This is a genomic window from Iodidimonas sp. MBR-22 (assembly GCF_029946565.1).
GTDB lineage: Bacteria > Pseudomonadota > Alphaproteobacteria > Sphingomonadales > Rhodothalassiaceae > Iodidimonas > Iodidimonas nitroreducens.
On record NZ_JARKVQ010000020.1, the window covers coordinates 1 to 40,504 of the forward strand.

33 protein-coding genes are annotated in these 40,504 nt (G+C 57.1%); 21 read left to right on the plus strand and 12 right to left on the minus strand.

The features are described from left to right. Positions 1–97 precede the first annotated feature (97 nt). Positions 98–970 carry a CoA ester lyase gene (locus QK300_RS12355; protein WP_281302046.1) on the minus strand — a complete coding sequence of 291 codons (873 nt, stop codon included), beginning with the start codon at positions 968–970 and terminating at the stop codon, positions 98–100. A gap of 53 nt (positions 971–1,023) precedes the next feature. Further along, complete coding sequence (locus tag QK300_RS12360) at positions 1,024–2,349, minus strand: amidohydrolase family protein (RefSeq protein ID WP_281302047.1); 1,326 nt, start codon at positions 2,347–2,349, stop codon at positions 1,024–1,026. Between the two features lie 173 nt (positions 2,350–2,522). Here QK300_RS12360 and QK300_RS12365 point away from each other — a divergent pair, with 173 nt between their 5' ends. The 3 genes from QK300_RS12365 (at position 2,523) to QK300_RS12375 (ending at position 5,588) form a co-directional block, all read left to right on the plus strand. Continuing rightward, a complete protein-coding gene (locus QK300_RS12365; RefSeq protein ID WP_281302048.1) occupies positions 2,523–3,326 on the plus strand; it encodes a 16S rRNA (uracil(1498)-N(3))-methyltransferase in 804 nt (267 codons plus the stop codon). A gap of 54 nt (positions 3,327–3,380) precedes the next feature. After that, complete coding sequence (locus QK300_RS12370) at positions 3,381–4,736, plus strand: glutamate--cysteine ligase (RefSeq protein WP_281302049.1); 1,356 nt, start codon at positions 3,381–3,383, stop codon at positions 4,734–4,736. 102 nt (positions 4,737–4,838) lie between these two features. After that, positions 4,839–5,588, plus strand: coding sequence for a hypothetical protein (locus QK300_RS12375; protein WP_281302050.1), 750 nt, complete (start codon positions 4,839–4,841; stop codon positions 5,586–5,588). On the opposite strand, the gene hpnH is transcribed toward QK300_RS12375, so the two are convergent. The 3 genes from hpnH to QK300_RS12390 form a co-directional block, all read right to left on the minus strand. Beyond that, positions 5,538–6,731 (minus strand): adenosyl-hopene transferase HpnH, encoded by a 1,194-nt coding sequence (gene hpnH, locus QK300_RS12380; RefSeq protein ID WP_281302051.1) that lies wholly within the window; start codon positions 6,729–6,731, stop codon positions 5,538–5,540. The two genes, QK300_RS12375 and hpnH, sit on opposite strands and share 51 nt — an antisense overlap. Positions 6,732–6,761: 30 nt before the next feature. Further along, on the minus strand, positions 6,762–7,691 hold the full coding sequence (ispH, locus tag QK300_RS12385; protein ID WP_281302052.1) for a 4-hydroxy-3-methylbut-2-enyl diphosphate reductase: 930 nt from the start codon (positions 7,689–7,691) through the stop codon (positions 6,762–6,764). A gap of 181 nt (positions 7,692–7,872) precedes the next feature. Next, a complete protein-coding gene (locus QK300_RS12390; protein WP_281302053.1) occupies positions 7,873–9,225 on the minus strand; it encodes an MFS transporter in 1,353 nt (450 codons plus the stop codon). Between the two features lie 165 nt (positions 9,226–9,390). On the opposite strand from QK300_RS12390, the gene QK300_RS12395 reads away from it, so the two are divergent. From QK300_RS12395 to QK300_RS12405, 3 genes are all read left to right on the plus strand, one after another. Next, on the plus strand, positions 9,391–10,404 hold the full coding sequence (locus tag QK300_RS12395) for a LacI family DNA-binding transcriptional regulator (RefSeq protein ID WP_281302054.1): 1,014 nt from the start codon (positions 9,391–9,393) through the stop codon (positions 10,402–10,404). Between the two features lie 372 nt (positions 10,405–10,776). After that, complete coding sequence (locus tag QK300_RS12400; RefSeq protein ID WP_281302055.1) at positions 10,777–13,422, plus strand: TonB-dependent receptor; 2,646 nt, start codon at positions 10,777–10,779, stop codon at positions 13,420–13,422. A 237-nt stretch (positions 13,423–13,659) separates the two neighbouring features. Next, on the plus strand, positions 13,660–15,510 hold the full coding sequence (locus QK300_RS12405; protein ID WP_281302319.1) for a glycoside hydrolase family 3 protein: 1,851 nt from the start codon (positions 13,660–13,662) through the stop codon (positions 15,508–15,510). Between the two features lie 86 nt (positions 15,511–15,596). Here the strand turns inward: QK300_RS12405 and QK300_RS12410 are convergent, their stop codons facing one another. From QK300_RS12410 to QK300_RS12420, 3 genes are read right to left on the minus strand one after another with little or no spacing between them, the layout of a single operon-like run. Beyond that, entirely contained in the window at positions 15,597–16,721 is a 1,125-nt protein-coding gene (locus QK300_RS12410; protein WP_281302057.1) for a hypothetical protein, read from the minus strand. Then, positions 16,675–17,694 carry a type II secretion system protein GspK gene (locus QK300_RS12415; RefSeq protein ID WP_281302058.1) on the minus strand — a complete coding sequence of 340 codons (1,020 nt, stop codon included), beginning with the start codon at positions 17,692–17,694 and terminating at the stop codon, positions 16,675–16,677. The genes QK300_RS12410 and QK300_RS12415 overlap by 47 nt, the downstream gene beginning before the upstream one ends. Beyond that, a complete protein-coding gene (locus QK300_RS12420; RefSeq protein ID WP_281302059.1) occupies positions 17,691–18,353 on the minus strand; it encodes a prepilin-type N-terminal cleavage/methylation domain-containing protein in 663 nt (220 codons plus the stop codon). Before QK300_RS12420 ends, QK300_RS12415 begins: the two co-directional genes overlap by 4 nt. Before the next feature lie 261 nt (positions 18,354–18,614). Between QK300_RS12420 and QK300_RS12425 the strand changes: the two genes are divergently transcribed. From QK300_RS12425 to QK300_RS12485, 13 genes are all read left to right on the plus strand, one after another. Then, positions 18,615–19,247 (plus strand): hypothetical protein, encoded by a 633-nt coding sequence (locus QK300_RS12425; RefSeq protein WP_281302060.1) that lies wholly within the window; start codon positions 18,615–18,617, stop codon positions 19,245–19,247. Then, positions 19,237–19,791 (plus strand): hypothetical protein, encoded by a 555-nt coding sequence (locus QK300_RS12430; RefSeq protein ID WP_281302061.1) that lies wholly within the window; start codon positions 19,237–19,239, stop codon positions 19,789–19,791. The genes QK300_RS12425 and QK300_RS12430 overlap by 11 nt, the downstream gene beginning before the upstream one ends. A 141-nt stretch (positions 19,792–19,932) precedes the next feature. After that, entirely contained in the window at positions 19,933–22,086 is a 2,154-nt protein-coding gene (locus tag QK300_RS12435; RefSeq protein WP_281302062.1) for a secretin N-terminal domain-containing protein, read from the plus strand. 29 nt (positions 22,087–22,115) lie between these two features. After that, positions 22,116–22,526 (plus strand): type II secretion system protein, encoded by a 411-nt coding sequence (locus QK300_RS12440; protein ID WP_281302063.1) that lies wholly within the window; start codon positions 22,116–22,118, stop codon positions 22,524–22,526. A 154-nt stretch (positions 22,527–22,680) separates the two neighbouring features. Further along, the gene (gene rfbB, locus QK300_RS12445) at positions 22,681–23,796 is read left to right on the plus strand and encodes a dTDP-glucose 4,6-dehydratase (RefSeq protein ID WP_281302064.1); all 1,116 of its coding nucleotides are present in this window, start codon (positions 22,681–22,683) and stop codon (positions 23,794–23,796) included. 40 nt (positions 23,797–23,836) lie between these two features. Further along, positions 23,837–24,871, plus strand: coding sequence for a Wzz/FepE/Etk N-terminal domain-containing protein (locus tag QK300_RS12450; RefSeq protein ID WP_281302065.1), 1,035 nt, complete (start codon positions 23,837–23,839; stop codon positions 24,869–24,871). Further along, positions 24,858–26,249, plus strand: coding sequence for an oligosaccharide flippase family protein (locus QK300_RS12455; RefSeq protein ID WP_281302066.1), 1,392 nt, complete (start codon positions 24,858–24,860; stop codon positions 26,247–26,249). The genes QK300_RS12450 and QK300_RS12455 overlap by 14 nt, the downstream gene beginning before the upstream one ends. 13 nt (positions 26,250–26,262) lie before the next feature. Further along, positions 26,263–27,120 (plus strand): sulfotransferase, encoded by an 858-nt coding sequence (locus QK300_RS12460; protein ID WP_281302067.1) that lies wholly within the window; start codon positions 26,263–26,265, stop codon positions 27,118–27,120. Between the two features lie 63 nt (positions 27,121–27,183). Continuing rightward, positions 27,184–28,518 (plus strand): O-antigen polymerase, encoded by a 1,335-nt coding sequence (locus QK300_RS12465; RefSeq protein WP_281302068.1) that lies wholly within the window; start codon positions 27,184–27,186, stop codon positions 28,516–28,518. A 9-nt stretch (positions 28,519–28,527) separates the two neighbouring features. Then, positions 28,528–29,556: a glycosyltransferase family 4 protein gene (locus QK300_RS12470; RefSeq protein WP_281302069.1), complete on the plus strand. Its 1,029-nt coding sequence runs from the start codon at positions 28,528–28,530 to the stop codon at positions 29,554–29,556. 135 nt (positions 29,557–29,691) lie between these two features. Further along, entirely contained in the window at positions 29,692–30,813 is a 1,122-nt protein-coding gene (locus QK300_RS12475) for a glycosyltransferase (RefSeq protein WP_281302070.1), read from the plus strand. 34 nt (positions 30,814–30,847) lie between these two features. Then, a complete protein-coding gene (gene asnB / locus QK300_RS12480; protein WP_281302071.1) occupies positions 30,848–32,806 on the plus strand; it encodes an asparagine synthase (glutamine-hydrolyzing) in 1,959 nt (652 codons plus the stop codon). Between the two features lie 11 nt (positions 32,807–32,817). After that, on the plus strand, positions 32,818–34,017 hold the full coding sequence (locus QK300_RS12485; RefSeq protein ID WP_281302072.1) for a glycosyltransferase family 4 protein: 1,200 nt from the start codon (positions 32,818–32,820) through the stop codon (positions 34,015–34,017). A 6-nt stretch (positions 34,018–34,023) separates the two neighbouring features. Here QK300_RS12485 and QK300_RS12490 read toward each other — a convergent pair whose 3' ends face one another. From QK300_RS12490 to QK300_RS12505, 4 genes are read right to left on the minus strand one after another with little or no spacing between them, the layout of a single operon-like run. After that, positions 34,024–34,473 (minus strand): type II secretion system protein, encoded by a 450-nt coding sequence (locus QK300_RS12490; protein WP_281302073.1) that lies wholly within the window; start codon positions 34,471–34,473, stop codon positions 34,024–34,026. After that, positions 34,448–34,912 (minus strand): type II secretion system major pseudopilin GspG, encoded by a 465-nt coding sequence (gene gspG, locus QK300_RS12495; protein ID WP_281302074.1) that lies wholly within the window; start codon positions 34,910–34,912, stop codon positions 34,448–34,450. The genes QK300_RS12490 and gspG overlap by 26 nt, the downstream gene beginning before the upstream one ends. 17 nt (positions 34,913–34,929) lie before the next feature. Next, positions 34,930–36,135 carry a type II secretion system F family protein gene (locus QK300_RS12500; RefSeq protein WP_281302075.1) on the minus strand — a complete coding sequence of 402 codons (1,206 nt, stop codon included), beginning with the start codon at positions 36,133–36,135 and terminating at the stop codon, positions 34,930–34,932. Between the two features lies 1 nt (position 36,136). Further along, positions 36,137–37,903: a GspE/PulE family protein gene (locus QK300_RS12505; protein ID WP_281302076.1), complete on the minus strand. Its 1,767-nt coding sequence runs from the start codon at positions 37,901–37,903 to the stop codon at positions 36,137–36,139. A gap of 460 nt (positions 37,904–38,363) precedes the next feature. Here QK300_RS12505 and QK300_RS12510 point away from each other — a divergent pair, with 460 nt between their 5' ends. Next, a complete protein-coding gene (locus QK300_RS12510; RefSeq protein ID WP_281302077.1) occupies positions 38,364–39,650 on the plus strand; it encodes a site-specific integrase in 1,287 nt (428 codons plus the stop codon). A 487-nt stretch (positions 39,651–40,137) separates the two neighbouring features. Continuing rightward, positions 40,138–40,344: a hypothetical protein gene (locus tag QK300_RS12515; protein ID WP_281302078.1), complete on the plus strand. Its 207-nt coding sequence runs from the start codon at positions 40,138–40,140 to the stop codon at positions 40,342–40,344. Positions 40,345–40,504 lie beyond the last annotated feature (160 nt).

Consider the following 40,504-nt stretch of genomic DNA (forward strand, 5'->3'; position numbering starts at 1 on the left):
CCTCATGCGAAAAATCATCGTCATCGCTAACGCAAAAATCAGAGATATGAAACTCCAACAACAGAGTTGATGACGCGGGCCTTTGGCGAAAAATCCCCTAGCCCCGTGCGTTGATGGCATCAGCGAGGGCGAGGAGGCGTTTGGCGGCTTGTACATGCAAAAGCTCGATCATCTTGCCATCCAGCACGGCGACGCCCTTGTTCGCGGCTTCGGCCTCTGCCCAGGCCGTTACCATCGCCCGCGCTTTTTCGATGGCGTCGGCTGAGGGCCGGAAAATCTCATTGGCGGGATCGATCTGGCGTGGATGCACCAAAGTTTTGCCGTCAAAGCCCAAGGCCGCCGCCTTGGCACAGGCCCGGCGGAAGCCATCCCCATCATCAAGCGCCCCATAAACCCCATCGATAATCGCCAGATCATAAGCCCGCGCCGCCAGCAGAGACAGGCCAAAGCTGGTGGCAAAAGCCGCATCATCGGCATCGGGGGGCAGCCGAAGATCCTTGGCCAGATCATTGGTGCCCATCACGAAACAGGCCAATCTGGGCGTGCTGGCGGCAAGGCTTTGGGCATTTAAAATTCCCAAAGGCGTTTCCATCATCGCCCAGATGGCGCAATCGGGGGCATAGCCCAGTGCATTCATCCGCTGTTCCAGATCGTGGATCTGATCCGGCGTGCTCACTTTTGGCAGCAAAATGGCATCAAGCGCGCTTTGGGTCAGGGCTTCGAGGTCTTCGCGCCCCCAATCGCTGTCAAGGGCATTGATCCGCACCACCAGTTCGCGTTCGCCATAGCCCCCGGCATTGAGGGCGGCGCGCACCTGCTGGCGGGCCTCATCCTTGGCGGTGGGAGAGACGGCATCCTCGAGATCGAGAATGAGGCCATCGCAGGCGAGAGACCGCGCCTTTTGCAGGGCACGGCTGTTTGATCCCGGCATATAAAGAACGGACCGACGGGGGCGGGTGGCGGCAGGCATAAGCATCAATCCTTTATGGGGTGGGGGCCTTGTGCTTGGGTGGGGTGGGCCGATCAGAAATCGTTTTTGGCCACATGGCCCGCCCGCATCACAAAGCCCACATCAAGAAGGGCTTCGATATTATCAAGAGGATCGCCCGAAACGGCAATGATATCGGCATATTTGCCCGCTTCGATGGTGCCCAGCTTATCGCTCATCCCCAGCAATTGGGCGGCATTCACCGTGGCGGTGGCGATCATTTCATCGTTTTTCATCCCCAATTCGCGCAGCAACAGAAATTCCTGAGCATTATCGCCATGGGCCGAAACACCGCTATCGGTGCCAAAGGCGATTTTCACCCCGGCCTTATAAGCCTTGCCCACATTGGCCATCACCAGGGCGGGCAGGCCCAGCGCTTTTTCCCGGATCGAGGGGGGCAGGAAATCCTGCTCGCGGATTTTATCGACCACGGTTTTCCCGGCAATCAGCGTAGGCACCAGCCAGGCATCACTTTTCTTGAGCAGCTTGATCGAGCTTTCATCGAGCAGCGAGCCATGTTCGATGGAATCGATCCCGGCTTCCAAAGCGGCATTGATGCCATCGGCGCCATGGGCATGGGCGGCCACTTTGCGGTCCATGCTGTGGGCGGTGGAGATGATCTCGGCGATTTCATCGTCTTTCATCTGCTGCATCAGGCCGGTGGCGGAATCCGACAGCACGCCGCCGGTGGCCGTGATCTTGATCACATCCGCGCCATATTTGACAGCGGTGCGCACCGCCCGGCGGCAATCATAAGGGCCATCGCAGATGGTATCGGGGGTCATCATATGGAGGATTTCGGCATTATAGCCATCCACATCGGCATGGCCGCCGGTACCCGAGATGCTATTGCCCGCCGCAATGATGCGGGGGCCGCTGATCCAGCCTTTTTCAATCGCATCGCGCAGGCCATAAATGGCTTCCGGGTCGCCCCCCAGATCGCGCACCGTGGTAAAGCCGGCATCAAGGGTGCGTTTGGCATAAAGCGCGCCCTGCATGGCCATATCGGTGGTGCTCATCTTCACCCGATCAAGGGCGGCCTGTGGCCCCAGTTCAAACAGCAGATGGGTATGCATATCGATCAGCCCGGGCATCACCGTGGCGTTTTTCAGATCGATCACGTCATGCTTTTGGGGATCGGCATCATTGTAGCCCGCTTCGATTCTCTCGATCCGGCCATCGGCAATGATGATCGATTGTTCACGCAAGGGCGGTTTTTGCGGATCGATGATCAGCCGTCCGGCATGGATCACCGTATGGGCCATGGCCGTGGCGTGAAAGCCAAGGCTTGCGGCAAAGCCGGTGACAGCCCCGCCCACAAGCATGGCAGCAAGGCTTAAGGCTGAAATCGATCTGTGCATGAACATTTCCCCTGATCGTTGATGATGGCCTGCAATATTGGTTCGTTTTTAGGTTTTGATGGATCGGGATGCTACTCTGCCTATGTGCCGTTGTATAGTCGGCCCCTTTGCGGATTTCTGGGGCCCAGGATTTGGGCCTTGACCTTCCCGGCGCAAAGCGGCACCCCAAAGCGATGAGCAAATCGCATCCGATGATCCGCCTTTTTATCTCCGACCGGCTGATGGCCGGGCAGGCGATCCGCTTATCGGATATGGCCGCCCATTATATCGGATCGGTGATGCGGCAAAAGCCGGGCGATCTGATCAGCCTGTTTAATGGCATGGATGGTGAATGGCACGCTGAGATCACCGATATCAGCCGGAAAGCCGCGCTTTTAACCGTGGAAAGCCAGACCCGCGCCCAAAAGGATGATCCCGCATGGCCCGGATTGACCCTGTGCTTTGCCCCGGTTAAGCGCGCGGGCACCGATCTGATCATCGAAAAAGCCACCGAATTGGGGGTGGCCCGCATCATCCCGGTGATCACCGACTATACCCAGATTGCGCGGCTAAGGGATGATCGCCTGCAGCTCATCGCCCGGGAAGCCGCCGAGCAATGCGGACGTTTGAGCCTGCCCCGGATCGATCCCCCCATGCCCCTGTCACAGCTTTTGGCGGCTAGGCCCGCCCCCGAGCCTTTGTTTTTTTGCGATGAAGCCGGGGATGCCCAGCCTTTGTTGCTAGCGGCAAAACGGATTTTGGGAACACAATTGCGTGATAGTGAGCCGCAGGGCCCGAAGCCCTGCGCGGTTTTATGTGGGCCCGAAGGGGGCTTTTCGCCGAGCGAGCGCGAAGCCCTGCGGGCGCATCAGGCGGTTCAGCCCGTTGGGTTGGGGCGGCTTGTTTTGCGGGCTGAAACCGCGGTCATCGCGGCCTTGTCGGTGGTGGGGGCGGTCCTTGGGGCGGCTGACCTTGATGATCCATCAGGCTTGCAATAGCGGGGCGTCTCGCCTAACTCCGTTTCACGAACAACAGTCTGGAGCGCGGGCTATATGGCCGATCAGGGAAGCAGCCTTTTAAGCAAGGCCGATCTTGTTGCTGCATTGGAGCGGGGATCAAAGCCGAAAGATCACTGGCGGATCGGTTCGGAACATGAAAAATTCGTGTTTGATCGCCATGATCATGCCCCCATCCCCTATGAAGGCCCGCGTGGGATCGGAGCCGTTCTGGAAGGCCTGCGCCATTTTGGCTGGAGCCCGAAATATGAGCGCGGCCATCTCATCGCCCTGTATCAGGATGGGGCATCGATCACTTTGGAACCGGGCGGGCAGTTCGAGCTTTCCGGCGCCCCCCTTGATAATCTGCATCAAACCTGCCGCGAGGTGAATGGCCATCTGGCACAGGTGAAATCGGTGGGCGATACCCTTGATGTGGGCTTTTTGGGGATGGGCTTTCACCCCACTGCCCGGCGTGATCAGATCCCCATCATGCCCAAGGCACGCTATGATATCATGCGCGCCTATATGCCGAAAAAAGGCAATTTGGGCCTTGATATGATGCTGCGCACCTGCACCGTGCAGGTGAATCTGGATTTTGGCTCGGAAGCCGATATGGTCCAGAAATTCCGCATCGCATTGGCCTTGCAGCCTTTGGCCACCGCGCTCTTTGCCAGTTCACCCTTTCTGGAAGGCAAGCCCAGCGGCTTTTTATCCTGGCGCAGCCAGATCTGGACCGATACCGATCCCGATCGCACCGGTATGCTGCCCTTTGTCTTTGAAGATGGCTTCGGGTTTGAGCGCTATGTGGATTATGCCCTTGATGTGCCGATGTATTTCATCGAACGCGATGGGGTGATGCTCGATGTATCGGGCTTATCGTTCCGCGATTTCATGAAAGGGGCCCTGCCCGGCCATCCCGGTCTTTTCCCAAGCCTCAAGGATTGGGAGGATCATCTCACCACCATTTTCCCCGAAGTGCGGCTGAAAACCTTTCTGGAAATGCGCGGTGCCGATGGCGGCCCATGGGCCCGGCTGTGTGCTTTGCCCGCTTTGTGGGTGGGTTTGCTTTATGATGGGGCGGCGCAGGCGGCGGCTTGGGATCTGGTCAAGGATTGGCGCTTTGATGAGATGCGGGCCCTGCGCGATGCCGCGCCGAAATGGGGCTTGTCGGCGCCGGTGCCGGGCAATCGCACCTTGCGCGAGCTGGGGCGGGATGTTTTGATGATTGCCCGACAAGGTTTGGCGGCGCGCAATATTTTAAATGATGCCGATGAAAGCGAAGCGGTGTTCCTCAATATCCTGCAACAGATGGTCGAAGATAACCGCACCCTTGCCGATCAGATGCTGGCCGATTATCACGGGCACTGGCATGGGGATGCCAATCGCGCTTTTGACGAATATCTTTACTAGCCCTAACAGGCGCGCCGTCAAAAAGCTTCAGGCCGGGTTGATGATCGGCTTCGGGCTGCGTTATGGCGATTTTCAGGCATTCGATCGGAAAGAACAGGTACAATGAAAAAACTGGGCGTCGTAACGGGCCTTGTGTTTGAAGCGCAGGTGGTGTTGGCGGCTGCACGCGCCGCAGGCTGTGCTGATGAGGTGATGGTGCTGTGCCTTGGCCCGGGGCGGGCGCGGGCGGCCATGGCGGCGCAAAAGCTGGTGGATGAAGGCGCGCAGATTTTGTTGTCGATGGGGCTGGCCGGGGGGATTGATCCTGCCTTGTGCAGCGGCGATGTGATTTTGGCTCGCTCTGTGCGCAGCGCCGATCATAAAAAACTGCTGGCGGCCGATAGCTTGTTTTGTGCCCTCAGCCGGGCCTTGGAAGCTGCCCCCGGTGGGACGGAACAGACGCCCGATCTGGATCAGGCTGGCGGTTTACCGGGATTTTATACCGGCTCGATCATCGAAGCGGTGGTGCCCGCCGCCAGCCATGGGGCAAAGCGGGCGCTGTTTCGTGAAAGCGGGGCGATGGCTGTGGATATGGAAAGCTATGGGGTGGCCAAAATAGCCGCCCGCGCGGGCCTGCCATTTCTGGCATTGCGGGTGATTGCCGATCCGGCGGATCAGGAAATTCCCCAATCGGCGCTTTTGGGGATGCGCCCCGATGGCACCTTGGCCCTATGGCCGGTGATCAGGGCTGTGCTGGCGAATCCGGGGATGCTGCCAGAATTGCTGCGTTTGGGCCGCCAAAGCAAGACGGCCCAAGCAGTTTTAGGCCGTTTTGGCGAGCGTGTCTTTGGCTTCGCCCGCAGCGGCTTTTGATTTGCTTTGATCTGCTGCACCGGCTTTTGCGGCTTTGTCTTCATGCACATCGGTCATGAAGGTTTGCACCTGCTTTTCAAAGATATATTTGGCGGGCCGCTGATTATCCAATGAAATTTCCCGGGCCATGGCACCCGTGGTGCGGGGGCCGCGCAAACCGGAGATCAGGGCCTTCAGCGGATTGGCCAAAGCATCGGCAGCAGCCGTGGGCTCATAGCCGCAATGGGCCATGCAATCGGCGCATTTTTCATAATTGCCGGTGCCATATTGATCCCATTCGGTGGTTTCCATCAATTCCTTGAAGCTGGAAACAAAGCCTTCGCCCAAAAGATAGCAGGGCTTTTGCCAGCCAAAGATATTGCGGGTGGGCATCCCCCATGGCGTGCAATGATAGGATTCATTGCCTGCCAGAAAATCGAGATAAAGGCTGGAATGGTTCAGGGTCCATTTCTTGCCTTTGCCCCGGGCCAGAATATCACGGAACAATTCCTTGGTCTTTTTGCGATTGAGGAAATGCTCCTGATCAGGGGCGCGTTCATAGGCATAGCCGGGGGAAATGGTGACCCCCACCCCTATATCGCGGGCATAATCAAGGAAAGCCGCCACCCGTTCGGGCTGCGCCCCTTCAAAAATGGTGGCATTGACATTGACCTGAAAGCCTTTGTCCTGCGTTGCCTTGATGGCTTTGACGGCTTTATCGAACACGCCATCCTGACAGACCGATTTATCATGCTCTTCCTTCAGGCCATCAAGATGGACCGAGAAAAAGAGATAGGGAGACGGCTTGAACAGATGCAGCTTTTTTTCCAGCAAAAGAGCATTGGTGCATAGCGAGACGAATTTCTTGCGCTTCACGAGCCCTGCGACGATTTCGCCGATTTCCTTGTGGATCAAAGGCTCGCCGCCGGGAATGGCGACGATGGGCGCCCCACATTCATCGGCGGCATCAAGGCATTCTTTCACCGAAAGCCGCTTGTTCAGGATCGGTTCGGGATAATCGATCTTGCCACAGCCCGAACAGGCGAGATTGCAGCGAAACAGGGGTTCCAGCATCAAAACCAGCGGATAGCGCTTATTCCCCTTGAGCTTTTGCTTGAGGATATAACTTCCGACGCGGATTTGTTGCAAAATAGGGACAGCCACGGTGATTCCTTTCGTGTCTTCGATCTGGCGTCAGGCGCTGCCGCTCAATCCGGCGGGCAGTTTGAAACGCTGGGTTTCCAGAACGCCCTCATGAGGGATCAGATCAATCTGATCAAGGGTCTGAAGGCGTTCGATGAGTTCGTCAACCAAAAATGCAGGGGCGGATGCCCCGGCGGTGATGCCGATATGGCTCACACCCTCCAGCCAATCGGGATCAAGGGCGCAGGCATTCTCGATCAGATAGGCGGGAATGTCATAGGATGCGGCTATTTCACGCAGCCTGTTGGAATTTGAGCTGTTGGCCGATCCCAGCACCAGCATCAGATCCACCTGCGGCGCAATTTCGCGCACCGCCTGCTGACGATTTTGGGTGGCATAGCAGATATCATTCACATCCGGGCCTTTGATCTTTGGAAAGCGTTTTTCCAGGGCGGCGATGATATGGCGGGTATCATCCACCGAAAGCGTTGTCTGGGTTACATAAGCAATGCGCTCGGCGGTGCCAAGGTCCAGCGCTTCAACATCTTTTGTACTTTCCACCAGATGCACCTGGCCATCGATGCGGCCCAGCGTGCCTTCAACCTCGATATGCCCGGCATGACCGATCAGGATCACCGCATAGCCGGCACGGGCATAGCGCTGGGCTTCCTGATGCACCCGGCTGACCAGCGGGCAGGTGGCATCGATGACCTTCAGGCCCCGCGCATGGGCGGCCGCTTCCACGTCGGACGAAACACCATGGGCCGAAAAAATGGTGCGGGCGCCTTTCGGGATTTCGGTCACCTGATCGACAAAAATGGCCCCTTTGGCGCGCAGATCCTCGATCACATGGCGATTATGAACGATTTCATGGCGCACATAAACCGGCGCGCCAAACAGCGCCAAAGCCCGTTCAACGCTTTCGATGGCGCGCTCCACGCCCGCACAGAAACTTCGCGGTTGCGCAAGGATAATCTTCATGCCGAACCCTTTTATCTGGCAATCTGAAATGAACCCGGCAACCATGGATAAAGCCAGTGAAACACAATGCCACCTTGAAATGCGCGCATTACACAAATGTCGAGGTTTCAAATTCAGACTATAATGGGGCGAATTTATGAAACCTGTCTTGTTAATTCAACAGGATAGCGCATTTGTGAAGTCAATCGGCAGGGCTTTCGGCTTTTTGGTCGCGGGTGGCCAGATCCCGCAGCGTGCGTTGATGCGAAGCGGTGCTGATCGGATAAAAGGCTATGGCCAAAGCGGATAAAACCATGGCCATGGCAGGGATCAGCCCGGCAATCATGCGCAAGCCATCCAGCGTTTGGGGTGATTGCATGGCTTCAGCCTGATAACCGATGAGATCGAGCAAAATCCCCAAAAGCAGGGCTGAACCGGCCATGGACGCTTTTTGCATTGAAGAGATCAGCCCCACCAGCGCCGATTCATGGCGCACGCCAGAGCGCAGATCGCCAAATTCGATGGTATCGGGCAACATGCTCCAGAATAAAACCGCAAAGGAAGACAGCCCGGCCGAGATCACCCCATAGCCAAGCATGGCCATCAGCACCGAGCCAGAGCGATCAGCATAAAGGAAGATCATCCCGATAAAGGCCGTGGCACTGCCTGCAAGCCAGCCGATTTTCTTGCCAGACCGCAGAGCAAGCAATGACCATAAAGGGATCGTTAGGATCGGGATGATGGTCATGATCAAAATTGTGAGATTGCCTGCCGCCCGATCCCCCAGATCATAAACAAAAATATAAAGGACGGTTTTGCCGATCAGGGCACCGCCCAAAGTCACCAGAATGATGCCACCACACAGCAGAAGAAACGCCGAATTGTGCCGCATCGCCTTGATCAATTGCCCCAAATTATAAGCCGCCGGGGCTAATGGGGTGCTGGCGGCGGTTTCATGGCAGTTGCGAAAGCAGAAAAGCAGGATCGGCACCGACAGACAGGCGCACAGGGTGGCAAAGATCGGAAAGGCCAGCCGGTCGCTCAACTGATCTTGCAGGCCGCCCGCCAGAATGATCGCGGTGATCCCGCCCAAAAAACCAAAAACGATGCGCACGGTGGCGAGCCGTGTTCGCTCATCGCTGTCCTGGCTCAAGCGCACGCTGAGCGCCGCATAGGGGATGGAGACAAGCGTATAGGCACTGCGAAAGACAAGGAGGGCAAGCGTGAGCACGATAATCAAGAGCAATTCATTTTCAATGGGATAAGGATAGAAAACAGCAATGAACGAGAGTGCGAGGGGCAGGCAGCCATAGAGCAGATAAGGCCGATAGGTGCCATAGCGGCTTTTGGTGCGTTCGGCCCAATAGCCCATCAGGCTATCGCTGATCGCATCCCACAGGCCGCCGATGGCAAAGATCACCCCGGCAGTGGCCACGGGCAGGCCGATCACATCCGTATAAAAGAAGAAAAGATAGTAACCCGTGCCTTGCCAGAATAAATTGAGGGCATAATCCCCCGATCCATAACCGATGCGGGTGCGCCAACCCAGCCTCATGCGCCGGTTCTCATAAGCCGAGCCATCCTTGAAAGGGTTTCATTTCCGGGGTCATGCTTTTAAAATCACATCTGAGAAGCGATGAAACTATGGACATCTGGAAGCGCTATCATTATCCCGGTTGAGGGTGCAAGACAATGGCTGGAGACGACCCTGGAAAAGATCATGAAAGCCACGATTGATGATGTGGCGCGGCTTGCCGGTGTTTCGGTATCGACGGTATCGCGGGTGCTGAATGATGAGCGCTATGTGCGCGAAGCCATGCGCGAGCGCGTTCATGCCGCCGTGAAGGAACTGCATTATCGCCCCAATCTTTATGCCCGCAATCTGGCCGGGGATCGATCCCATATCATGGCGATGATCTTTGATCATGCGGGGGGGGATTATGTGGCGGGGCTTTTGGGGGGGGCGGTGACCGCCTGCAGCCGGGAAGGCCTGCATCTGGTCATTGAAATTCTCGATCATCCCTCGATGACCGATAAACTCGCCAGCTTCATCGGCCAGATCAATCCTGATGGGATCATCCTCACATCGCCCGTGTGCAATGATGAAGCGGTGATCGCGTTGTTGCAAAAACGGCGGATTCCGATGATCCGGGTGGCGCCGATCCGGCGCATGGACCAGATTTTGTCGGTCGGGATCGATGATCGCACCGCCGGACGCGAGGTTGCCGATTATCTGATCGGGCTTGGCCATCGCCGGATCGGGCATATCATCGGCCATCCCGAACATGGGGGCTCGCATGATCGTTTATTGGGCTTTCAGGAAAGCCTGAAGGCCCACGGCGTCGCATTGCCCGCCGATGCTTTGGCCCAGGGCTATTTCGATTTTGCCAGCGGGGCGCGCGGGGCCCGTGCCTTGCTTGATCGGGGCGATCCCCCCACGGCCATTTTTGCCAGCAATGATGAAATGGCTGCAGGCGTCCTGTCTGTGGCAGCCGAGCGGGGGTTGAAGGTGCCCGATGATCTATCGGTGATGGGCTTTGATGATGGCACCATCGCATCCTGGGTTACCCCCAGCCTTTCAACCATCCGGCAATCCACACGGGATATGGCGGCTTTGTCCATCGCCAATCTGATGGCGGTGCGGGAAGGCCGGCTGAAAGCCGACGCGATGCATATCACCGTTCCGCATGAAATGATCATTCGCCAATCCACGGCCCCACCACGCCACCCTTGAAAACCAAGCCTTAGGGACCCGCACGGAAGCCTTGGCGGCTTTTCCCCCTGCACGCTTATTCCTTATAAAATTTACAATCTGCGCAATTTCCTGAAAGCGCTACCATAAAACGCTGGATTTCTGTTGCCTCTTCCTGTAACGCTCGATTCTGAAAGCGCTATCATAAAGCCATAAGGGCCGTGGGCGTGGTTGGAAGATCGGATCAACCGATCAGGCCGCGACTTTGTCAATCAAGGCGACCGGGCAAAGCCTGTTCGTCATCAGGATGGATCTGGAAGGTGAGGCCTTCCACATGGGGAGAGAAAAATGAACCGATCATTTAACAGATCCGCGCGGCGGACAGTTCTGACATCAGCGTTACTTGGCACGGCCATGTCGGGTGTTACTTTCGCTCAGGTCACGGATCGTGATCAGATCGAGATCGAGGAAATCACCGTGACGGTGGAGCGCCGCACCCAAAGCCTGCAAAATCTTGCGGGCACGGCCGCCCTCTTTCGGGGGGACGATCTCAAGCAGCTTGGGGTGCAGAATCTCACCGATCTCAATGGCCGCTTCCCCGGATTGCAGATTGCCAATAATCAGGGCAATGTCGAGGTGTGGATTCGCGGGATCGGCAGCAGCAACAATACCGAATTGGGCGATCCGGCCGCTGCCACCCATCTTGATGGCGTTTATGTGCCGCGTCCCCGGGGGATTGGCTCGGTCTTTTTCGATATCGAGCGGGTGGAAGTGAATATCGGCCCCCAAGGCACCCTGCGCGGGCGCAATGCCACGGCGGGCAGTGTGAATATCATCTCGATCAAGCCCGGTCTTGGGGTTTGGGATGCCATGGCCGAAGTGGAATTTGGCAATTTCGATCAAACCTCGATCCATGCCATGGTCAATGTGCCGATTGGCGATAAAATGGCCCTCCGGGTGTCGGGCTTTAGCCTTGATCATGATTCCTATCTTAATAATGTGGGTCCGGTGGATGATATTGATGTTGCCGAGGCCGAGGACAATCTGGGCTTTCGGGCGCATTTTCTATATGAACCCAATGATAAACTCCGCATCCTTCTGACCGGCGATTATGTGCAGGAGCAAGGCACGGGCTTTACCGGGGTCAATTTTGCCAATCCATTGGGCAATGGGGTTGCGCCCTCTGAAATCAAAAAGCCGCGTAATGTGATCGCGCGCGGGATCACCCCTATTTTGGATACTGAACATTGGGGGGCAAAGATCGAAATCAATTATGATGTCGGTCCCTTTAATATCGAATATCTGGGGAGCTATCGCGATCTGGTCTATGATTTCGAGGCAACGACGCCTTTGGGTCCCGATTTCCCCGGTGTACTTGAAACATTGGTTCCGTTTGAAGAAAATTTCGATAATTTCTCCCGCTTTCAATCGATTACCGATTCCGAATCGATCATTCATGAATTGCGGCTGGTCTCGAAAGATGATCAGCGCCTGATCTGGTCTGCCGGGGTGTTCTATTTCGAAGAAGAGCAGTTCACTTTCCTGGGTTCCACCGGGGATCGCGGCCTGTTCTTCTCTGGGCTTGAATTCAATCAGCCCGATACGGATGGCGAATCTCTGTCTTTCTTTGGGGATGCCACTTTTTCCATCACCCCCAAGCTGCGGCTGACCGGTGGGGTGCGCTATACCGATGACAAGAAAACCCGTTTCGGCGTCAATGCCCGCTATGGCTTTGCCATCGGTGGAGAGAATTTCTCCTGCTGCGGCGGGGTGCGTATCGGTACGCCGGGCTTTGATTTCGCAGGTAAGGACAGAAGCATTTTCAATCCCGATATCAATGGCGATGGCTTTGTCAATGATCAGGAAGTTCTGGATTTCTTCTTTGATGGGGTCAAGGAATTCGGGGTGCGCGATAATGTTGATGATATTTTCGCCAATGGTCCGGTTTTTGGTGACACACCTTTTGATCAGCGCCCGGATTGTCTCGATACCATTGCAGGCGATTTCTTCAATTGTCCGGCGGATGGCAAGGTCAGTTTCGCTCTGCCTTTTCCCGGTCAGATCGCCATTCAAAATGGCCGCATCGATAATAGCTTCGTAGATTGGCGGTCACGGCTGGAATATGACATCACCGATGATCATCTGATTTATTTCAGTGTTTCTACCGGTCATAAATCGGGCGGCTTCAATGATAATGTGCCGGGTACCGATGGGCTTGGGCCACTCAATCCGGGTGGTGCCAATAATAATCAATTCGATGCCAATACTCTTGCCCCTGAATTTGGCGAGGAAAAAGTCACCCTCTTTGAATTTGGCAGCAAGAATGAATTTGATGTGGGGGCCACCAATGTCCGGCTCAATGCATCATTCTTTTATAATGATTATTCTGATCTGGTGCTCAATTCCCTGCTTTCAGTAGCGCAAATCCTTGAATTTGAAGGCGTTGATCCCAATGCCGTGGATACCGAAACCGGCGGTTTGGTGGTGTCGTTCAATTTCAATGCTTCGGATGCCGAAATCTATGGCGCGCAATTTGATGGCGGCTTCCGCTTTCCCTATAATATCAATTTTGATTGGTCGTTCCTGTGGCTGGAAGCCAATGTGCAGAATTCTCAGCCCATTCAGGATTTCCGCTTCCAGGCGGATGTGGCCCCTGATGAAGCGGTTAATCAATCCATTGATGGCCGGCGCTTGCCGCGCACCCCGCGCTATCAGTTGAATGGGTCTTTGTCCCATATGTTTGAAATGGGTCCGGGCACCTTTGATTGGATTGTCTCGGCGGGCTGGCGCACCAAACAGTTCCTGACCATTTTCAACAGCATCGATTTCCAAAATCCCTCAGATCCGCGTTTGCGTCTCGATGATACGGTGGGCAGCTTCCTCACCCTTGATTTTGGTTCCGGCTACAGCCTTTCCGAAGGCCGGGTGCGGGTCGAAGCCTTTGTCAACAACATCACCAATCAGGAACGGGAACAGGCGCTGTTGATCACCCAATTCGACAATACGCGCTTTTTCACCCGCCCGCGCACCTATGGCGTTCGGCTGCGGCTGAAAAGCTGAGATCAGCCCTCCGTGATGGGAGCAGGACAGGGCATTGCCACCGATCCTGCTCCCATTTCCGCCCTCTTGTTCTTTCTGTCAGGGACTTTTCTCATGGTTGATGAAATGATTTTGCCGTCGCATTCCCCATCCCAAACACGGTTTAGCAGCATGGCCTTTGCGTTTAAGGCATTGGGTTTTGCCGCACTGATCTTTTCGGCATCCGCCCCGGCTTTTGCTCAGGATTCCGCCCCTCAGATGACAGTCGAAAGAGACCCGACGATCTGGCCGGTGGTAAAAAGCGCAGTGCCCGAAGATCCCGAAATCGAGAAGAAGATCGATGCCATGCTTGCCCGCATGACCTTGGAAGAAAAGGTAGGGCAAACCATTCAGGCGGAAATTCATTCCATTTCTTTGGAAGAAATTACCAAATATCACATCGGTTCGGTTCTGAACGGCGGCGGTTCTTATCCCACCAAAGATGCGAAGGGTGCCTTTTTATCCTGGGTGGCGGCAGCCAATGCCTTTTATGATGCTTCGGTCGATCCGAAAAATGGCCGCACGGCGATCCCCATCCTGTGGGGTACCGATGCCGTGCATGGCCATAATAATATCGTGGGGGCAACCCTTTATCCCCATAATATCGGCTTGGGGGCCACGAATGATCCCGATCTGATCCGCGAAATCGGCGCGGCCACAGCGCGGGCGGTGCGGGCTACGGGCATCCCCTGGGCCTTTGCCCCCACTGTTGCGGTGGCGCGGGATGAACGCTGGGGCCGCACCTATGAAAGCTATTCCGAAGATCCCGCCCTTGTTGCCAGATTGGGCCGGGCGATGGTCGAAGGGCTGCAGGGAACGCCCGCCGATGGCACTTTTCTGGTGGCGGATCGGGTGATTGCCACGGCCAAGCATTTCATCGGCGATGGCGGCACTTTGGGCGGCGATGATCAGGGCGATACGGTGATGAGCGAGGCTGATTTATTCAGGCTGCATGGCTTGGGCTATGTCTCGACCCTTGAGGCCGGGGTGCAAACGGTGATGGCCTCGTTCAATAGCTGGAATGGCGATAAATTGCATGGGCATCGCTATCTTCTTACCGATGTTTTGAAAAATCGGATGGGATTTGATGGCTTTGTGGTGGGGGATTGGAATGGTCATGAACAGATCCCCGGCTGCACCGTTGGCTCTTGCGCGCAAGTGATCAATGCCGGTGTCGATATGGTGATGGCCCCGGTCAACTGGAAAGATTTTTACCGCAGCACGCTTGCCCATGTGAAAAAGGGCACGATCACTGAAGCGCGTCTCGATGATGCGGTTCGGCGTATTTTGCGGGTCAAATTCCGTGCCGGTCTGTTTGATGGCAAACGCCCCAGCGAACAACCTCTGGCCGGCGTGGAAGCGGTGCTGGGCCATGCGGTGCATCGCGATCTGGCGCGCCGGGCGGTGCGGCAATCTCTTGTCTTGCTTAAAAACGAACCGGCGGTTCTGCCGATTGCCGCCCATGATCGACGTGTTCTGGTGGTGGGATCGGCGGCAGATAGCCTTCCCATGCAGGCCGGGGGCTGGAGCGTGACATGGCAGGGTCGCGATCTTGATAATTCTTATTTCCCCGGGGCGACAACCCTGTGGTCGGGCATCGAAGCGGCGGTGAAAGCCGCCGGTGGCAAGGCGGAATACAGCCCCAAAGGCAGCTATAAAAAGCGCCCGGATGTGGCCATCGTGGTGTTCGGGGAAACCCCTTATGCCGAATTTGAAGGGGATCGTACCGATAGTATCGCCTTCAAGGATGGCGGCACCAGCCTTGGCTTATTGAAAAAATTGCAGGCCGATGGCATCCCCACGGTGGCGGTGATGATGTCGGGGCGGCCCATGTGGGCAGGCGATCATCTGCAGGCGGCGGATGCCTTTGTGGCGGCATGGCTGCCGGGCACCGAAGGCGGCGGCGTGGCCGATGTGCTGATCGCCGATGAAAATGGGGCGCCGCGTTTTGATTTTACCGGCCGCTTGAGCTTTTCATGGCCCGCCCGCCCGGATCAGATGCCGGTGAATGTGGGGGATGCGGATGAAAAGCCCGTCTATTCCTTTGGCTATGGTCTCAGCTATCCCTGAATCGCAGATCCGCACTATAAATGCGAGAGCTTTGAAGGCCCGGTGCTGGTTTCGGCGCCGGGCTTTTTTTTGGGTTTTTTGTTCGTTCAGGGCGTATCCTCAACCACAGGTTTTTCAAGGGGAAAGGGGTCGAGGAAGGGGCTGAGTTCGCCGCGCACGATCAGGATCGATCCCACCGAGGGCTGCAAGGTCACCCCGCTCCAGATCGGGCTTTCTTCCAGGGCGGCGATGATCGCAGGCGCATCTACGGGCTGTTTGGCATCGGCATAGACGGCGATGGATCGATCGCTGAACTGAACCCGGGTGATCGTCATCGGATAGGCATCCAAAATCCGCGTCCATTCCAAAAGCGCGCTGACGGCGATGCTTTCATCGCCCAAAGCCTGCTGCTGATCGATTGTTTGCAGGGCGCTGAGGGCCGCGCGCCGATCCGCCAGCAAAGATTGGGCGGATAAACGGATTTCCTTGGCTTTGTTCTGATAATGGCTGGTCATCCATGTGGCACTGGCCCAGGCGCTGAGCTGATAGCTGAAGGGGCCGAGAAACAGGATGATCGCCAAAGGCACCAGATGTCTCGACCCTGTTTCCACCGCCCAAATGCGAAAAGGCCGGTCGATCAGCTTTGGCGTTGTGAGGGGAAGGCTGAGGGGCTGGCCCGGCGCTCTATTTTCGTCCCACTCGCTGCCCGTGTCGCCTGCGCCTTCCCAGCGTCCGGCTTTCAAAAAAGCCTGCCATGCCAATGATCCCGGTGCTTGCGGCCACCAGCGGGCGGTTTTGAGATCACGCCCATCCCAGATCTGCCCTTCCACGCCATCGATACAGCGAAGGAGCCGCAGGGCGGGCTGATTTCCGGCGGGTGCGGGATAAAGGGCGCTTTCGGGGATCAGCCTCAGGCCCGCACGGGGCGGGGCCTCAAGGGGCAGGGCGTCTTGATCCCATGTCCAGATATGCGCCCCATGGGGGCTGCGCAGAACATAATGCCCGGGATTGGCAAAAGGTGTTTCAAACTGGATTTTCAGCTCTAAAGCCTGCAAAGCCCTGGCATCGCCAAAATCACCGGCCCGATATTGATAGCGGCACAGCGCCCTTGGTAAAACGAGCACTTTTCCGCCGAAAAATCCACCCTTGCTCAGGATCTGGCGTTCCCCGGATGGCGACAGCCGTTCAAGAGCCGGCTGGAAGAAGTGCTTTAATGTCGTCGTACTGGTCATAAACATCCTGCGACTGTCGGCGCGTGCCAATGCTATAGCGATAAAAGGGTCGGTCGGCGGCCACCGGGCGACGCTCATATTCAATGATCCTGATCAGCTTATAGCGCGATGAGGGGCCATCGATAAACTGTTCATAACGCATCCGTGCGCGTGGCGATGGAATGGCTTGTCTTTGGCTGAACACATCGCCCGAACCGGCCAGTTGTTGCAAGCGATCATCCCCCAAAAGCGCGCGCAAAGCCGGGGCTGCCAGAGCGGGATTAAGGCCGAAGGAGCGTTGCTCGGCGGTGGCGACCATCAAAAGCTGATCATTGTCCCACAAAGCGCTTTCTTCGGCCCAATCCAGCACCGCACGGGCTTCTAAGGCATGTCGCAAAGGGGCATTGGCCGGGGGCGGCTTTTTCAATAGCCGATAAGCCGGAGCCTCGGCCCCCTGAAAACGCCGGATGCTGTTGCTATCGGTATAATCAAGCAGGCGGGCGATCAGCCGATTGCTTTTGAGCTGATCAAAGCCCATCGCCTCCATCAGCAAAATCAGTTCATCTTCATTGGTTCCATTGAGGGAGATCAGCCCGGCGCTGTCTTGATAATGGATCAGGATGCCATTGTCATCGCGGCGGATGCCACTTTGGGCTGACCAGAAATCCAGGGCATTTTCGGAAGCGGGCAAGCCATCCTGAAAGCTTAAGGGGTTGTATTTCGCCTCTGCTGATAAATCCATGCCGCCAATCACCGGTTGGGCGGTAAGCCAGCGAAAAAGCGTGCGGCTTTCGGTGCTGATGAAGCTTTTTTCCGCTTCCAGTTGATCGATCATGGCCCGCGTCAAATCCTGGCCGGTGCGGGCGGCCCGGATGCCGATCATCGAAAGGGAAGCAAACACAAGGATGAACACCAGAACAAGGGGGAGCACGATTCCATTCTGCCCAATGCGGGGCTTATGTGCATGCGCGGGGGCTGCCGGTTTGCTGATCATAAGGCGTTATCCCCGGCATTGGGATCTTCAAGGCGAAAGGGCAGGCTATTGCGATTATGCGGGGTGACATACCAGATATGGCGGGTATTCGAGCGGCTAAAGCGCAAACGGATGACTTCGGGCAATTGGGGCGTTTCAAAATAGACCTGATCCGTGAAAAAGCCGTTTCCCGGCTTGGTTTCGGGCGGCCAGCGATCATGCCATGATCCATCCATGGCTTTATAATCAAAGCGCGCATTGCTGATCTCGCTGGCCAGAATGTCATTGGCATCCTCGCCACCCATGATCAGGCTTTGGCCAGCCCCCTGATTGCTGATGCGCACATCAAGGGGGGCAAGCTGATGATCAAGGGCCGAGAAGGGCCGCAAGGTGATGCCGCTAAAACCCTCTGGCCCCCCTCTGAAGATGCCGATCTGCTGTTCGGGCCAGCCGGGCAGAAGCTGGCCGGCTACATCACGAAAAATTTCTTCCCGCAAGGGCAGGTTCTGGGCGCGCTCGAAAGCCAAAGAAATGCGCTGCATATTCGACCATTGGGTGATGGCAGATTGAAATAAAATCAGGGAGATAAGCGATAAGAGCGCCAGCGTTACGATCATTTCGATCAGGCTGAAACCAGCAGAGTGCTGCAATTTCCTGACGCTTTCGGACTTGCGTTTCAAATTAATATCTCGTAGCCTGTTGATGGTCCTCGTGTGTGCGACCCATTAAGATTGGTCTCCATTATATCGGAGTAATCAAGTTAGTTGGGCAGAAAACGATCCGCAAAATCTTTTGCGGGTCGTTTTTTTTGGAGCGCGCGCTCCGATCCCTTATCGTGCCAGATGGTGATCTCAGATGGTGATCTCAGATGGTCATCTCAGCGGGGCTTGCGAGCCGCCGCCCGAAGCTGCCATAAGAAGAGCCTATGAAACGGATAGATCATGACTGAATTGATTTCATGGCTCAAGCAGCAAACGAATGATCGGGTCATTCTGGGCCTGAAACTGCTGTTTGTTCTTTTGCTGCTCTGGATTTTTCTGGACATGCGCGCCTCGGCTTTGCAAGCCGGGCAGCGGGCGCAGGCGGCGCGCACTCAGGCGATGATCATGGATGATCTCGATGATCCCGCTTTATGGGCGGTTCGGGCGAAAGCCGCGCAGATGGATATGGATCATTGGCAGGCCGGGGCGTGGCAGGCCCCCACCGCCGGTATTGCGGCGGCGATGGTCCATGGGGCTTTGGAAACGCTGGCCAAAGAGCAGGATGTGGCGGCCAGCAATGTGCGGGTGAATCCTGAAATCCTGAAGGTTGATGGGGTGGATGCCCTGCGTTTCGATCTCAATGTGCGGGGGGATCAGGGGGCAGTGGTGCGGATGATGCTGGCCTTGTCCTTGGCCATGCCGCGCTTGATTACCACCGATTTCAATGCCAATTTTGCGGCTCGTGGCGCCAATATCCGGTTTTCGGGCATTGCCCCTTTCCAGCCGACCCCCGCCCCTTCCCTTCAAACCAATGCCCCTCAAACCAATACCGTGCCACAGGCGAACAGGGGGGGGGCATCCAATGGATCATGATCGCTTGCGGCTGTTTTTATTGCCCGCCCTGCTGATCACGGCTTTCGGGATTTTATCGGGCATTGCGGCCTATTTCATGGCTGATGTGGCCATGCGCAAAGAGATTGAAAACAGCATCGAATGGCGTCCCACGGTGCCGCCGCCCGCTGCCATGGCGAGGCAGGGGGGCATCGGCCTTTATGATCTGGCAAGGCTTTTGCTGGCGGGTGGGGCTTTTGGCGCGGTTGAGGCCAAAGCCTATCAGGCCCCCGGGGCTGCGGCGGGGGCAACAGGGGCAGCGGGTGCCGATAGTCTGGCGGCGCTCCGCGCGTCTTTTCCGCAAATCATTGCCGCCGCCTTCCTCGATGCCTCGCCCATGGTGTATCTGCGGCAAAAGGATGGGACGATTACGGGTTGGCCCGAAGGCAGCGCGCCGGCACCGGGCTGGCAGATTCTGTCTATCAGCCTTGATGCCCTGAAGGTGCAGTATGAAGATGAGCAGATGCTAACCCTTCCTTTATTCGCTTTTGAGACAATCACCCCTATAAATCGATCCAATGAATGATAAAGTGAAATATGCGGAAAAATTTTCGGCATTTTGCTGCATGATCAAAGGATCGAGAAAGATTGACCGCCCCCGGCTGCGGTTCTATCGTGCCGCAACCAATCACTGGTTTTGAATAATATTGAGAATGATCCCACACCTATGAGCCGAAGCCCTTTGAGATTTTTGCGCGTGCGCGGTCCGCTGTGGGGGCTCATGGGGTTCATGGCTTTGGCGGGCTGTGCCAATTGGAACATGCAGCCCGAAATCGCTGTGCGCAATAATTCTTTGGGGGATCGCGTTGATCGGGCGGATCGTCCGGCCGGGCAGGGCGATAGCATCGGCGATGCCCCGGCCAATGATAATCAGCTTCTAAAGCAGCCGTTTAACGAGCGCCTGCGCGCCACGGCCGTGCCCTCGATCAAATCTGATGCGCCGCAAACATCCGATGAGGTAAAGGCCCCGGCCTTGCCCGAAACGGCGGTGGATGCCTCGGTGCCGCCGCTGATCCTGCCGGCCTTCATTGATGTGGTTTTTGGCGAGATTTTGAAGGTTCCCTATTCCACCGGGCCGGAAGTGGCGGCGCGCAAGGATGTTATTCAATTGCGCTCATCAGGGGCGCTTTCGGCACCCGATTTTCTGCATCTGGTCTCTGTTGCCCTGAAGGATTATGGCATTCGTGTCAGCCCGCAAGATGGCCTTTATGTGGTGATCGCCGATGCCAATGCCCGTGGACGGCGGCCGCAATTCCTGCGTTCCCGATCCCGGCAATCCACCCCGGCCGCTTTGCGCCCGGTGGTGCAGTTTGTGCAGATGCAGGCCATCGATTCCAACAATATGCGCAATCTTTTGTTGCAGGCTTTTCCGCGCGGCGGGGCCCTGGAAGTGACCAATGATACCACCACCGGATCGGTGATCCTGACCGGCCTGCCCGAAGATGTGGATGCCGCCCTTGAAATCATCGAGACGATGGATGATCTGGCTTTTGCCAATTCCGAAGTGATGCAGTTCAAGCCGATTTTCTGGCAGGTCGAGGAATTGGCCGAACAACTGGCGAAAATCCTGCGGGCCGAAGGCTGGCAGGCGTCCGTTGGCGAGCGCCAGTTTTTACCGATCCACATGGTACCGGTTCCTTTTTCCAATAGCCTGCTGGTTTTCGTGCGCGAAGAAGAAGCCCGGCAAAGGGTGCTCTATTGGCTCAATAGTTTGGATCAGCCCTCGCAAAAGGGGGATATCGATCAGATTTTCGTTTATGATGTGCAAAATACCGATGCCGCCTCGATTGCCGAAACCGCCAATGCCGTTTTAAGCAACAGGGGCGGGCGATTGCCGGGTGCCGAAACTACAACGGCCCCCACTGCCGCCAATGCCTCAAACGGGGGGTCGCAATCCCGTTCGCAGGGCGAGATTGTCGTCGATCCCTTGGGCAATCGGCTGATATTTTCGGGCAGTGCCAGCGATTACCAACGGCTTTTGCAATTATTGCGCAGGCTCGATCAGCCCACCCCCGAAGTTTTGATCGAAGTCACGGTGGCCGAAGTGACCCTGACCGACGAAACCCAATATGGCGTTGAGTTTTTTGTCAATAGTGTGGGGGGCAGTGGGGCGGATGTCAGCTTTGGCACCGATGGCGGGCTTGGGCTATCGGCTTCGGGCTTTAATCTCGGCTTTTTAAGCGGCGATGTGTCGGGCGCGCTCAATGCCTTTGCCCAAAATCAGCAGGTGAATGTGCTCTCCACCCCGCGTCTTGTGGCGCGGTCGGGGGGGGCGGCCAATATTCAGGTGGGCACCGATGTGCCGGTGATCACCTCGCAATCGGCGGCGGATCAGCAAAGCGGTGGCGGCTCGCGCGATGTTTTGCAATCCGTGCAGTTCAGGTCCACCGGTGTTTTGCTGAATATCGAACCGATTGTTTACAGCACCGGGCGGGTGGATCTCACCATCACACAGGAAGTTTCCAGCGCTTTGCCCAATCCCAATGCGGCGATTGCCAGCCCGATCATCTCGAATCGCAATCTCAGCACCCAGCTCACCTTGGATGATGGGGGCACGGCGGTGCTTGGCGGCCTGATTCAGGATAGCATCACCCGGGGCGATACGGGGATTCCCCTGCTAAAGGATATTCCGTGGCTCGGCAGCCTGTTCAGCGTCGATTCACTGAGTGTGGAGCGCACGGAGCTATTGGTGATTATCACCGCCTATATCATTCGCAGTTCCGAAGATCGGGCACGTTTTGTTGATTATCTCACCGATGATATCAATAGGTCATTGGCCGATCCGTTAAAACTGCGGACACGCCTGCCCAAGCAGCCATGAAGATCGGGGGCACCTCAAAGCGTGCCCTGATGCAGGGTTTCACCGTGCTTGAAGTTCTGGTGGCCATCGCCATTCTTGGCACGGCTTTGGCGGCTTTGCTGGGTTTGCAGCAAAGCTCGATCCGCGCGGCTTTGGGGGTGGAACGGGCGCAGCAGCGGATTACACTGGATCGCGGGGCGCTGGCTTTGCTGCGCTCGATCAATCCGGTTCTGGAGCCGGAGGGCCGTGCTGAATTAAGTTTGGGGGCGGAGATGCAATGGCGATCCGAACCCCTGGGCGCGGCGCGGCGGATCACCTCGGCGATTGGGGCCGAAGGGCGCTTTTCCCTGCAGCGCTTTCGGGTTCTGGTCACGATCACCGCCCCCGATCTGCCTGCCCGATCCTGGTCGGTCGAGCTTTTGGGCTGGCAACCGGTGCAGCCCTTCCTGCCCGCGGGCTAGGCACCCATCGCGCCCCCCCCGGGGGCTTGTGGCGGGCTTATGGCGGGCCTGATGAAATGACCCGAAGGCCTGTCTTTCATTGCGTTGCGCGGCAAGGGGGGCTATCCAAAAGCATAGGGCTGTGCCGATAGGGCAATAGACGATAAGGCAATCCATGGGTAATCTGCTGATCACGGGCGGGGCGGGGTTTATTGGCGCGAATTTTGCCCATCACTGGGCCGCGCATCATCCAAAGTCTGAGATGATCATTCTCGATCGCTTGAGCTATGCCGGCAATCTGGCGAGCATCGATGATCTGATCAAAGCCGAAGCGGTGGATCTGGTGGTGGGGGATATTGCCGATCTCGATCTGGTGGCGGGGCTTTTGCGGGATCGCGATATCGACCGGATCGTGCATTTTGCCGCTGAAAGCCATGTGGATCGCTCTCTTCACGGCCCTGAAGCCTTTATTGAAACCAACATCCTTGGCACCCATCAGCTTTTGCGGGCAGCGCGCATGGTCTGGCTCGATGAAGGCAGCGGCCGCGATCATCGCTTCCATCATATCTCTACCGATGAGGTTTTTGGCTCTTTGCAGATGGAGGCCCCGCCCTTTACCGAACAATCGCCCTATGCCCCCAATTCGCCCTATTCGGCATCGAAAGCCGCCGCCGATCATCTGGTGCGGGCCTATCATCATAGCTTTGGCCTCAAGACCAGTCTCTCGAATTGTTCCAATAATTACGGGCCTTATCAATTCCCCGAAAAGCTGATCCCGCTGTTTTTGATCAATGCGCTTCATGGCAGGCCTTTGCCCATTTATGGCGATGGGGCAAACAGGCGCGATTGGCTGCATGTGGATGATCATTGCGCGGCTATCGATACCATCTTGCATCATGGCGGGGCGGGATCGGTTTATGCTGTGGGTGGGGGCTGTGAATTAAGCAATCTCGATCTCATCGATCAGCTTTGCGCGGGCCTTGATGCGGCCTTTGCCGCCCGCCCCGCTTTGGCCGAACACTATCCGGATGCCCCCGCAGCCCGGGGCCTGCCCACGGCCAGCCTGAAACAATTCGTGCCTGATCGCCCGGGCCATGATCGGCGCTATGCCATCGATGCCAGCCTGATCGCTCAGGATCTGGGCTTTCGCCCGCAGGTGGATTTCAAATCGGGGCTGGCCCAAACCATCACATGGTATCTGGATCATCCCCACTGGTGGCAGGCCATTCTGGATGGGCGCTATCGGGATTGGATCGATCAGCATTATAAAACCCTGATCAAAACGCGCTGAGAAAAACCCAAAGCCTAAAGCCGAGCAGGAACAATCGATCATGACCGAGATGCAAGATAAGGGGGCCACCGCTACCGGGGGAAGCCCGCAATCGCTGGTCGCTACGGGGCAGGGGCCGCAATCCTATGGCCAGCCCAATGTCGTCTATCTTCATGATATGGTGGCCGCCATCCGCCGGCATCTTTGGCTGATTGTGATGATCCTGTCGGTTTCTACAGGGCTTGGGCTGGCCTATGCCATTTTTACAAAGCCCCTTTACACCGCCACCGTGACCACCCAGCCCGCCAGCACGGAGCAGGGGGGTGCCCTTTCAGGATTGGGGGGATCTTTGGGCGGGGCGGCGGCTTTGGCGGGGATCAGCCTGGGCGATAGCGATAGCGATCAGGTGGCGCATATGGCGGTGCTCAAATCCTATGAATTTTCCATGCGGTTCATCACTAATAACAAGTTGATGCCCGATCTTTTTCCCGAGCAATGGAATGCGGAAACAGGCGATTGGCGGCAAGGGGATCCGGGCGTGATCGGGCGGATGATCGCCGGGCTTTCGGCACTGATCGCCCGGCTTTCGGGGGATGAAGGCTGGATACCACCCAGCCATATTCCATCGGATTGGGAAGCCTTTGAATTATTCAGTACTGAAATCCGCCATATCCGCGAAGATACGGATAATGGCCTTGTCACCGTTTCCTTTCGTTTTCGCGATCCCCAAAAAGCCGCCCTTTGGGCCAATGAATTCGTGGCCCAGGCCAATGCCGAAATCCGCAGCCGCACCGTGGCCGAAGCCACAAGGGCGATGACCTTTTTGAAAGACGAGGCGGAAAACACCCGCGTGGCAGGATTGCAGGCCACCATTTATGGCCTGATGCAGGCACAGCTTGAAAAGGCGATGATGGCCAATTCGCGCCCCGAATATGCTTTCAGGGTGATTGATCGAGCCACCGTGCCGCAGGTGCGATCCCATCCCCAAAGATCGTTGATTGTTTTTCTGTCGCTGTTTCTTGGCCTTGCACTGGGTGTGGGGGTTGCCCTGTCGATTGAATACTGGCGGGGGACTTTGGTGCGTGAGCAAGGCTGATCCTTCATCAGGGCGCGGGGGGCTTTTGGGTATGCGCCGATGGCTCATGGGCCATCTCGATCATCATTTCAGGGATATTTTATCCGGGGCGGCAATCACCTTTGGCCTGAAGATCACGGGCATGGGCCTGATGTTTGCCTTCAATGTTTTGGTGGCGCGGCTTTTGGGGGTGGCGGATACGGGCCTGTTTTTCCTTGCGCTGACCCTGTTGCAAATGGCCGCCACAGTTGCCCTTTGGGGCCTTGATAATGCCACATTGCGCTTTATCTCGGGCTTTGCTGCCAAGGAACGATGGGCTGATGTGCGGGCTGTTTTTTTGCGGGCGGTGAGCGGGGCGCTCTTCTCATCCCTGTTGCTGGCCACGGCAATTTTTTTCGCAGCGCCCTATCTGGCTTCAACGGTTTTTGATGAGCCCGCCCTTCTCATGCCCCTCAGGATCGTGGCTTTGGGGGTGCCGGTTCTGGCTTTATTGCCGATATTTGCGGAAAGTCTGAAAGGCCTGAAAAAGATTTTCGCCTCGCAAATCCTCCAAGGCGCGGTTTTGCCCTTTTTTGCCCTTTTATGGCTGCTGTTGCTGGCCACCTCCACTGGGGCCGATTGGGGCGCAAGCGGGGCGATCATGGCCTATGGGCTGGCGGCTTTGATGGCCCTTTTGCTGGGGTGGGGGCTGTGGCACTGGCAGCTTTCTCGGCGAGATAAAATCGGGCCGGATAAAACCGGCAGCGGGCATTTTTCCATGCGCCAATTGCTGCGGTCCGCCGGACCTTTGGGGGGGATTTCGATCCTGCATCTTTTGATGCAATGGGTGCCCTTATTGGCTTTGGGTGCCTTTGGCAGCAGCACCGAGGTGGGGCTGTTTGGGGTTGCTGTGCGCACAGCAACGCTCACCAGCCTGTTGCTGGTGGCAGTCAATAGTATCGCCGCCCCGAAATTTGCCGCCCTGTGGGCAAAAGGCGATCATGAAGCGCTGCAAAGGCTGGCGGTGAAATCAACGGCGCTCATCACCCTTCTGGCGGCGCCCCTTTTATTGGCCTTCATCGTCTTCCCCTCATTCATTCTGGGGCTGTTTGGGGCCGATTTCAAAGAGGGGGCCATAGCACTTTCGATTCTGGCGGCGGGGCAGTTTGTCAATGCAGCCACGGGTTCGGTGGGATTTTTGCTGATCATGACCGGGCATGAACGCCAGCTTTGGAAATCGGTGGCGCTGGCGGCTTTGTTGTCTTTGCTGATGTCGGGCCTGATCATGGGCGGCGCGGGCCTTATCATGGCGGCTTTGGCGGTGGCTGTGCCTTTGGCCATGCAAAATATTCTGTCGTCTTTTTATGCCATGCGTTATCTCCATTTTCTTCCGTGCAATTATTTCCTCCTCTTTCGTTGAGAGCCTTTGCCCCATGCATCATCAATCCCCTGTCATCTTCATTGGAATGCACCGTTCGGGCACCAGCATGCTGGGGCGCGTTCTCGAGCGTTTGGGCCTTTTTGTCGGGGCGCATAAGGAGGGCAATAATGAAGCCGTGTTTTTTTTGCGGCTGAATTCATGGCTGTTGAGCCAATGCGGCGGGCGCTGGGATCATCCTTTGCCCATTCATGATCTGTGGGATAATCCGGCCCTTCTGGAATGGGTGGAACGCTATGTGCGCAATCAGATGGATGGGCCGCGTGCGCTCCATTTTCTGGGCCTTTCGCGTTATCTCAAATATCGCAAGACCAGCGCCATCACTGAACCATGGGGCTGGAAAGATCCGCGCAACAGCTTTACTTTGCCGCTGTGGCTGCGGCTGTTTCCCGATGCCCGCATCATCCATATCCGGCGGCATGGGGTGGATGTGGCCCAAAGCCTGAAGGTGCGCGGCGAACAGGGAATGGCATCGATCACCGCCCATTACCAGCGCTATGGGGCTTTGGCGGCGCTGCGCCCCAAACGCAGTGGCTTTATGGAATCGCCGCGCTGTGCCAAAATCGAGGGCGGCTTCAGCCTGTGGGCCGATTATCTGGAGGAAGTGGAAAACCGGCTGCAAGCGCTGCCCGATCAGCAAAAGCTTGAGATCGTTTATGAGGATTTTCTGGCCAATCCCATTGAGATGATCGGGCCGATTGCGCAATTTTGCGGTCTGGATTGTGGGGCAGAGGCCGCACGGGCGGGCGTTGCGGATATTCGGCCTAGCCGCGCTTTGCCCCATAAAGCCGATGAAGAGCTTGCCCTGTTCGCCAAAGAGAATGCGCATGTGCTGGCACGATTTGGATATTGATCGGGTTGATCTGATGGGCGGCTTTCTCATGCCGGCTCAGGCCCCCGATAATGGCGCTCGGCCATGAACGGGGCGATGGATGGCCTTGTGGTGGCCTTGGCGGGCAGCTTTGCCTTTGGCAGCCTGATGGCCATCAGCCTTTTCATGGCTCGGTCGTGGTTTCACCCGGCTGTGGCGTGGAATGGCATCTGGTTCGTGGTCTTCGCCTTGATGTGTTTGGCCCAGATGTGGCTTTATCCGGTTTCTTGGCAGGCTTTGGGGGTTTTCCTGGCCGGGGCGCTTTATTTTTCCTTTGGAACGCTTCTGGGCAGCCTGCGCTGGCGTGCTGAAATCCCTGCCGGATTTGCCCCATCGTCGGGCCAAGCGCCTAATCAGGGCTTCTATCAAAGCGATCGGGTTTTGCTGCTGGCTGTGCTGGTGCTGCTGGTGATCGGGCTCCCCTTTTATCTGCGCCATATCATGTCATTTTCGTCGTCCGCGCCGTTCACGCCCATGTTTTTCCTTGAGGTGCGCCAAGGTATGCTGGATGAAGCGCAAAATGCCGGGCGGGGGGCGCTGGTCAATAATCTGGTGGTGCTGTCCACATTTGCCACGCTGGTGGCCCTTGCCGTTACCGAAGGGGGCCGTCGCTGGCGGCTGCTGATCGCCGCCCTTTTTGCTCTGGCCGTTTTCTACAATCTCCTCACGGCGGCCAAGGGCGGGTTATTGAGCCTTCTGGTGGGGTCTTTTGCCGTTTATGGCCTCACCCGAAAACGCTTGCCGGTAAAGGCGCTGATCATCCTCATGATCCTCGTTCTGATTGCCTTTGGGGGCATTACGGTTTTGCGCAATTCGCTGGCGGCGGATAGCGAGATGACCTTGCTCGACGCCGCCGGGCTCACGGGGCAGATATTTTTGAATTATCTCACCACCAGCGCGGTGGCCTTCAGCGTTTATCTCGATGGAATTGAACAGATCCCTGAAATCAAAAGCCCATGGGAATTTTTCATCCGCACCATCAATTATTTCGGGGCTTTTTTCGATGCCCCCAATCCTCCGGGGAAATTCATCGAATTGGGGCCGGGGGTGGTGGGCTATAATACCTATAGTATCTATTTTTTCTATTATCCCCATTATGGCATGCTGGGGGTGGCGGGTTTCATGTTTTTGCTGGGGCTGATCAGCGGTGCGGTTCATAAATTGGCGCAATCGGGTTCCTTGCCCTGGCTTTTAGTCTATGCCATGATTTTCTATGGCATTATCCTTGGCATTCTGGCCGATGCCTTGCTGACTTCGCTCAACCCGATCATCAAGCTGGTTTTGTTTGGGGCTGTGTTTGTGGTGGCGCGGCATATCCGTTTATTTGATCCTTCTGCCCGCGGGTCCCGGCTGGGCAGGCAATCGCCATCAAGAGCATAACCCGATCCGATGACACGAACCCCCCTGAATATTGCCGCTTTTACCGGCGGCCAAACCGTTCCCAGCGCTCGTTTCCGGGTGCGGCAATATATCGATCCTTTAAAAAGCCATGGCCTGATGGTGCAGGAATTTCCATCCCGGGCCGGGCAATATCCCCCGCCAGCCCAGTGGAAACGCCCGCCCTGGCTTTTGGCCACGATCCTTGAGCGGGTGCCCCATATCCTCAAAAGCCGCCAGTTTGATCTCATCTTGTTTCAGCGCGAACTGGTCAGCACCCTTCTGACGTTGGAGCCTTATTTCGCCGGGCCGCGCCTTTTGGATGTGGATGATGCGATCTGGCTGCACAAGCGCGGCGGTTTTGCCGCCCGGCTCGCCCGGCTCAGCGATGGGGTGATCTGCGGCAACAGCTTTTTGCAAAGCTATTTCGATGATCTGGGATGCCGAACCTGGCTTTTGCCCACAGCGGTGGATAGTGATCGCTTTTGCCCGGGATCACAGCCACCCTCGCAATCCCAGATCATCGGCTGGTCGGGATCGGGGGGCAATCTCATCCAATTGGAACGCCTGGAACCGGCGCTGGCGATGGTGTTTCTAAAAAACAAAAGCGCAAGGCTGCGGGTGATCAGCAATCGCCCCCCTCGGTTTCAAAATCTCGATGCGGATCGGGTGGATTATGTGCGCTGGTCGCCCGAGATTGAGGTTTCAGCCCTGCAAGATCTTCGCCTTGGGCTGATGCCCATCGAGGACAATGATTGGTCGCGGGGGAAATGTTCCTATAAAATGCTGACCTATATGGCGTGCGGGCTGCCTGTGGTGGTCAGCCCCATTGGCATGAATGCGGAATTGCTGGCCATGGATGAGATCGGTTTCGGGGCCGCCACCCAAGGCGACTGGGCCGAGCAGATCAGCGCCCTGCTCACCAATCCCGATCTGGGGCAAAAAATGGGCGAAAAAGGCCGCAGGCTGGTTGTCGCGCATTTCAGCCTCGCGCATTTATCACTTCGGATGGCAAAGATCATTCGCTCTGTTGCCCCTTGATCTTCTAGAGCATTTTCCGATCAAAGGGGATCGGATCAAATGCTCTAAATATTTGTTTAAACGCGATTTCCTTGCCGCGTCGTGACCCCACTCCGCTCGAAATCGCTCTAGGGTTATAGGAAAGTGCTTTCAGGAATGGCTCCGCTGAAATCGGTCCTTCATATGATCACCGGCCTTGGTCGCGGCGGTGCGGAACATATGCTTTATAAGCTGCTGGGTGCCATGGATCGGGGGGCAGTGCGCCATCATGTGCTGTCTTTGACCGACGATGGCATCTATGCCGAGAAAATCCGCGCCCTGGGGGTGCCGGTGGAAAGTTTGGGCATGCGCATGGGGCGACCCAATCCCCTCCATCTTTTGCGCTTGCGCAGGCATGTGCGGCGCATTGATCCCGATCTGGTTCATGGCTGGATGTATCATGCCATTCTGGCCGCGCAGCTTTCAGCGCAGGGTCGCCCGGTGGTGGCAGGCATCCGCCATAGTATCGAACGCCTGTCGAACGAAAAATTGACCACCAATCTGGTTATTCGGGCAACCGCAGGCCTGAGCGCATCCCTTGCCGCCCTCACCTTCAATGCCCAAATCAGCCACGATCAGCATCTGAAAATCGGTTTCAGCCCCCGATATGCTCAGGTGATCCCCAATGGCTTTGATACCGATCGGCTGACCCCCCACCCGCTGAAGGGGGCGCGGCTGCGGGCGACACTGGGCATTGGCCCGGATGTTTTTGTGGTTTTGCATGTGGCGCGTTTTCATCCGATGAAGGATCATCGGGGATTGCTGGCGGCCATCGCCCGGATCAAAAGCCGCGATATCGTGTTTCTGCTGGCCGGAACCGGGGTGGATAGCCGCAATCCGGCCTTCAGCGAAATAAGGGATGATCGCGTGCATTTCTTGGGGGAGCGCGATGATATTCCCGATCTGATGGCGGCGGCGGATTGTCTGGTCAGTTCGTCCTGGAGCGAGGCCTTTCCCAATGTTCTGGGCGAAGCGATGGCCTGCGGGATTCCGGCGATTGCCACAGATGTGGGGGAATCGGCGGCGATTGTGGCGGATAGCGGGCTGGTGGTGCCGCCCAAAAACCCCGAAGCGCTGGCAAAAGCCTTGCTTCAGATGAAGGATATGCCACAAGAAAAGCGCAATGCCCTGGGACAACAGGCCCGACAGCGGGTGATCGAACATTATAGCCTGTCAAAGGTGGCATCGGATTATCTGGCCCTTTATCACCATGTTCTGAACAGGCCAAAGCGATCATAACGGAAAACTGAACAGAAAAAGGGGCGGATGGCTGATGTGCGGGATTGTGGGCTTTATCAATTGGCAGGGCGTGCCCGAAGGCGGCGCGCAAATCCTGAGGGCCATGACCGATGCCGTGCACCATCGCGGTCCCGATGATGGCGGCCAATGGCTGGATAGGGCGCGGGGCGTGGGGTTTGGTCATCGCCGCCTGTCGATTCTCGATCTGTCGTCGGCGGGGCATCAGCCGATGCATTCGGCATCCGGGCGCTATATCATCGTTTATAATGGCGAGATTTATAACCATCATGATTTAAGGGCCGAACTCAACGACGCAGGCAAGGCCCCGGCATGGCGGGGGCATTCCGATACCGAAACCCTTTTGGCGGTGATCGAGGCGATAGGCCCCGATGCGGCGCTGTCCCGGCTCAATGGCATGTTTGCCTTTGCCCTTTGGGATCAACAGGATCACAGCCTGTTTCTCGCCCGTGATCGGCTGGGGGAAAAGCCCCTTTATTATGGCTTTGCGGCGGATGGCACCTTTTTATTCGGTTCCGAGCTGAAATCCCTGACCCTATGGCCGGGCTTTGAAAAGCATGTTGATCGCGATGCTTTGGCCGCCTATCTGCAATTCAATTATGTGCCATCCCCTTATGCGATCTGGCACGGTCTGCATAAATTGCCGCCCGCCCATCGGCTGATCTTAAAGGCCGGGGATCAAAGCCTGCCGCCGCCCCATGCTTATTGGGATGTGCACAGCATCGCGCAGGCGGGCGCCGCCCATCCCCTGGCCGATGAAGCGGGGCTGGTCGATCGTCTTGAAACCCTGCTGATGGGCAGCGTAGGGCGGCGGATGGAAGCGGATGTGGCGCTGGGGGCTTTTTTATCCGGGGGGATTGACAGCTCCACCATTGTCGCCCTGATGCAGGCGCAATCCACCCGGAAAATCCGCACATTTTCCATCGGCTTTCATGAAAGCCGCTATAATGAAGCCACCTATGCCAAAGAGGTGGCGCAGCATCTGGGAACCGATCACACAGAATTATATGTGACCGCGAAACAAGCGCTAGATGTGATCCCCCGACTTCCCCATATGTGGGACGAACCCTTCGCCGATAGCTCGCAAATCCCCACAAGCCTCTTGTGCGAGATGACCCGGGCGCATGTGACCGTGAGCCTGTCTGGCGATGGTGGGGATGAGCTTTTCTGCGGCTATGATCGCTATGCGCGGGCCATGCATCTGAAGGCGGCGCTGGCCCGGATTCCACGGCAAGGCCGGGCGCTGGCGGCAGGATTTCTGCGCACCGGCTTTGCCGGGCATCTGGCTGCCGGGGTGAACGGGCTTTTACCCAAAAGCATGGCCACGGTAGCGGTGCGGGATCGCTTGCCAAAGCTTGCGGATTTTTTGCTTCGTTCGGATGAAGCGGGCATCTATGGCGATTTGATTTCCCATTGGCGAGATCCTTATCCCGTTGTTCTGGGGGCGCAGGGGCCCGGGCTCTCGGTGTTTGATCAGGTGCCGGATTTCCCCGATTTCCGCCAGAAAATGATGTTTCGCGATCTCGTCGCCTATCTGCCCGATGATATTCTGACCAAAGTGGATCGCGCCAGCATGGCGGCCAGCCTGGAAGCGCGAGTGCCTTTTCTGGATCATCATGTGGTGGAATTTGCCTGGCAAGTACCCATGAGCGCCAAGCTGAAAAAGGGTGTGGGCAAGCATATTCTGCGCGAGGTTTTATATCGTCATGTGCCGCAAAAGCTGATCGATCGGCCGAAAATGGGCTTTGGGGTGCCGATTGAAGATTGGCTGCGCGGTCCTTTGCGCGATTGGGCAGAAGATCTGCTCGATGAAAAGCGGCTGCGAGAAGACGGCTTTTTCGACCCCGCCCCGATTCGCCGCTTATGGGATGAGCATCTGTTTCATGGTCGGCGCTGGCACTATCATCTGTGGGATATTCTGATGTTTCAGGCCTGGTGGCGTCAGCAATCCGAACCTCACACGATGGGCCGATAAAGAGAACCGCCATGCCGCAGCACAATAATCGAAAATCACATGAAGCGCATCAGGACGGCCGGGGCGTCATCCGGTCGGTGGCGGTGATATCCAATCAGGCGCGCTCGATGTTGCATCATCGGGGGCCCTTGATCGCGGCGATGATCGGTTGCGGGGTGCGGGTTTATGCGCTGGCCCCTGATCATGATGCCACATCGCGGGCAGAGGTCGAGGCGCTGGGGGCGGTGCCTGTTGATTATCGGCTGGATCGCACCGGCATGAACCCCCTGCGCGATCTGGGGCATATGCTCCGCCTTTCGCGGCTTTTGCGGCGGCTGGATGTGGATGGAAGCTTTGGCTATTTCATCAAGCCGGTGATTTATGGGAGCCTGGCTGCATGGCTCGCGGGGGTGCCACATCGTTTTGCGCTGATTGCCGGGCTTGGCTATGTTTTCACGGATGGAGACACGCCGCCTGATCTGAAAAAGCGTTTTTTAAAGATGATCGTTTCGCTTCTGTATCGATTGGCCCTTCATCGCTGCACACAGGTGTTTTTTGAAAATGGCGATGATCTCCAGCATTTCGCCACGGCTGGGCATCTGCCCCGGGGTGTGGGGCTTAATGTTCATGGCACGGGGGTTTATCTTGATCATTATGCGCATGTGCCGCCGCCTATGGCCGATGCGCCCCCGGTTTTTCTGCTGGTGGCGCGATTATTGCGCGAAAAGGGCCTTTATGAATTTGCCGAAGCCGCGCGCCGCATCAAGGCCCGTCATCCCGCTGCGCGCTTTGTGCTTTTAGGCGGGCTGGATGATAATCCCGGTTCCCTCACCCAGGAAACGGTGCAGGGCTGGGTGCAGGAAGGGATCATCGAATGGCCGGGCGCGGTTGCCGATGTGCGCCCGTATCTTGTGGCATCGTCTGTGTTTGTTTTACCAAGCTGGCGCGAAGGCCTGCCGCGTTCCACCACCGAAGCTTTGGCCACCGGGCGGGCGGTGATCACAAGCGATGCGCCGGGCTGCCGGGATACGGTAATTGCGGGCGAAAATGGCCTGCTGGTGCCGGTGCGCGATCCGGCGGCGCTGGCAGCGGCAATGCAGCATTTCATCGATCATCCCGAGGATGTGGCGCGGATGGGGGCGGCAAGCCGCGCGCTGGCAGAAGCCCGCTTTGATGTGCACAAAATCAATGCCACCATTTTGCAGGCAATGGGGATTGCCCCTGCAGCCTGAAGCCGATCAGCCAGCCTGCTGCGGGCCACTGGTGATGATGGTTTCGCACAAAGGCGGGCGAATTTGCAGGCGAAGGCTGCGCCCGGATGGGGCGATAAGGGTGATCTCGCCGCCCGCACACAGCCCGATATCGCTGATCATCAAGGCGCCGGTGCTGCGGATGATCCAGCCATCGGGCAGATCGAAATCAAGGGGCCGGGCACCGGGCGGGATATTGCCTTCAGCACCATAATAAAAAGCCTGGCCATCAAGCCGGGCGCGCATGGGGGCATGGCGCATTTGGGTGGCGATGGCTTCGGCCTGCTGGATCAACTGGCCGCTTTCAATGCGGGCGGTGAAAAGCGGTGCGGCCAGCCCCAAAACCAGCCCCATGATCGCCAGCACCACCAGCATTTCCAGCAGGGTGAACCCCTGCCGGCTCGCCTTCGCCTTAGCGTGTGGAGGAAATATCGGCATCCAGCCCCTCGCCCCCTTCGGCATTATCGGGGCCATAGCTATAAACTTCAGCAACCCCGCCCCGGGTTTCCGGCGCGCGGTAGCGATAGGGATTGTTCCAGGGATCAACCGGGATCGAGCCATCGAGATAAGGTCCGAACCAGCTTGATCGCAAGGCCGGATCATCGGGCGGGGTGACCAGAAGCGACAAGCCTTCCTGCTCGGTGGGATAGCGGCCGATATCGATCCGCATGGTATCGAGGGCGGTGCGCAACATGCGGGTCTGTGCCTGTGCGGTGGTCACTTTCGAGCTATCGAGCTGGCCAAACAGGCGCGGCCCCACAAGGGTTGCCAGCACCGCGATGATGGCAATCACGATCAGCATTTCCAGCAGGGTAAAGCCCCTTTGCTGGCCTTTTCTGGCGGCATTGGGATAATGCCGAAGCCGACATGGGCGCATGGTGCGTATCTCCGTTTCTAGATTTCAAATTGATAAAGGCTGGTCATGGCCAGCACGATTCCGATGACAAGGGTGCCCACGATCATCGAGATCAGCAAGATGGCCACCGGCTCGGCAAGGGCTGTGATTTTCTTGGCCCGTTCGCGGGCATCATCATCTAAAATATTGCTCATGAATAAAAGCATCTGATCAAGGGCGGCGGCCTGCCGGCCGGTACGCAAAAGATCGGTGAAGGTGGGATCGAGGGCCACCCCGTTCGATAGCGCTTCATCCAGCGCTTCGCCCGCCCGCACGGCGCGGCGGGCCTCGATCAACCCTTGGGAAAAGCTGGGGCTGGTCACAGCCCGGGCGGCCAGATCAAAAGCGGTGAGCAAAGGCGCGCCATTGCGCATGGCCACCCCCATAGTGCGCGCCCAATTGGCAAGCTGGGCGCGGCGCAAAAAGGGTCCCAGCACCGGCAGGCGATCAAGCAGGGCGAAAAAGCGGGCCCGGGCGGGGCGGGATCGCCCGATATGCAGCGCGGCGGCGATAAGGGCAAAGGCGGATAAGCCCAGCACAAGGGTATTGTCGCGAAAGAGCGCCGATCCCCCCAGTACCATTTTGGAAATCAGCGGCAGCTTATCGCGATCATCGCCGATCATCGCTTCAAATTGCGGCACCACCACCACAAACATGAAAATGGTGATCACCAGCCCGGTTGCCGCCAGAAATGCCGGATAGGTGAGGGCGCCGCGTATATCCCGGCGCAGGGCTTCTTCCTGCTCCATGCGATTGGCGGCATCGCTTAAAGCATCGGCAATGGCCCCCGTTTGCTCGCCCAATTCGGCCAATTGCGCCACATAGGGCGGAAAATCGGCCATATGGGTGGCAAAGGTCTGGGATAGCCGCTCCCCCGCCCGCAGGCCCCGGCGCATGGCAAGGCTGCGCGCCCGCAGCACCGGATGACCATTGCGCGAAAGGCTATCCATGCATTCCAAAAGCGGCAATCCGGCAGAAAGCAGCGTGGCCATCTGGCGGATATAGCGCGCCCGCGCCTTGTTTTTCAGCTTTTTCCGGAAAAGCCCGGCAAAAGGCAGGCCGCCTCGCCCCACGGCTTCGATCCGGAAGGGTTCAAGGCCCTTGTCCTTCAGCTTTTGCCAGGCCTCGCGCTTTGACCCGGCTTCGATCCGGCCCGATAAAACCACACCATCCGCCTTGATGGATTTATGCTTGAAATCCGCCATTTCAGTGGGCCATAGCGGTGGATGCCCCCACCACGCGCATCACTTCATCCAAAGTGGTTTCACCGGCACGGGCTTTTTCGGCCCCATCTTCAATCAGGCTCATGAAGCCGCTTTGGCGGGCGATCTGGATCATATCGCGTAAAGATCGGCCATCGGAAATGGCTTCGGCCATGGCCCCATCGATGGCGGCGATTTCAAATAAAGCCAGCCGCCCCTGATAGCCGCTGTGGGAACATTGATCGCAGCCCGGCGCGGTGCGCCAGCGGGCGGGGTTTTTATTGACCGCACTTTGCAAAGCGGGGCAATCGGCGGCCATCCGGTCGATGAAGGCATTTTGCTGGGCGATGCGCTGGGGATTGGTTTCATCCCGGGCGCAATGGGGGCACAGGCGGCGCACCAGCCTTTGGGCGGCGGTGCCGATGAGGGCGGAGGCCACCAGAAAGGGTTCAAGCCCCAGATCAATCAGGCGGGGGATGGCGGCGAGGGCGGAATTGGTGTGCAGGGTGGACAGCACCAGATGCCCGGTGAGGGCGGCTTGCGCTGCAATGGCGGCGGTTTCACCATCGCGGATTTCGCCGATCATGATCACATCGGGATCCTGGCGCAGGATGGCGCGCAGGCCCCGGGCGAAATCATAGCCGATTTCCGATTTGGTCTGGATCTGCGACACGCCGGTCATATCATATTCCACCGGATCTTCGATGGTGATGATTTTGCGAATACCATCATTCACGGTTTCCAGCGCCCGATAAAGGGTGGTGGATTTGCCCGAGCCGGTGGGCCCGGTGACAAGGATGATGCCGTGATTTTCGCGCAACAGATCATCGAGCACATCGCGCGCCCGGCCATAAAGCCCAAGGCCCGAAAGATCGAGCAGGGTGCGCTGTTTGCGCAAAAGGCGCAAAACCAGCCCCTCGCCCCATGATGTGGGAAGCGAGGACACGCGCAAATCCACCTCCTCGCCGGAAATGCGGATGGTTTGGCGGCCATCCTGCGGCAGGCGGCGTTCGGCAATATCCATGCCCGATAATAGCTTCACGCGTGAAACCACGGCATCGAAACGGCGGCGCGGCTGGGTGGCCTTTACATGCAAAACGCCATCGATGCGGCTGCGAACCTGAAACATATGTTCCGATGGCTCGATATGAATATCGGATGCCCCTTCATTCAGCGCCTGATTGAAGATGGTATTCACAAAATCGATCACCGGCGCTTCTTCGGCCATTTCGCGCAGGCGGGCGGTATCGGTTTCATCATCATCCATGGCCGAAGCGCTGGCCTGATCAAAATGGGTGAGCAGGCTATCGATCAGGCTGTTGGCGGCCAGATGAATGCGCACGCTGGGGGCGCGGCTTTCCAGCATTTCATGGATATCGGGATCAAGGCTATGGCGGGGCGCGGCGCAGATGATCCCCGGCTGCCATGCCGGTTCATCGGGGATTTCATCAGGCGCGGCATCGGGGTTTTCAACCGGCAGACACCAAACCGGTACGGATTTTTGCAAAAACCACGAAAGAGGCAGGCCCAGACTTTCGGCAGCCGCAAGACAGGCGCTGGCATCGGGGGCGGTCTGGGGGGTCAGGATCGGCAGATCAAGCTGGCTTGACAGGGCCTTTAAAAGTTCAGGCTCGCCCAGCGCGCCGAGGCGCAAAAGCGCCTGACCATAAAGGCCACCCACTTCGCGTTGAAAGGCTTCGGCCTGGGCCTTGTCACGCGCGGTGATCAGGCCAAGCTCGGATAATATTGTGCCGATGCGCCGTTGGTCCATGCCTTGTTCGTGCCTTGTGCGTCACATGTGGGGGGCCTGCCCGCGCCCTGTTTGCTTTGGGGGCCGCGTCTCCCGGATATCGTCTTGTTGTAATGGATCGCGCCGCGCTGGCCAAGTTTTCTCTTTGTCTGATCGCGCTCGCGCGTATCCCCCCAGATCAAGCCCGGGATAATGATTGGGGGGTCAAGCCCGGGCGCCGATTGAAGGCGGGCGGGTACCTTGGAAAAGATAACAAGGCTTGAAAAATGGCGCACCCGACAAGATTCGAACTTGTGACCTCTGCCTTCGGAGGGCTAAGGAATAAGTCATTTTTTGTTTTCAGACTTATACCCAAGCTAACCTTGAGCGTTGATTTCTCAATAAAAATAGTGTTTTATAGGATAAGTCAGCGTGACTGACAAAAACCCTTTAACACCCCGCTATACCCGAGGCGTGCTTACTATGTGCTTACTGTAACGAAATGACGCAAGTTCGACTGACGAAAACCGTAGTGGACAAGCTTGAACCCCGCGACAAAGACTATTTCGTCTGGTGCGGCAAGCTGGCAGGCTTCGGTGTCCGAGTATGGAAGAGTGGACGAAAGACGTTCGTCGTGCAGTATCGCGCCGGGGGACGTGACACCCCATCGCGCAGGAAGTCATTGGGGGTTTTCGGCACCGTAACAACCGAGGAAGCGCGCAAGGTTGCTGAGTCCTATCTGGCATCAGCACAGCTCGGAAATGACCGTATCGGTGACGATCAGCGTGCACGCTCCGAACTAACAGTCAACCAGCTCTGCGCCGACTACATCAAACATGGTGTCACAACGAAGAAGGAAAGCACAATCAAGACAGATATGGGGCGCATTACCAGCCACATTTGTCCGCTGATCGGGAAGAAGAAGATCAGCGCTGTAACGCGCCGTGACGTCGAACAGATGTTGCAGGATATCGCTGCAGGCAAGACTGCGCGGGATTCAAGAACCGAGAAAGGGCGTTCCATTATCAAGGGCGGTAAGGGAACCGCCACGAGGACAGTGCGACTCTTGGGCGGGATATTCACGTACGCGATCAATCATGGTCTTTTGGAAGCCAATCCCTGTGCTGGGGTTAAGGTGTTCAAAGATGGATCAAAAGAACGCTTTCTAAGCCAAGCTGAGCTGGACAGCCTCGCTAAGTCGCTCGAAGACGCCGAGACTATCGGCCTTCCATGGTTGTTGCGAGACGAAGCACAAACCAAGCACAGGCCTAAGGACGCGAATATGCGAGAGGTCATGTCGCCTCATGTGACAGGCGCAATACGCCTGCTTGTGCTGACCGGCTGCCGACTCCGGGAAATCTTGCATCTTCGCTGGACCGAGGTGGACCTTGAACGCGGCTTGCTCAACCTTCCTGACAGCAAGACCGGGCGGAAAACGGTCTATCTGTCGAACGCAGCTATCGATGTCTTGGCAAAGCTTCCCCGAGCCGGGACCTATGTCGTGGCCGGGGATGACCCCCAAAAACCGCGATCTGATCTGAAACGTCCTTGGAAGCGGATTTCAAATCATGCTGGGATCAGCGACGTAAGGATACATGACCTGAGACATACCTTTGCTTCCATCGGTGCCGCGCAGGGCCTCAGCCTGCAACTCATTGGAAAGCTGTTGGGGCACAAATCACCTGAAACCACGGCGCGCTACGCGCATTTGACAGAAGACCCGCTGCGCCGTGCGCTGAACGACATGTCGAGCAGCATACCGTTCGGTCAGGCCCCCAAGGCGCAATAAAGTTTCTATTTAGAACAGATGGTTAAAGCTTGCGCGCAAAAAAGTAGCCGAGAGTCGCCCCGGATTCTGCCGTCTCCATTGTATATACTGGGGCGACAGAGAGCGTCGCGTCCCGAACCTGTCTAGGAGAGACGCAAATGGAAAAGCACCTGAGACCCGCCGAGGCTGTTGACTACATGGCCGCGAAGTATGGCTTCCGATACAGCCCCAAGTACCTTGCCAAGCTACGCTCAACATCATCGATTGGCCCAAAATGGATCCGTCATGGCGGGCGCATCTACTACCGCCCTTCCCACTTGGACGATTGGATTGCGCGACGAACTTCGACTTTTTAATCCACATCGCAGAACGAGATTGTCTTTTCCGTTTAATATCAGTGTGTTACGGAAATAAAATGTTGACACCCCCTGAGGGTCTGGTTTGTTATATAAGGTGAAGGCCATCCCGGCTTTCACCATGACACCAACCTATCAGAAAGGGTCACGTCATGGACGTACAGAATGACAACTTCATCCTCATCCCAGCCAAAAGCGGCGGCGGTGCACTTGTGCGCAGGAGCCAGGTTGCAGGAGGCCGCGCCAATGGTGCTGACGGCGCTATTGTCTACCTCGCTTCGGGGCCATCGGTATACACGACCGCTACAATCCCCCAATTGGCCGAGTTCTTCGGCGCACAGATCGCGGAAATTCGTTGATCGACTGACACCGGCAGGAGGCCCAAAATGATGGGCCTCCCCACCAGCTACCATCTTTCAGATGAATGGATTGCGTTGCTTCCAATGAGATGCCCCTAGATTTATAGACGCTTTGCTTGGTAACTATGGAACCAAGGAGAAGCACAGATGTCATCGCAAA

Coding starts and splice junctions, on each gene's coding strand:
- ispH (WP_281302052.1), bottom strand. CDS start 7,691: ATGAAGATTATCCTTGCGCAACCGCGAAGTTTCTGTGCGGGCGTGGAG.
- QK300_RS12515 (WP_281302078.1), top strand. CDS start 40,138: ATGGACGTACAGAATGACAACTTCATCCTCATCCCAGCCAAAAGCGGC.
- rfbB (WP_281302064.1), top strand. CDS start 22,681: ATGGGTAATCTGCTGATCACGGGCGGGGCGGGGTTTATTGGCGCGAAT.
- QK300_RS12375 (WP_281302050.1), top strand. CDS start 4,839: ATGAAAAAACTGGGCGTCGTAACGGGCCTTGTGTTTGAAGCGCAGGTG.
- QK300_RS12435 (WP_281302062.1), top strand. CDS start 19,933: ATGAGCCGAAGCCCTTTGAGATTTTTGCGCGTGCGCGGTCCGCTGTGG.
- QK300_RS12475 (WP_281302070.1), top strand. CDS start 29,692: ATGGCTCCGCTGAAATCGGTCCTTCATATGATCACCGGCCTTGGTCGC.
- QK300_RS12370 (WP_281302049.1), top strand. CDS start 3,381: ATGGCCGATCAGGGAAGCAGCCTTTTAAGCAAGGCCGATCTTGTTGCT.
- QK300_RS12425 (WP_281302060.1), top strand. CDS start 18,615: ATGACTGAATTGATTTCATGGCTCAAGCAGCAAACGAATGATCGGGTC.
- QK300_RS12490 (WP_281302073.1), bottom strand. CDS start 34,473: ATGCCGATATTTCCTCCACACGCTAAGGCGAAGGCGAGCCGGCAGGGG.
- QK300_RS12360 (WP_281302047.1), bottom strand. CDS start 2,349: ATGCACAGATCGATTTCAGCCTTAAGCCTTGCTGCCATGCTTGTGGGC.
- QK300_RS12505 (WP_281302076.1), bottom strand. CDS start 37,903: ATGGACCAACGGCGCATCGGCACAATATTATCCGAGCTTGGCCTGATC.
- QK300_RS12450 (WP_281302065.1), top strand. CDS start 23,837: ATGACCGAGATGCAAGATAAGGGGGCCACCGCTACCGGGGGAAGCCCG.
- asnB (WP_281302071.1), top strand. CDS start 30,848: ATGTGCGGGATTGTGGGCTTTATCAATTGGCAGGGCGTGCCCGAAGGC.
- QK300_RS12365 (WP_281302048.1), top strand. CDS start 2,523: ATGAGCAAATCGCATCCGATGATCCGCCTTTTTATCTCCGACCGGCTG.
- QK300_RS12395 (WP_281302054.1), top strand. CDS start 9,391: ATGAAAGCCACGATTGATGATGTGGCGCGGCTTGCCGGTGTTTCGGTA.
- QK300_RS12500 (WP_281302075.1), bottom strand. CDS start 36,135: ATGGCGGATTTCAAGCATAAATCCATCAAGGCGGATGGTGTGGTTTTA.
- QK300_RS12430 (WP_281302061.1), top strand. CDS start 19,237: ATGGATCATGATCGCTTGCGGCTGTTTTTATTGCCCGCCCTGCTGATC.
- QK300_RS12400 (WP_281302055.1), top strand. CDS start 10,777: ATGTCGGGTGTTACTTTCGCTCAGGTCACGGATCGTGATCAGATCGAG.
- QK300_RS12415 (WP_281302058.1), bottom strand. CDS start 17,694: ATGATCAGCAAACCGGCAGCCCCCGCGCATGCACATAAGCCCCGCATT.
- QK300_RS12410 (WP_281302057.1), bottom strand. CDS start 16,721: ATGACCAGTACGACGACATTAAAGCACTTCTTCCAGCCGGCTCTTGAA.
- QK300_RS12405 (WP_281302319.1), top strand. CDS start 13,660: ATGACAGTCGAAAGAGACCCGACGATCTGGCCGGTGGTAAAAAGCGCA.
- QK300_RS12460 (WP_281302067.1), top strand. CDS start 26,263: ATGCATCATCAATCCCCTGTCATCTTCATTGGAATGCACCGTTCGGGC.
- QK300_RS12470 (WP_281302069.1), top strand. CDS start 28,528: ATGACACGAACCCCCCTGAATATTGCCGCTTTTACCGGCGGCCAAACC.
- QK300_RS12510 (WP_281302077.1), top strand. CDS start 38,364: ATGACGCAAGTTCGACTGACGAAAACCGTAGTGGACAAGCTTGAACCC.
- QK300_RS12440 (WP_281302063.1), top strand. CDS start 22,116: ATGCAGGGTTTCACCGTGCTTGAAGTTCTGGTGGCCATCGCCATTCTT.
- gspG (WP_281302074.1), bottom strand. CDS start 34,912: ATGCGCCCATGTCGGCTTCGGCATTATCCCAATGCCGCCAGAAAAGGC.
- QK300_RS12485 (WP_281302072.1), top strand. CDS start 32,818: ATGCCGCAGCACAATAATCGAAAATCACATGAAGCGCATCAGGACGGC.
- QK300_RS12465 (WP_281302068.1), top strand. CDS start 27,184: ATGAACGGGGCGATGGATGGCCTTGTGGTGGCCTTGGCGGGCAGCTTT.
- QK300_RS12355 (WP_281302046.1), bottom strand. CDS start 970: ATGCCTGCCGCCACCCGCCCCCGTCGGTCCGTTCTTTATATGCCGGGA.
- QK300_RS12390 (WP_281302053.1), bottom strand. CDS start 9,225: ATGAGGCTGGGTTGGCGCACCCGCATCGGTTATGGATCGGGGGATTAT.